The following is a 41404-nucleotide window of genomic DNA, read 5'->3' on the forward strand; positions in this document are numbered from 1 at the left end:
GGGGGGCTCTCCGCGACCAAGGCAGGCGAATATCCGGCGCGCATCGTGTGGGACGTGACGGTGGCGGTGCGCGATCGCGCGGCGAGGCGGCGTCCCTCCGGCATGCCTGATCCTTTCATGGGAGGCTCCCTGCTCGACGACTTGTTCGCGCCGGTGGTGCAGAAGGATGTGGAGCTGAAAACGCCGGACCCGCCGACCCTCGAGGTGAAGGAGCTGCCGGTGGACGGGCGGCCCGACGACTTCACCGGAGCGATCGGCAGCTTCGAGTTCAAGGACGTGTCGATTCCGAAGGCGATGCGCACCGGCGAGCCGGTCCGGATCGAGGCCAGCATCGCCGGCAAGGGCAACTTCGCGCTGCTCGAAAAACCGGAACCGCTGCCGGCGGACGACTGGAAAACCTATGCCGGCCACGACGAGTTCGTGCCCGGCGATGCGGCGTCGTTCGGGGGCACCAAGCAGTTCGACTTCAATGCCGTGCCGAAGGTTCCGGGGAAGCGCGACTTGAAGCTCGGCTTCAGTTATTTCGATCCCGACCAGGGCGAATACCGGCGGGTGGAGTCGGAGCCGGAGCCGGTGGAAATCACCGGCCCGCCGATGGTGGACGAGCAGCCGGAGGAAGCGCCCGAGATCGCCGAAGCGCCGAAGACCGAGGAACCGAAACTGGCACCGATCCGGACCGATCCGGGAAAAGTGAAGCCGTTCGAGCCGCTCACGGAAGCCGCTTGGTTCGTGCCGACCGCGGCCGGCTGCGGAGCGCTCTCGCTGGCGATCCTGATCTGGGGCGGCTGGCGGCAGCGGCGCGATGACCCATCGGTCCAGGCCCGTCGCGAGGCCCGCCTGGCTGAGGCGCGGGCTCTGGCCCGGGCCGATGAGGCGGCGAAGGCCGGGGATGCCGCCGCTTTTTTCGAGGCGGCACGCGAAGCGCTGGCGCGGCGGGTCGGCGAGGTGGCGGGGATCCGTCCCGAAGCGGTGACGCTGGCGGATCTCGAAGGCCGGGTGGATCGCGAGGTGACCGAGCTTTGGCGCCTCGCGGACCGGATCGACTACTCGGGCGAGGCGGCCGGTAGGGACGACCTGCCGTCGTGGCTGTCGATGCTGGAGCGCGGGATGAAATCGCTTACCGGGGAGGTGCAAGCGGCATGAAGTGGATCTGGATGCTCCTGTTGATGGTCGCCACCACCAAGGCGGACGAGGTTTTCGACCGGGCCAATGCCGACTACCGGGCCGGCCGTTTCCGCGAAGCGGCGGCAGCCTACGAGTCGCTGCTCGATCGCGATGGGCCGAGCGTGGGCGTGCTGCAGAACCTCGGCAGCGCGTATCATCAGCTCGGCGATGACGGCCGGGCGATCCTCGCCTTCGAGCGGGCCTTGCTGCTCGCCCCGCGAAATCCGGATCTGAAGGCGAACGTGAAGCGGGTGAGGGATCGCGCGGCGGTGTTCCCGATGGCACCTGAGAGCCGGGCGGAGAAGTGGGGCGGCTGGATGGCGGCGCGGACCGGGTCGTGGCTGGCCCTGCTGGGCATGATCGCGCTGCCGGCGGCGGCGCTCGGCTGGGTGCTGCTGCGTGGGAAGCCCGGTCGCTGGACGATGATTCCGGTCGGCGTGGGCGGGGCCGTCCTCGCCGCCGGATCGTGGCTGATGCTGCAAGCGTGGCAGCGGACGAAAACCGAGGGCATCGTGGTGGCCCGGCCGGCCACGGTGCGGATTTCGCCTTTCGAGACTGCCGAGGAAAAAGCCAGCCTGCCGGCCGGCCGCGAAGTGATCCTCGGCGCGGAGAAGGACGGCTGGTTCTGGGTCCGCGTGGAAGGTGCCGACACCCGCGGCTGGGTCGCCGCCTCGGAGGTCGAGCCGCTGGTGCCGCGCTGACTATTTGCGGCGCAGCAAGGCGGCGAAGGCACCGTCGGTGCCATCGCGGTGCGGCAGGGCTTGCCGGGTCCCGACGAGTTCGAACTCGGGATGCCGGACAAGGAAGCCAGCGATGAGGTCCTCGTTTTCCTCCGGCTCGATCGAGCAGGTGGAATAGACGATCCGTCCGCCGGGCTTGAGGCAGGGCAGGGCGGTTTCGAGGATCGCGGTCTGGATCTTCGTCAGCTCGGTGATGTCCTGCGGCTGGAGACGCCAGCGGACATCAACGCGGCGACGGAGCACTCCGGTGTTCGAGCAAGGAACATCGAGCAGGATGGCATCGAAGGCGCCGTGCCACTTCTCCGGTGCGGGCCGGGTCCAGTCGTGGCAGTCGATGCTTTCCGGCACGATGTGCAGCCGCTCGAGGTTCTGCCGCAGGCGGGGAAGGCGCTTGTCGTTGGAGTCGGTGCAGGTCAGCCCGCTGCCGGAGCCTTGGGCGGCGGCGATGAGAAAGGCTTTCCCGCCCGGTGCCGCACAGGCGTCGAGGATGCGCTCGCCCGGCTGCGGAGCCATCAGCTCGACGCAGTGACGGGTGGCGGGATCGGTGATGTAGATCGCGCCGCTGGCGAGCAGGTCGGTGGGGATGGGGCCGTTGATTTCTTCGAAATCGGCGATGCTGGACGGTGGAGGGGCGATGGTGGATGGGAGAAGGGGATTGACCCGGGCGACGGTCGGGGCGGGCTGGTTGTTGAAAAGCATCAGGTCGAGGGTGGCCTCGGGACCGAACTGTTTTTTCCAGCGGTTGTAGAGCCAGTCGGGATGCGAGCAGGCGATGGTGGGGGGCAACTCCGAGAGGTCTAGTAGTTGTTTTTTCGAGGCGGTCGCCTTGCGCATCACGGCGTTGATCAGGCCGCGGACGGGCGACTTGCCGAGGTTCACCGTTTCGAAAACGGCGGCATGGTCGGGGAGCTGGAGGATCAGCAGCTGGCACAGCCCGACCCGCAGGATGTCGCGCGTTTCGTGGTCGAGCTTCCCTTTCCGCAGATGGCCGATCCATTCGTCGAGCAGCCGGCGGTGGCGCAGCACGCCGAGGACGATGGCGTTGAGCAGCGCGCGATCGGGCGCGGACAGTTCGTTGCGCGAGGCGTGGCGTTCGATGAGGCTTTCCGCATAGGCGTGGCCCTTGGCCCAGGCACGGAGGATCGAGACGGCGGCGCGGCGCGGAGACTTCATGAACCGGAGACAAGCCGGAACCCGCGCCGAAGCAAGCGCGGATCAGTGCCCGATCCAGTGGGTGCCGAAGAACATCAGTGCGGCCAGCGCGAGGAAGAGCAGCGCCAGGAGGACCTTGACGGTGGCGGTGAAGCGCGTCTGGACGCGGATCAGGGCCTCGCTCTTCAGCCCCGCCCAGACGGCGAGGAAGATGACGACCAGCGGCAGGATAAAGGCGAGGTTGTAGAGGATCAGCAAGCCGAAGGCGTTGGCGCTGCCCTGCTGGATCTGATAGATGATGGGGGCGTAAACCTGGCCGGTGCAGGCGAGTTCGAGGAGGGAAATGACGATGCCGGCGACAAAGGCGGCGATCACGAAGCGGCGGGCCTTGGCACCGGTGCGGATGACGCTCCGAATGCGGGTTTTGAGAAACGCGGGCAACTGCAGGGTCATGTCGGCCGCCCGGCCGCGCCGGGCCAGCCAGGCATCGCGCAGCGACAGCACGGCGGCCAGCAGTGCCAAGCCACCAAAGACGGCGTTGAGCCAGGTCTGGATGCCGGAAACGTGCTCCGTGATCAGGGCGAGGAAACGGTGGAGCGCGAGGCCGGCCGCGAGATAAGCGAGAAAAACCGCCACGATGAACGAGGCCCCCACGATCAGCATTTCCCGCGGGGTGCGGCGTGCGACCTGGAGATAGGAGAGAAAGAAGATGATGGTGGCGAAGGCGCACGGGTTGATGCCGTCGAGCAGTCCTGCGGCGAGGACGATGGGGAGCGTGAGGGATTCGAAGCGCTCCCGGATGCGGGTGTCGGCCAGGTCCATTTCCGTCTCGCCGACTTCCGCCCAGTCATCATCCTGCGGTGCGTCCATGGTGGCGGAGAGCAGCGGGCCGAGCGTTCGCGGCAGGATGTCCGCCCCGACCAGGAAGCCGGTCTGAACGAAGACGGATGGAGCGATGTTTTGGCGGTCTGAAGGGACCCCGAAGCGGTCCCCCAAGGCTTGGTTGAGCAAAGTGCCCCGGGCTTCGAGGATGTTGTGTTCGTCGATTTGGAGCAGGGGAAACTCCTTGCGCAGGTCGTCGAGATAATCGTGAACCTGGGCGCATTCCTTGCAGCCGGGCTTGAAGAAGTAAACGAGTCGCAGCGAGGTCCGCTCGGGTGCGAGGTCCTGCTCCTCGCCGGCTCGAGTTTGCTGGCTGGCGGTGCGGGCGTTTTCCTCGCGGGAAACGAGGCCTGAGAAGCTGGCGAAGTCTCCCTCATCATCTCCGGCATCGGCGTTGACCGCGGCGCTGATTTTCTGGATCCACTCGGGGCTCAGGTCGGTGGTGTCGAGCGACGAGACCACGGGGGCGAGGCCGGCCCCAAGGCTTGAGTCATGATCGGACATCCACCTGGCGAGCCGGTAGGAGGCACGCGCATCCGCGGGCTGGCGGGCGATAAGGGAGGCGAAGCCGTCGGCGTCGATGGCTTTGCCGTGGGACAGCAACGCGAAGGCTGCCTCGAAGCGGTTTTCGGGAGAAGGGTCGCTCTTCGCCATCCGGACCAGCGCCGCCTCGGCCTCGACATGGAGACGGCGGCGACTGCGGACGGAATCATACGAATTGTCCGGCAGGGCGTGGGTGTCGTCGAAACGATGCTGCCACCGGGTGGGCATCGTGCCGGTGGCCTCCGGCAGGGCAGCCCGGACCCAGGGCGAGGGGTCGTCGAGCAGCACTGGCAGGGCCGAAGTGAAGGAATGGGGAGAGATCTCCGCCAGCCGTCGAAAGGCGGCGCGGCGGATCCATGGATCGGAGGATCCGACGGCGAGTTTCTGGACGAGTTCCGATGACCCGCGCTGCGCGGCGATCAGCGCGAGCACGGCCGGACCAGTCGGCGGGTGGTCGGAGCGGAGAACGCGTTCGGCCCAGGCACCGACCACCCGCGAGGTGCCTGAGTTCCGGGCGACCCGCTCGAAGCTGTAGGAATACACTTCGCCGGGCTGCAGCGACGACCCCTCCCGTTCCAGTTCCTCCAGAACCATGGCGGTGAAAGGAGTCAGGGTGCTGTTGGATAGGGCGGAGCGGGCGGCCGCCGTGCGGATTTCGGAAACCGGCTCCCTCAGCAGTTGCCGCAGCAGGGAGAGGGCGTCGCGGCTGCGGGGGTTGTAAAGGTCTTCGGCGATTGCCGACTTCTGGGCGGTGGACAGTCCGGGCAATTGACTCAGGAGCGCCTGGAGACCGCCTGCGTGACCGGCTTCTCCCAGGGCGAGGGCGGCTCGAAAGGCCAGCGGTGAGTCGTGATCGATCTCCTTCTGGAGTTCCCCGGCGATTTCTCCCAAGGCACCGGGGATGACCGGTGCGTCCGCCGGTTCTCCGCCGTCCAGCGCGGATCGGAATGCCTCGTAGAGCGGGTCGAGCGGCGTCGGTCCCTCGGGCCGGGAGTATTCCTCGAGAAGGTCGGAGAGGGCGGGGTCGTTGACCTCGATGGCGGGCAGGTCGATGCGTTCGATCACCGCGCTCTTTTTCTCCGGCGAGCCGTCCTGCAGGGCGGTCAGCAATGCCGTGGCGACGCGGGGTTTTCCTACCAGGTCTTCGTCATTGGAGAGGAAACGGAGGGCCGCGCAGGCGACGTCGAGGTCGGGGTCGGAGGCGAGCAGGACAACATTGTCAACCAGCTTGGCATTCGATTCCGCGGCGCGGACGACCGCCAGGCGGGCCTCGGCGGGATAGTCCGCCAGCGCGGCCAGCATGTCGCTGTCCGGCGAGCGGCCGAAGGCGGCATAACCTTCGAGCACCGGGCCCACCATTTCCGGCCCTGCCAGAAACATTCCCTTCAGCTTCGGCAGGGCCTCGGTGGCCGATAGGGCCCCGGCGGCCTTGATGGCCTGGTAGCGGACGAATTCATCCGGATCATCGAGCAGGGAGACCACCTTTTCCCGGGCATCCATGAGCCGCCGGGCGGAGATGAATTCCACGGCGGCCGTGCGGACGCGCCAGGCCGGGTGGTCGAGCAGCCGGATGATGCCTTCGTTGACCTTCTTGTTGCCTTCGGTCTTGTTCGCGACCGAGGAGCCTCCGAAGGACTGGTTCCTTTCCCCCGAAAGCGCGAGGCAGGTCTGGATGGCGGAAACGAGAAGGTCCTCGTCGTCGCGATCCAGAAACGACGCCGCGAGGGAAAGCGATTCGGTGCCCGCCACGTCCTTGAGCTGACGGAGCGCCCCGTGGATGACGTTGGAATCCGGCTCCTTCGTCAACACGGAGGCGACCAGCGGCACCGCGTGGGAGCCACCCGAGGCGAGCATGGCATCGATCGCCGATTCACGGACCAGCGAGTCGGGGTGCTGGAGGTAATCGCGCAGGATGGGCAGCGCGGCGAGGCCCGCGGAACGCAGCGAGCCCAGCGCGGACAGGATCTGGTCGCGGTTTCCGAAGGTCAGATTGCGGGCGAGGTTCGGGGCCTGCCCGCCGAAGGCACGGGCGAGAACGATCTGGTACTGGGCCTGCCGTACTTTGGCCCGGCTGCCCTCCGGCAGGGCGGGGGACGATTGCAGGAATTCCTCGAGGAATCCCACCGACCCGAGGCCGTCCGTCTCGAGCATCTGGCGCGCGCGGGCGGCCTTGTCGCGGTCGTCCGAGAGCAGATCGCGCAGGTAGCCGCGGCGCTGGTCGTCACCGAGCAGCGGGCCGGCCGCCTCCGCCTCGTGGTCGGATGCCGCCCACTGCTGCCACCGGGCCAGAGCGCCGGCATTGCGGGGATCACCCGGCGGCAGCCAGGGATTGAACGAAAAATCCCCTCCCGCCTGCTCCTCGAGGATTTCGAGCGCGCCGAGGCGCACGGCCAGCTCGCGGTCTCCGAGCGTCTGGATGAGGGCCGCCGCGGGAAACGGATCGAGCGCGCGGAGCCGCGACCGCAGCACGTTCTTCGCGGTAGGGTCGGCGGTCAAGGGCAGCACTTCCGCCAGCACCCCGGCGTCCGGCATTTCCGCGGAGCGGAGTAGGCGGGCCACCTCGGCGGAGGGCTCGGGGCGCAGGGCGTCCTGCGCGGTCGCGGGAAGCAGCGCGAGCAGGCAGGCCAGGAAATGGAGCGGCGTTTTGATCGTGAAAAAGGGGCCGGGAATCAGTGCAGCAGGGCGTAGGCGAGAATGTTGGCGTTCATTTCCATCGCGTTTCCGATCTCGTTGCCACCGCAGCAGCAGCAGCCTTCGGCATTGGAGCTGTCGTTGAGGCCGTCGGTGGAAAAGACCACGACGATCTTGTCATCGTGGGTGATCCCACGAAGCCGCGCGTCCTGGCCGCCGTGGGTGAGCTTGAGGTCCTTGACCGGGAAGACGGTGCGGAAGATCTCATGGTCCATGGGGATGTCCTTGAGTGAGTCGGCACCCATCAGGCGGCGGATCTCCCGCTCGAAGGCGGCGGACCAGTCGGCATTGGAGCACGAAGGCGAGGCGACGAGGAAGCCGCCGCTTTCGAGATACTTCTTGAGGTGCTCACGCTCGCTGGAGGAGAGGGTGAAGTCGCCCTCGCCGGTCATGATCACGAAGGGGATGCGATAGAGTTCGTCGGAATCGAGCTTCACCGGCTTGAACCGGCGCTCGGTGGCGATCGAGGTCTTCTGCTGGACGACGGTGAGGAATTCGTCGCTGAAGCACTTCGAGGTCTTGGTGCCGGCGTAGATCAGGTTGCCGCATTCGACCGCGCCTTCCTTGGCAAGGGCGGGCAGCATGCCGGCGATGAGCAGGAGCAGCGTCTTCATGGTGAAATGAGGGGTCAGTTCTCGGGGGTGAAGTAGGTTTTCACGGCCTCGCGGTAAGCCTCGGGGACGGCGTCGAAATCCGGCCTGGCCTCGCTCGCGCGGGGCGTTTCGGTCGGCGCGAGCGATTCGGTTTCGGCGCTCAATTCCAGCGGGCGGCTGGGGGCGCCTTCGCCCGTGCCGCGGCTTTCCGCGGCCATGGAGGCGGGCTGGAAAAACATCCGCTCCGGTCCGACGACCGGAATGTCGAGCATGCCGAAGCCCGGCTGCGCGTGCCCGGTGGGACCGGTGCCCCCCATGCCGAATCCACCGCCTCCGGTGCCTTGGTTCGGCGACATGCCGGGGTTCTGGCACATCAGCCCCGCGAGGAGCTGGCGCATGGTCGAATGGACGTCCATCGGAACCGGGAAGTTCTCCGGAATCGAGCCGCGACACGCCTGGCAGAAAGCGTTCTCGGGCGACATCAGGCTCTCCAGCATGCCGCGGGCGAGCTCGGCACTGACGAAGGCGTCGTTGGCCTGGCCATCCCGCGCGGACTCGGAGGCGAGGTCCATCACCGAGGCCGGATCGGCGAGCTTCAGGCGTTGGATGAAGTCGAGCGCCGACTCGCGAAGCGGGGCCAGCTCGGGGCGCTCCATCGCCCCGGCCCGGCGGGAGAGTTCCTCGGCGAATCGGCCGAGCGCCTCGCGGTTCTTGCGCTGGGTTTCGCCGAGCGAAGGGAGCTGACGGCGGTTGGTGTCGTTGCCGCGGGCGATTTCCTTGGCGAGCGTGTGGATGCGTTCTGCCACGGAAACCTGATTTGCGTGGATCTGGCGGAACTTGGCCGCCATTTCGAGAACTCCTCCGGCTTCGGCGAGCAGTTCGGCATCGCGCTTGAGGGGCGCGATCGCCTCCCTGCCGGCCCCGAGACGTTCGAGCATCTCGTCGATTTGGCGCGCCCTCTCGCCGGCCGCCATGCCCGGCTTGAAGGCCTCCAAGGCTGAGAGGTTCTCACGCAGCCGGGCGGCGTTGCCGGCGGCGGCTTGCTTGAGTCGTTCGTCGGTGGCGAAGGCGGGGAAATCCTGCGCCAGCTGGTCCATCAGCCCGGTCGCGCGGCGGTGCTGATCGATCGCCTTTTTCAAGGCTTCCGGATCTCCCTTTTGCTTCAGCTCCTCCAAGGTTCTCCGGGCCTCGCGAAGCGCCTCGGAAATCGCGCGGAAGCGGGCGTTGAACTCTCCCAGCGTGGTCTTCGCGCGGATGCGCTCGGCATAATCGGACTCGGAAATGATCCGGATGCGGGAGATTTCCGATGCTCCCTGGCCGAGCATCGACGGATTGTGGTCGGAGGCCTCGAGAAACAGCTCGATGGTCTGTCCGGGCTCGACCCCGACCTGGCCGAGGTCGAGGGCCTCATCGAATTGGTACTGCGTTTCCCGTAGCGAGGGTGCGACCACCCGGGCGCGGTCGCGGAAACCCTGGAGCGTGCGCACGAACTGGACGCGGGAGAGCCCGAAGTCATCCTCGGCGCGGCCGGTGAGCGGGATGCGGGTTCGCGGCGTGGCGAGGAGGAGGCGTGGCGGGGAGGAAAGATCGACCGCCGGCGGCTGGTCGGGCACCGCGCGCAGGGCGAGCTGGAGCGGGGCCTCGGCCGGCGTGCCACGCACATCGCGCAGGGCGGCCGAGAGGGTGCCCGAGCTGGCGACGGTCCAGCGGAAGGCGATGGTCTCCGTGCCGATGACCTCGCCGCGGATCATTTCGGCGCGCGGTGGGCTGCCGGGAGTGGCGGCGGAGGTGAAAACGAGATCGCTCGCCGCAAGGGGGCGGTTGCTGGTGAGTTCGAGCGTCAGGGTGGACCCTTCGAGGGCCGAGATCTGGTTCGAATCGAGCGGGGTGGTGACCGCCTCGTTGCCGATGTAGGACGGTGGCGCGATCGTGACCCGGCCAGCCAGGACTTTCGGTTGGAGCAGGCGCTCGACCGGCAGCCAGCCGGAGCGGGCACGGCCGCAGGCGAAGGCGATCGAGATCGGCTCGGTGACCCCCTCCAGCGTGCGGGTGAAACGGGTGGCCGATTCACGGAAGGCGGGCAAGCGCTGGACTCCCGACGAGCCCTCGACGCGGACGAGGCACTCGACGGGGAACTCCAGCTCGCCGCCGGTAATCTCGGCCGTCAGGGCGAGGTCGCCGCCGTACAGGCACTGGGGCTGGGCGGGATCGATGACGAAATCGAGCGGGCTCCAGGGCGGAAGGTCCTGCGAGGGATGAGTGAGCCGGTGCGCCACGACGGCAAACGCGACCGGGCGGGTCATGGCGAGAAGACCGATCGGCAGCAGGCAGGCCGCCAGCAGCATGGCGGCCCGGCCGATCATCTGCCAAGGGACGAGGGACTTGCCCGGCAGGGTGCGCAAGCTGGCTCCGGTTTCCTCGAGACTGCGGGCCGTGAGATAGCCCTCCAACGGCGACTCGGTCTTGCGGCGGGAGAGGGAGAGGGCGGCGGATGCCCGCCCTCGAGGATCCGCGGCCCGCCGGTCGGCCAGCGCAGCGGCTCTTTCCCGCGACAGACGCAGGGCCACGACCGCCGCGACCGCCGTGAATCCGGCTGCAATCGTCAATCCGAGCCCGACGAGCGCCTGCCGCGGGCCCGGCTCAAATCCGCTCCAAGTATCGGCCAAGCCCAGCAGCAGGGCGAGCGTGCCGGCGACAGCCAGGCCCGCCAACACGGCCGCGGCGAGCCGGCCGAGGCGATGCCAGCGGCGGATTCGATCGAGGGCGGAGAGAAAGGACATGGGAAAAATCGGTTAGGCAAGGCCTTGGCGGCGGCGAAGATACCATTCAGCGGCGAGCAGAAGCGCCAGCAGCAGGGCCACGGGCCAGGCGGCCCACGAGGACTCCCAGACCGCCCCCTGACTCCGGCTCGTGGGGGGAGTCGGCTTGAGGAAATCATCCAGGAAACCCGCCACCTGGCCGGCTTCGAGCAATCGCCCGCCTGTCCCGTCCGCGAGGCGGCCGAGGAAGGCGGGATCGGGGCTGAGATCGTCGTTTTCCTCCCGGGGTGAAGGGACGCGGAAGGTCAGCTCGGGCGTGGGGGGCGCGTCTTCCCGGGAGTCCTCGACCCGCAGGTTCCAGGCGCCGGGAGCATCGGGGGTGAAGCTTGCCCGCCAGGTGGGGTGGCCGCCGGGATCGGGCACGGCACCGGGCTGCAGCCGCCGCGTCCTGCCGTCGGGCGCGGTGATCGTCACCCCAGGCGGCGGCGGGGTTCCGCCACCTCGATAGGAAAGCGTGGCGGTGACCGGCTGGTCGATGGCACCGGCCGATGCCGGCAGCCGCAGCGAGAAATCCTGGCCTGGCAGGAACTCGGAATAGGAGGCCATCCATTGAATCAGCTGGGTCCAGAAATCCTCGTACATGTTTCCCAGCTCGCGTGCCTCGGGGTAGAAGTCCCACTTCCACAGCCCGTCCCCATTCACCAGCCCGCATACGCCTTGGCCGTAGCGACGGACCAGCAGGGCCGGCGTTTTCCCCGAAAAGGCGGCTCCCTCGGCTCCCTCGGCGAGAATCCGCGTAAAAGGCTTCACAAAGGAGACCGTGCGCGCGTCCTTGAGCGGGGGAAGCTGGCTCCAAACCGAGGCCTCGGGCGGCGGCAGCACCTCGCCGAACAGTCCGGACGCCCGACCGTCTTCGGAGGGATGGAAATGGAATTCATCGATGCTGCCGGCGGCCCAGGTGACCGGTTCGAGCGCCTCCAGCACCGGCATGGCGGAGGTGGTCGGCTTGCCGCGGGCGAAAAGAACCGCGCCCCCCCGGTCGCGGACATAGGCTCGGAGGGCATCGAGCCGGGTCGGCGTGAGGAAGGCGTCGACGTTCTTGCCGAAGATCACGAGGTCGTAGGCGGAGAGCTCGTCGAGAGTGTCGGGGAAAATGGCGGTGTCGGTCTCGGCGGCGTCATTCTCTCCGGAATCGATGCGGAAGTAGCGGTTCTCGGACAGTCGGTGGACCGAGTGGACTTCCATGTGCGACTGCTGGCGCAGAAGTTGGGCGAGGAACTTCGAGTCCCAGTAGGGCGCTCCCTCGGCCAGGAACACGCGGGTCCGGGAGTGGAGCAGGCGGATGTTCACCGCGGCGCGGTTGTTGCCATGGCGGACCTCGCCGGGCATGACCTCGGTCCGGAGCGACCAGCGAGCACCGGCCTCCGGGGCGGCCACCTCGAAATGGCCGAAGACCGGCTCGCCGGCGGTGAGGTCGATGGCGGTCTGCGCCAGTTCGTTGCCTTGCTCGTCGGCGAGCACCACCGTGGCCCGCCGCGGCTCCAGGCCGGAGAGTTCGAGCTCGAAGGGAATCTTCACCGTCTGTCCGGTGAAGACGGTGATCGTGGGGCGGGGCGCGCGCAGCACCAGGTCGCGCAGGGTATCCCCGGCACCTACGGCCACGGCGAACAGCGGGGTGGCGCGCGAGCGGAGGCGGAGGGAGAGCGCTTCGAGGGCCGAATCACGGACTTCGGCGGTCTGGCGGCCGTCGGAAAGCACGATCACGCCGGCATGACGGATCCCACCGGCCGCAGCCTCGCTCGTGAGCCGCTCCAGCGAGCCGATCAGGTCGCTGCCCTGGCCATCGGCCGGTGGCAGATCGGCCGGAGAGTCGAGCGGCTCGCCAGGTGCGGAGTCGAATCCCACATAGCGGACCGGAGTGCCATCCGGCAGGCTCTCCGCGATGGCGCCCGCGATTTCCACGGCGGAGTCGCGGCGGGTGGCACTGCCCAGCGGCTGGGCCATCGAGGCGGAACGGTCGAGCATGACCAGCCAGGGCGATTCCTGGGAGCTTTTCGGCCGTACCCACTCACCGGGATTCAGGAGCAGTAGGGAAACCCCGAGGGCGGCGGTGGTGCGGAGCCCGGTGAGCAGCCCGCGCAGGGATCCGCGGAGCGAGGCCGAGCCACGCCACGAAAGCCATGCCACCGCCGCCACCACGAGGGTGAGCAGCGGCACCAGCACGGGCCATGGGAGGGGCGGATTCACGATCGGGCGGGGCGGAGCGAGGGCTGGGCGATGAGCGATTCGGCAAGCAGGAACAGCAAAGCGAGGGCGATCAGCCACGGCCACAAAGGCAGGCCAGCATCGAGGGCGGCGGTTGGGTTGCGGGCTTCAAGGCGGCGGCCATCGCTGAGCGCGGGGGGCTCGGCCATGGAAGTCAGGGCAGATTCGGATTCGGGGAAATTGACGGCAGTGTAGTGGACGGTCTGGCCGGAGAGGGACCACGGGTGCAGTCCCAGCTCCACGGGCGTCGCGGACTGCCATTGGGTGGACTCGCCGGAGGGGGCGGAGACCAGAGGCAGCGGTTCGCCGTCGCCGCCATGAAACACGGGATCGCCCGCGGCGAGGGGGTCGATCCAGATGGCCGGCTCGCCGGGTGGCGCCTCGAAGTTCTCCGTGGCGTGGTCCGGCAGCAGGTCGAGCAGGATTTCCGCCATCGCCGGGACGAAGATCGACTGGGTGGGCCAGGTCGACTTGGCAGGATCGAGCGAGAGATTGGCGACGAGCAGGGGCAACTCGCGGTCGCGCAGGATCGCCGGGGCCCCATCGCTGAAGCGGGCGAGGACCGGTGCGGCTGCGGAAAGCCGCGCCCGTTCGCGGAAACGTCCGCCGAGAGGGTTGCCGAACTCGCCGCTGTCGAAGAGGCGGAAGGCGGGGACGTCCGAATCAGGCGAGGCTTCCCAACCGTCGTCGTTCGTTTCCAGGCCGGCGGAGGTCGGAGAACCTCCGTCGATCCCGAACAACTGGTTCAGGCTTTGCTCCGACATGGAGCGGGGAAATACGATGACTGCCGTACTGCCGGACGCCGCCTCGCGGAGGGCGTGGGCGGCGGTGCCATCCCAATCGACGACCGCAAGCAAGTCGCAAGCCGGCGGCGGGTTGAGGCCGCCGGCGGGCACGGTATCGAGCCAGGGCAGCGAGGCGGCGACCCGTTGGAGGGTCGAAGCGGCGGGCGATTCCTGCTTGCCGGCAATCGCCATCTTCAGGGACTCGCGCACGCGGACCACCGCATGGCGCTGGTCATCGGCGGTGAAGGCGTCGCCATCAACGCCGGCTGTCAGCGGAAGCAGCCCGGCCGCCCCGCAACGGACGCGGAAGCTGGCCTCGGCGGATCCGTTGGCGGGCAGGTCGAGGGGCTGGGATTGGCGGGAGCCGCCGGCATCAAGCGTGAGGTCGAGGTGCCGCGGCTCGGGCGAATGGTTGTCCAGTCGGCACTGCACCACCAGATCGCGCCCGGCCACGGGGGCAGCGGGCAGGGGTACCAGCGAGGCCACGCAGACGTTCGGCACCGCACCGGCCCCGACGGGCACGAAGCGGACCTGGACGCTGTCCGGCACGGCCGGAGCGGCCTTTTCCCAGGCACTCGCCTGGAAATCGGAAAAGACGTGCAGCTCCCGCCGGCCCTCGCTGTGGGCGAACTGGCGCAGGGCCAGCTCGAAGGCGGCGTCGATGGCGTTGGCCTCGGAGCTGACGCGGACGCGGCCGAGTTCGCTGACGAGGAAGTCGAGGTTCGGTCCGGGCTCGGGAAACACCGCGTCGGGTCGCGAGTCGATCCACACGACGTTCGCCCGCTCAGGATCGGCGGATTCCAGAAGCTCGGCCGCCATCGCGGTGGCGGCATCGAAGCGCGACGTGCCACCGGCGCTGGCAGCCATCGATCCGGAGCGGTCGATCAGGCAGACGATGGTGCGCTTCTCGCCCGGCAAGGGGGCATTTTCCGAAAGCAGAAGCGGGCCCAGAAAAGCGCTGGCGAGGGCGAGCAGGGCGAGGGTGCGCAGCGCGAGCAGCAGCCAGTCCTTGGGCCTTTTGAAGCGGCTGGTGAGGCGCACGACCTTGCGCAGGAACTCGACGTTGGAGAAACGATAGACCGGCGGCTTCGCGCGGGCGAGCAGGTGGGCCAGCAGCGGCAGCCCGGCGAGCGCGAGCAGGCCGAGAAGAGCGGGGTGCTGGAGGAAAACGGACATGGAAGAAAAGGCTGGGACGCTGAAATGGGGAAAATCTGAAAGTGAAGATGATGGGGTGGAGAGGGGTCGGTGAGAACGTCAGCGTTTCAGCATCTCGGTTTTTCAGAGTTTATTTCAAACGATCGAAGAGGGTGAAATAGCTCTGGTCGGTGGGCACCAGCGCGTAGTCGGCCCCGCGTGAGGCGGCGAGTTCCCGAAGGGCGCGGGAGTGCTCGAGAAGCTGGTCTTTCCACGCTTGGCGGATGGTCTGGGGATGGACAGTGAGGCGCTGGCCGTTTTCCATGTCGGTGAAGCGGGCCAGGCCGCGGTTTCCGAGATCCATCTCGGCCGGATCGAGCAGGTGGAAGAGGTGGATCCGGAAGCCGCGGTGGAAATAAGGATTGAGCGCGCGGAACAGCTCGGCGGGCTCGCAGAAAAAGTCGGAAAGCAGCACCAGCGTGCCCTTGCGGCGGAGCAGGGGGTGGGCGCGCCGCAGGGTCTCATGGATCGAGGTGCCGGAGCCGGCGCGATTGTGCTCGAGGGCGCTGAGGAGGTCGTTGAGGTGGCGCTTGGTCGAGCCGGGCGGAAGGTGGTCGCGGATGCCTTCATCGAAGAGCGTGAGCGACACGCGGTCGGTCTTCGAGATGACCAGCCAGGCCAGGCAGGCGGCGAAAAAGGAGGCGTATTCGAGTTTGCCCAGCTCGCTGCCTTGGCCGCGGAAATCCATGGACGCCGAGCAATCGAGCAGGATGTGGCACTCGAGGTTGGTCTCCTGCTCGAAGGTGCGGAGGAAAAGGCGGTCGTTGCGGGCGAAGACCCGCCAGTCGATCCGGGCGAGGTCGTCGCCCTGCGTGTACTGACGGAATTCGTGGAACTCGATGGACGAGCCGCGCTGCTTCGAGCGGTGTCGGCCGGACAGGTAGCCCTCGACCATTGCCTTGGCTCCGAACTCGTAGTTGCGGAGCCGGCGGATGTCTTCCGGCTTGAGATAGCGGGACGCGGGCATCGCGGATCAGAGGGCGGCGGCGAGTTTGGCGACAATGTCGTCGGAGGTGATGCCCTCGCCGGTCGCATTGTAATTCGGGATCACGCGGTGACGCAGCACCGGCAGGGCGAGGTCGCGCACCTCCTGGATCGAGGCCGCCGGTTGCCCGCGCAGCAGGGCCAGCGCCCGTGCGGCGCGGGCCAGACATTGGGAGGCACGGGGGCCGGCCCCGAAGGCGACGTAGTGGTTCACCTCCTTGTCGGCCAGCTCGGAGCCTGGACGGGTCGAGTGGACGAGCTGGAGGATGGACTGCACGACCGAGTCCGGCAGCGGGACCTCGGTGGTGGCATCCTGAAGCGCGAGCACGCCGGCGGCATCGAGGAGCGTCGAGGCCTGGGGAGTGCCGCGGCCGGTGGTGCGAGCGACGATTTCCTGCTCCTCGGCGAGGCTCGGGTAATCGATCCGCAGCTCGAAGAAAAAGCGGTCGAGCTGGGCCTCGGGCAGCGGATAAGTGCCTTCGTGCTCGATCGGGTTCTGCGTCGCGAACACGGTGAAGGGCTCCTCCAGTGGACGGGTCTCGCCGCCGACGGTGACCTGCTTTTCCTGCATCGCCTCCAGCAGGGCGGCCTGGGTTTTCGGCGGCGTGCGGTTGATCTCGTCGGCGAGGATGAGGTTGGCAAAGATCGGCCCGGCGGCGAAGCGGAACTGGCGCGAGCCGTCCTCGCCCTGGTGGAGGATTTCCGAGCCCACGATGTCGGTCGGCATCAGGTCCGGGGTGAACTGGATGCGGCGGAACTTCAGTCCCAGGATGCGGCCGAGGGTGGAAATGAGGAGTGTCTTGGCCAGGCCGGGGACACCGACCAGCAGGCAGTGGCCCTTGCAAAGCAGGGCGGTCAGGAGGTGCTCGACGATAACGTCTTGGCCGACGATGACGCGCGCGGTTTCCTGGCGGATGGCGGCGACACGGTCCTGGACGTCCTGCCACTGGGCAGCGGGGTTTTCAGTGCTCATGGGGTCATTCGGTGAAGGGGGTGGAATCGGCGGCGAGCTCCGCCACGTCCTGGCGGGTCAAGACCGTGAAAAGGATGTGGGGGAGGTAGAGTTGGTCGGATTCGAGGAACTTGGCGAATTCGCGGAAGGCGGGGAATTCGCCATCCTCCTTGTCGCTCAAAGGTGTCGATTTGCCGTTCTTGAGGCTCCAGGCGATGAAATTGTTGGAGTTGCCGATCGTGACCGCCACGAAGGCCTCGGCGTCCGACTCCGTGACCTCGGGACGGTTGGCCATGAAGTGGAGCCATTGCTTGTCTTCGGGGCGCATGGCCTCGGCCTGCAGGCCGAGGGGGGATTTGTCGGGTCCGGCGACGAGCTGGAGGCCGGACCACTCGGTGGCGTGGCCGAGCAGATCGATGGCGATTTTTTCGATCGATCCGGCATCCAGGACCAGGCCGGGTTCGATGCCGAGCGCTTCGATCACCCCATCGGCAACGTCCGGATGATCCTCGCTTTTTTCCGCGACGACGGTGGTGACGGTGTGGCGGGAGTCGAGCAGCGAACGGGGCGGTGTGTCATCGCCTTCGAACCCCCCCACCCATTCGAGCCAGGCCACCCTCTCGTCTTCGGACAAGGCGTAGACCCTTTGCCGCAGGTCGAGGGGGGATCGGGCCTCATCGGCGATTCCGGCGATCTCCTTTTTCCGCTCGTCGGAAACATGGGCCGCCGAGGCGAAATCCGGCAGTTCCCCGCCGGCGAAGCGTGCCTTGGCGCGGGTGAGGACGATCCCGCTGACGGACCGGTCCCCCAAGGAAGCCTGCGCGTTGACCTGCTTCGACGTGTCCGGGTTGTGGACGAATTCGAGGACGAGCGCGGCCGCCGTGGAGGTGCGACGGCATCCGTAGTAATTCAGCCATGACGTCTTGACGTCCGGGGGCAGCTCGGAATCGTCGGCAAGCAAGGGCTTCCATGAGGCGGCCAGCGTGTCGGGAAGGAGCGGTGGATCGACCGCGCCATGGCGGGAAAGGTGATACATCAGTGCCTGCAGCAGCCTGGCCCGCGGCTTGGGTTCCACTTCGGACGCCGCCTCGGCGAAGGGCGCGAGGAGATCCTGGCTGGGAATGGAATCGATGGCGGCGGAAAGTTCGGACCAGGCCTTGTCCTCATCGGGATTCTTGATCACGCCGGTGAGCAGGTCGGAGACGGAGGCGGCGCCCACCAGCACGCCCAGCTTCTTGATCGCCCCGTCCGCGCCGCCCATCCGGCGGATTTGCCATGAGCTTGGATGGTCGCTCAGTTCCTCCTCGGACAGCCCGCCCAGCTCCGCCTCCAGCTTGGCCGCAAAGCGGTCGAAGAACTTCCGCCCCTCGGCCTTGCGGCGGGTCAGGTAGGTGGTCGCGGCTTCAAGCACCTCCAGCGGATCGCCCTCCAGAGCGAGCGATTCGAAACGCGCCGCCGCTTCGGACGTGTCTGTGGAGGCCAGGAAACCCAAGGCCTGAAGACGTTGCGAGTCACTGCCTTCCGCCACATAGGTGGAGCATAGTTCGACGAGGGAGTCATTCCGGTGCGACGTCCAGAAATCGACCGCTGCTTTTCTCAGGGTCTGCCGCGGCAAATCGTTGGAAGCGAAGTCTTCGTTGGGATCCGGGATCACCGGCGCCAGAAGAAGCCGGGCGACCTCGCCGCGTGACATCGGCCTCGTCATTTCCGCGTAAGCGCGCTGGACCCGCTCGGCGAGGCTGTCCGAGGAGCTGTAATAGGTCGAACGCGAACCCGGATTCCGGAGGCAGGTCAGGGTCTCGTCGTCCGAGACCGCGGCGAGCAGGATCACCGCATCCATCTTGAAAGCAGTCACTTTTCCGATCGGGTCGGTCGCCTTCGATGGATCATCGCCGGGCGAGGCCAGGAGCCAGTTGCCTTCGGGATTCCGCAACGACCCACCTTCCCGCATCGAACGGAGAATCCGACTCCGGAGCTGCGGGGGATAGCCGCTGAGGTCCACGCCCTCCGGAAGAGTCATGGGTTCCGCCGGTGGGCTCATCCAGACGTCGATCGCCTGCCGCGCGGCGGAGGAAAGTTCCAGGTCCGGCAGCTCCGGCGCGGGGATGGGCTTCTCCGCGGCCCGATCACCGGTCGGGCCGGCCAGCCTCGCCACCGCGAGGCGGTTTTCCCAGCCCCGGGGAAAGGTGGCGAGCAGGTTTTCAAGGCCTTGGTGGTAGGCCTGCCAATCGTAGTCATCGAAAAAAGCTTCGGCCAACGCCTCGTAGCGGGAGTCGGCGATGTGGGATACGGCGGCGTCGATCAGCGGCGTGGGCTCCGGAGCACAGGAAAAAAGCAGCCGTGCGAGCTTGGCGGCATCGTCCGGCCGACCCGCGGCGTGAACCTGCGCGGCGAAAACCAGCAGGCGCCCCGGCAGCTCGGGCCGGCCATATTCCAAGCAATCCCGCAGGTCTTCCAAGGCACCCTCGTCCCCGAGGCTCTTGAGCAGAGCGGTCATGTCGGACTCCAGCAAGGACTCCCGTTTCCTGGGGGGCACGGCGGCGGTCCTGTCGTGCGGATGCTGTTGGCGGTAGCGATCCAGCATGGTGCCCAGCGCGGAGGCGAGCTTGCCGGGTTTTTCGGGCGAATCGTCCTCCTTTTCGTCCGGCTGCGGATGGCTGGTGATCCCGCCGAGGTCCAGCAAACGGCCGTCGGCAGTTTTCCAGAGCTCGCCGCGGAGATGAGCACCGAGTTCGCTGAAAGGGTAGTCCTTGGTATAACTTTCCTCCTGCCAATCCTTGGGAGCCTTGATCCATTCCGCCCCGGAAGTGTCCGGAACGCCCAACTCGAACAAGCGGCGGAAGGCGGGAGAGAAGTCACCGTTCTCGGCGCCCGTCGCGCCGGCTACCGTGGCCCAAAGGACCAGCGGGAGCACCCTTGCTGACTTCACCATGCCTCGTTACCTATCCGGCCGAGAGCGAGGGGCAAAGATTGTTCTGATGAAAAAACCTCGTCGGCATGCACGTCGGCTGGGTGGTGCCCCGCCGGGCGCTGAGCTTCGGCTGCATCCGCGTCCCGAAGGACGTCCAACCGTTGATCTTCGAAAAATGCCGCCTCGGCACCAAGGTCGAGGTGGTTTCGCCTCCGATGAACGAGGCGTCGACGCCCGACCTTGCTGAAAAGGGTGGGGACGCCCGCCCTCCGGCGTCCGCCGCCTGTTGGAGGGGCCGGCGCCGCGGGACCACTCGCGGTCGAGCGGGGGCGCTCGACCCTACCCCTTTAGCGGGTTCGCATCGGGATCTCAGCGTCGCGACCGCAAAGGAGGCCAGTCGAATCGGACGGCCCGAAGTCAGATCATCCCGAGCTTCATTTTCCCTTCCTCGGAAATCATGTCCTGATTCCAGGCGGGGTCCCAGACGAGTTCGACCTTGGCGTCATCGACGCCTTCGATGGTCATGATTTTCGACTGGGCGTCGGCGGCGATCACGGGGCCCATGCCGCAGCCGGGGGCGGTGAGGGTCATCTTGATGCCGACCACGGTCTTGCCTTCCTCGTCCGCCACCGTGCAGTCGTAGACGAGGCCGAGGTTGACGATGTCGACCGGGATTTCCGGGTCGTAGACGCTCTTGAGCTGGGCCCAGACCTGGTCCTCGACCGGAGCGTCCTTGAGGTGCTCGGCTTCCTCCCGCTTGTGCTTTTCGGCCTCGAGATCGATGCCCATGGCATCGGCATCGGTCGAGGAAATGCGGGCCAGGCCGGCGGAGGTGGCGACGGTGAAGGTGCCGCCGAGCCGCTGGGTGATGTAGACGGGCGTGCCGGCCGGGAGCGTGATGGTATCGCCGCTGGGGATCTGGATGGCATCGACCTCGCGCTGGAGCGTGATTTCCTCTTGCATGGGGCGACTCTAGGCATCGACGGGCCGGGTGCAAGCGGCTTGCGGTGGAGGGGAAAGGGTCCATGCTGCGGAAGATGAGTCGAAGGGCGAGACGACGGGCGGGCAAGGCCGCGGGCAATCCCTCGTGGCTGCGGGTGATCCTGACCCTCGGGGCGGTGGCGCTGGTGGGCATGCTCGGCGCGTGGGTGGGGCTCCGCCAATGGCTGCACAGCGATGATTTCCGCCACATGCTGGAGGCGGAGACGGGCAAGGGCATGAAGGCGGAGGCGACCTTCGGGGCCTTTCAGTGGGACGGCACGCTGGTGCGCACGCCCTCGTTCACCGCCGAGGGGAAAGAGACGCTGCGCCGGGTGGAGGCGGACAACCTGTCGCTCGACATCGGACTGGGAAAAGTCCGCGAGGGCGTCGTGCAGCTGCGCGATGGCCGGATCGGACGGCTGCTGGTGGAGGTGGATCCGGGTGCCGGGGAGCCGGCGCCCGCGCAGCCGCCGGAGGGCGGGGTGCCGAGGGAAAAGCCGGCCAAGTGGTATGACGCCTTCACCCCGGACGAGGTGGAGCTGACGGGGCTCGAGATCGGCGAATCGGCGCTGACGGTGGATCTGAAGGAAGGGCCGTTTTCGGTCGCGGGAGCCCGCTGGTCGATCCGGCCGGGTCAGGCGAAGGGAGCCTACGAGGCGATCGGGACCGGCGGGGTCGTCCGTTTCCCATGGGACAAGCTGCCGCCGCTGCGGATGGAGCAGACCCGCCTGCGGTATCAACAGGATCGGGTGTATCTGAGCGAGGCGTTGTTCCGGCTCTACGACCGGGCACAGCTGCGGCTCACCGGCGAGGCGGCGCTGGACGGGGGCGGCTATGCCTTCGATGGCATCCTTCAGGACGTGGACCTGGCGCAGGTGCTGCCGGAGGACTGGAAACGGAAGCTCGAGGGCGAGCTCGATGCCACCTTCAGCGTGCGCACGGAGGGCGAAGATCCGGTAGTGAAGGGGCACGTGGATGTGCAACGGGGCGTGCTGACGGGACTGCCGGTGCTCGATGCCCTGGGCGCCTACGGCGGAAATCCGCGCTTCCGGCGCCTGGCGCTGTCCGAGGCCTCGGCGGATTTTCTGCGCAAGGATGGCAGCCTGTGGCTCAGCAACCTGGTGCTGGCCAGCGAGGGGCTGATGCGGGTCGAGGGCGAGGTGGGGATCGGTCCAAGCAAGGAGCTGGACGGCCGGATCCGGCTGGGGCTCACGCCGGGCACGCTGGCCATGATCCCGGGTGCGGAAACAAAGGTATTTCTCCCGGGCGAGCGGGGCCTGCTGTGGACGACCGTGCGCTTGTCGGGCACCACGGAGGATCCCGATGAGGACCTGACCGCGCGCCTCATCGCGGCGGCGGGGCTGCGGATGTTCGAGGTCCTGCCGGAGACCGGTGAGCAGGTGTTGAAGTTCACGCGGCGCGCCGTTTCGCCGGAAACGTTGCGGGAGCTGGCCGAGCATCCGGAGATGATCCGGCAGGGCAGCGATCTCATCGAGCAGACCCGGAAGGCTCTCGATGGCGACGGTGACCCGATCGAGGAAGCGACCAAGATCCTGCGGGATGGAAAAGACCTGTTGGATGTCGGGAAGTCGCTCTTCGAGAGCATCCACGGCGGCGGTCAGTAAAGGCGCGGGAACGGGGCGGCGGGCATCGACCGCCGGGCAGGAGGGGTGAAGCGGTGTTTCGACTGGAGAACCGCTGAGTTCCCGGCAGCGCGACTCCGCAGGGGGCCCTACTTTGCGAGCTCTCAAAAACCCCACGAAATAAAGGGTGCGAAAAGGGGCGGCGGGCATCGACCGCCGGGCAGGGGGGTGAAGCGGTGTTTCGATTTAAGAACCGCTGAGTTCCCGGCAGCGCGATTTCGCAGGGGGCTCAACCTTCAGAGCACTCCAATCGCCCGCGAGAACTGCGATCGGTCGCCACCCAGCCCGGCGGTCGATGCCCGCCGCCCCTGCGGCTTGCCGCGGTCTTTCGACTGGGGAACCGCTGAGTTCCCGGCAGCGCAATTTCGCAGGGGGCCCTACTTTGCGAGCTCTCAAAACCCCACGAAATAAAGGGTGCGAAAAGGGGCGGCGGGCATCGACCGCCGGGCAGGGGGGTGAAGCGGTGTTTCGACTGGAGAACCGCGGAGTTCCCGGCAGCGCGCCTCCGCAGGGTGCTCAACCTCCAGAGCACTCCAATCGACCGCGAGAACTGCAATGGAACGCCACCCAGCCCGGCGGTCGATGCCCGCCGCCCCTGTGGCTTGCAGCGGTCTTCCGACGGGGGAGCCGCTGAGTTCCCGGCAGCGCGACTCCGCAGGGTGCTCAACCTCCAGAGCACTCCAATCGACCGCGAGAACTGCGATGGAACGCCATCCAGCCCGGCGGTCGATGCCCGCCGCCCCTGTGGCTTGCAGCGGTCTTCCGACGGGGGAGCCGCTGAGTTCCCGGCAGCGCGACTCCGCAGGGTGCTCAACCTCCAGAGCACTCCAATCGCCCGCGAGAACTGCGATCGGTCGCCACCCAGCCCGGCGGTCGATGCCCGCTGCCCCTGCGGCTTGCCGCGGTCTTTCGACGGGAGAACCGCGGAGTTCCCGGCAGTCCGACTCCGTAGGGTGCTCAACCTCCAGAGCACTCCAATCGACCGCGAGAACTGCGATGGGCCGCCACCCAGCCCGGCGGTCGATGCCCGCCGCCCCATCACCGATGACCGCCGTCTCCTTTTCGACTCATTGAATGGTGAGCTTGCGGCCCTTGCCGGATTTCCAGGCGCGGACGGCGCTCTTGAACAGCGCATCAAGGTCGGCACGGTCGAGGATGCGGTACTCGATCATGCCCGCATGGGTGGTGGTCGGATAGGTCTTCTGCGCCATGTTGTGGGCGTCGATGCCGACCTTTCCCGCGGCACGATCGATCAACTCGCGCCCCCGCTGGGCGGCCCGCGTGACCCCGCCGCTGGAGGTCGCCTCGGCCAAGGGCTGAATGAAATAGAACCGCGCGATGGCCCGGCCGTTGGTGTCGATGTTCACCTCGTTGACGATCAGGTTTCCATCGAGCAAATACTCCTGCATGCTGATCGAGGAAATCCGGTCGAGTGCCACCAGGTAGGTTCCGCCGGGGAGGGAGGCCTCCCAAAAACCCCGGTCGTTGAGGTCGTCGGTGACGTTCTCGTTTTCCGGGGCCTGGTCCTCTTCTCCCTGGTTTTGGCCGTTCGGTTGCTGGGCGAGGACGGGTAGCGCGAGGAAGGCCAGAAGCAGCAGAAAAGGCAGGCGTTTCATCCGGGCAATCAACAACACCCCCGGGAAAAACACCAGAGTGGGGACAGGCATTTCGGAAAACTTAAATATTGAAGCAGGCCTTTTGTGACGTATTCGTAAGACATGGTTCGATTCCGCCCCAATGTCGCCGGTCTGATGGTTCGTCCGCAGGGCGATCTGTTGATCTGCGAACGCTGGCAGATTCCGGGCGCATGGCAGTTTCCGCAGGGGGGCGTGGATGCCGGTGAAGGTCTGGAGGAGGCGTTGAAGCGGGAGATCCGCGAGGAAATCGGGCTGCGGCCGCGGGATTACCAGATCCTCAACTCGTCGGGGGGCTACTGCTATCTTTACCCCGAGGAAGTCCGGGGGAAAAAGGTCAAGAAGCACGGCTGCCAAGGACAGGAGCAGACTTATTTCCTCTGCGAGCTCGTCCCCGGCGCGCCGGAGATCGATACCAACCAGAAGCCGCGCGAGTTCGGCCGCCACCGGTGGATCTGGCCCGATGAGTTCGACCTGGACTGGCTGCCTGAGTTCAAACGCGAGGTCTACCGAAAGGTGATGCAGGATTTCTTCGCGGTGAAGCTGTAAGAGGTCCGCCGGGTCTCCGCCACCGCCTGCGGCAGCAATTCTAGAACGAGAGGGGAAACCAGGGCATACCCCGAATCCACGGGAGAAATGAGGGAACTCTGCGACGGAGGCTGGGCGCTCTCGATACCGATCTGCTGAACTTCCGTGTTTTCCGGGGCTCGACCTGGTCCATGCCGGTTGTCCCTGGCGTGGAGTCTTTGGTTCGCGGCCGCATGACGACAAGGGCTCCCGTTCCCACGATCAGCACTGCGGCCACCAACACGGGCGTCCATGATTTCATGGTGATGGATGGTTCGAATAGGGCATCGAGAGTCAATGCCGAAGCTTATTGCCACCTGCCTCGGTTCATGCTGCTCCGACATGTCGCCGGTCCGTGGGTGTTAATTCTCTCCATGATCCAGCGGCAAGGTCGCCGAGTTCGAGCTGGCCGATGGCCACGCGGACGAGGCGCAGGGTCGGGTGGCCGGCGGCGGCGGTCATGCGTCGGACCTGGCGATTTTTTCCCTCGGTGAGGGTGAGGGAAATCCAGCGATCCGGGATTTCCCGGCGGACCCGGATCGGGGGATCACGCGGGGGGACGTCGGGCTGGGGATCGAGCAACTCGGCGCGGGCCGGGGCGCAGCGATGGCCTTGGACGACGATCGAACCGTTGGAGAGCTTTTCCAAGGCGGCAGGGGAAGGAAGGCCTTCAACTTGGGCGAGGTAGGTCTTCGGCTGCTTCGAGCGCGGGTTGAGGAGGCGGTCGACCAGCGGCTTTTCGTCGCTGAGCAGGAGCAGCCCTTCGGAGTCGCGGTCGAGGCGGCCGATGGGCCAGACGTTTTCCGGGAAACCGAACTCGGCGAGCGTCCGCTGGCCGGGATGGTCGGGCGTGAACTGGCTGAGGACGTCGTGGGGCTTGTGGAAGGCGAGGAGCATCGGCCGGGACGGAGCGTGAAGCGATGAGGGGGCCGGGGCAATGAGGATTGGGTTCGTGTCGAGGGCGGCGACGATGCTAGCGTCTGCTCATGCCGCGCCCGATCTGCCCGCGGGTGGTTTCCGGATCGCCGGCCGCCACCTATTTCAAACCCGCCGGTATCCCGCTCCGTGAACTGCGGGAAAACCAACTGACCCTCGACCAGTTCGAGGCGCTGCGGCTGGCAGATCTTGAAGGGCTGGGCCAGGAAGAAGCGGCAGGGCGGATGGGGATTTCCCGCCAAACTTTCGGCCGCATCATCAAGCAGGCAAGGGTGGCGGTCGCCCGCAGCGTGGTGCGGGGCGAGGCCCTGCGCATCGACCGCGGCGCCTGAACGGGCGCGCTGACACAGTTGCCCTCATGGCGGGATTGCCAGCCGCCGTAATGAGCATATGCTCAAAACATGGAAGCGGAGCGCAACCGGAGGAGGAAGTCTTCGATTCATGAATCTTGTTTCGCCTGTGGCCCTCTTTCCACGATCGGACTGCAGGCAAGCTTCCGCGCGCATGGGCCCGGCCGGGTAATGGGCCGCTGGCACCCCGAGGCGAAGTGGGCGGGCTATGCCGGGATCCTGCATGGAGGCCTGGTGGCGACCCTGCTGGACGCCGCCATGGTACACGCCCTGTTTTCATTGGGGTGCCACGGCCTCACGGCTGACATGAAAATCCGCTTTCTACGGCAAGTCCGCATTGATGCGCCGGTGGAGGTGGAAGGGTGGCAGGAGCGGGCGAAGGCAGGGCTGCACCGGATGGAGTCGAGCCTCCGCCAAGATGGCTACCTGTGTGCCCAAGGGTCGGCGAGTTTCATGGAATACGACGCCACCCATTTCGACCCGCGAAACTGAATCTCCATCATGAATCCAACCCCTCCAACCCTGAAAAAAACCGCCGTGGCCACCGAACTCGGTCGGCTTTCCGCCCACTTCGGCCGCACCGACGTGTTTGCCGTTTTCACGGAAACCTCGCTGCCCTTCGATCATCCGGTTTACCGCGTGAACACCCGCCCGGAAGATCCGGAAGGGTCTCATCATGAGGACCATCACCGTGCCGTGGCCGAGCTGCTGGGCGATTGCTCGATCGTGATCTGCGGCGGCATCGGCGACCGTGCGGCCAACATGTTGAAGGCGGCCGGCATCCGGGTGCTGGTCTCCACCCGTGAGGGCTCGGCCGAGGAAATCTACCGGGACTTCCGTGAGGGGAAGCTGCCGGTAGGGAAGGTCCACCGCTGCTGCTGTTCGGGGCACTGATGCACGCCTCCAAGGCGCGGGACTAGCGCCGCTTCTTGCCGCCCATGCCCTTGAGCAGGCTGTCGATGTCGCCCAGGTCTCCGAGGTCGCCGAGCTGGCTCATGTCGGGCATGCCGCCGCCCTTGCCGAGCCCGGGAAATCCTCCCATGCCGGGGAAACCGCCCTTGCCGGGCTTTCCGCCGCCCATGCCGGGCATGCCGCCCATCATTTTCTTCATCTTGTTCGGCGAGCGCATCATCTTGCGCATTTCGCCGAACTGCTTGAGCAGGCGGTTGACCTCGATGACGTCCACGCCCGAGCCGGCGGCGATGCGGCGGCGGCGGGAGGCCTTGATGATTTCCGGACGGCGACGCTCGTCGGGCGTCATGGAAAGTACGATGGCTTCCGTACGTTTCATGCGCTTCGGATCGAAGGCGGCGTCGGGCAGCTGCTTCTTGATCTTGTTGAAGCCGGGCATCAGCGCCATCAGGCCCTTCATGTCGCCCAGCTTGCCGATCATCTTCATCTGGTCGAGGAAGTCGTAAAAGTCGAACTGGCCCGTGGACAGGCGCTCGATCGACTTCATGGCGTCCTTCTCGTCGATGCGGGCGGCGACCTGCTCGACCATGCCGACCACGTCGCCCATGCCGAGAATGCGGTCGGCCATGCGGTCGGGGTGGAACTCGAACAGCTGGTCGAGCTTCTCGCCTTCGCCGACGTACTTGATCGGCTTGCCGGTGACGGCGCGCATCGACAGCGCGGCACCGCCGCGGGCATCGGAGTCGAGCTTGGTGAGGATGATGCCGGTGATGGAGACGGCTTCGTCGAAATGCCGGGCGACCGAGACCGCGCCCTGGCCGGTGGCGGCATCGGCGACGAGCAGGGTTTCCCCGGGGGATAGGAAGGCGTGGAGCCGCTTGAGTTCCTCGACCAGGCGCTCGTCGATCTCCTGGCGGCCGGCGGTGTCGAAAATGACGACATCGTGCGGCTGGGTCGCGGCCCATGCGAGGGCGTCGGTGGCGACCTTGACGACGTCCGTTTCCGAGGCATCGGGCGTGTAAACGGGCACCTCGACCTGGCTGGCGACGGTGGCCAGCTGGTCGATGGCGGCCGGGCGGTAGAGGTCGCAGGCGACGAGTAACGGCCGGCGGCCCTCGCGCTTGAGGCGGCCGGCGAGCTTGCCGGCGGTGGTGGTCTTGCCCGCGCCGTTCAGGCCGCAGAGGAGGATGCGGGCCTCGCCTTCGAGTTCGAGCGGGACCTGGTCGCCGCCGAGCAGCTCGGCCAGCTCGTCGTGGAAGATCTTGACGATCTGCTCGCCGGGTTTGACCGACTTGAGCACCTCGGCGCCCATGGCCTGCTCCTTGACGTGCTCGATGAAGGTCTTGGCGACGGTGAACTCGACGTCGGCCTCAAGCAGCGCGAGGCGGATTTCGCGGAGCGCGTCGGCGATGTTTTTTTCGGAGATTTTCCCGACCCCGCGGAGGTTGCGGAAGGTCTTGTCGAGCGAATCGGAAAGCGCGGAAAACATGAAGGCGGAATGGAATGAAGGGTTGAAGGAGGGCGGCTCAGTTCAGCGGCATGTAGGAGCCTTCGGGATCGAGGCGGAAGGTCCAGCGCAGCGGTTCCTCGACCGCCTTGCCCGCCTTGTTCTTCCAGGAAACCAGCACCTGGCAGGTCTCCGCGCGCAGGGGACGGTTGATCTTCCACTGCAGCTTGCCGGCCTCCGCATCGAAGGTGGCGGGAACCTGGCCGAAGCCGGCGACCTTCATGGTCAGGGATTTCGGGTCGAGGTCCTGGACCCCGGCGAGGTTGGCGGAAAGCACGGGCGTGCGGTTTTCGATCATCGCCCCCGGCTCCGGAGTCACCGGATAGGGCAGCGGCTGGGACGAGAGCAGCGGCGAGGAAGCCCCCGCGCCAAAGCGCACGGCGAGGTCGAAGATGTGATCGTGGGTGCCGAGCACGACGTAGCGGGGGAGCTGGAGGTCGTCGCTGTCGCGCGTGACCTTGTCGGGGATCACGGTGAAGAGGTGCCGGTAGCCGAGCTCGTGGGCGATCGGATACATCTCCTGGGTGTGATAGCCGCCGGGATAGGCGAAGGTGGTCACCGGCTGGTGGAACTTCGATTCGAGGTATTCCTTCGACTCGCCGAACTCGGTACGAAGGAATTTCTCGTAGGCCGCCGGACCCTCGCGGAAGTGCTTTTTCACAGTGGCCGGGTAGGGGTGGGAAACGGAGTGCGATCCGATGGAGGCGCCGTGCTGCTGCATCTCCTCGATCATCGCCGAGGTTAGTGCCTTGCCGCCGCCATCGATGTAGTTCTTGTAAAGGAACAGGGTGAACGGGTAGCCGAACTCCTTCAGGATCGGGTAGGCATCGGTGTAAACAGCCTTCCAGCCGTCATCGATGGTGATCACCGCGCACTGCTTCGGGATTTTCTTTTCGCCGCGGCGCCAGGCCTCGAAATCCTGCATGGCGATGACCGGGATGCCCAGGTCCTGAAGGGCCTGCATCTGCTCGCGGAACTTCGAGGTGCGGATGAGCATCTCGGTCTGAGGCTCCGTTTCCGAGAAATCGTGATAGCCGAGAACCGCCACGCGCACGCCGTCATCGCCGGCCGGCAGCGGCACGGCGACGAGCATCCGGGTGGCAAGGAGCAGGAAAAGGGCGACGCGGAACATGGCGCGGATAGGATGCGCGACGCCGGGCATTTCCGAAAGCGGGAATTTCAGGGCCGTGGAGAAGGTTTTCCCGGTCCGCGGCGCGAAAATCGATCCCTTCATTTGACCGGGCGTTAGAGCGGGGGATAGCTTCAGGGGCGAAGATTTCATGAAGTGTCCACGCTGCGTCCAGGTCATCCATCGGGGGGCGGAGGTCTGTCCTCACTGCGCCTTCTCCTTGTCGGCGGCCGATGAGCTTTACGGGACCGAGGGGCCGGAAATCGAGCGCCTCGACGACAAGGCAGGCCTGATGACGAGGCATGCGCACGATCACGTGCAGCGGGCGATCGATCACTTCGAGCGGAAGTTCCCGCAGCTCTGGTTCGCTGTGCACACCGGCCGCCCGCCGCGGGGGGGCGATCTGCGGCAGCACGGCTTCTGGCTGCTCAACCGGGCCAACTTCACGGATTTGCAAACCGGACGATCCCGCGAGGGCGGCGTCCTGTTGGTGATCGATCCCGATGCCCGGCAGGCCGGCATGACCTGGGGCTACCGGCTGGACGGCCATCTCGGCGAGGACGATACCTTCCTGGCGCTGAGCCGCGCGCACGCCTACTGGGTGGAGGAGCACTACGCGGACGGCATCGTGAGGGTGATCCAGGAACTCACCCGCGTGCTGATCAAGCGGGCCCGGCGGGCCAAGCGCCTCGGGCGCCGGCGGAAAGGAGGTGCGGCATGAAATGGCTTTGGCTTTGCGGGTTGTTGGCGGCGTTGCCGGTCTCCGGACAGGAGCAGATCGAGTCGGCCGAGGGCGGCAGCAAGCCGGTTCCCGGCGGAGTGCTGGAGCAGTATTTCGCCGATCCGCCCAGCGGGTTCCTGATGGACCCGCAGAATCTCCTGCCCGCCGATGAACGGAAGGAACGGGAGAAATTCCTGCGCTACCACTCGGAGGACTCGCAGATCGATTTCTATCTCCTGCTTTTTGAGGGCGACCAGCAGCTGCCGGAAGGCGTGCGCATCGAGGAACTGGGCGAGCGGTTCTCATCGGCGGAAAAACCGGCGCTCATCGCGTTGTATTTCCTCGGCGAGCCAAAGCGGGCGCTGGTCGAGTTCAGCCCCGACCTGAAGGGAAAAGTCAGCCCGGCCGATGCCAATCGGATCCTGGTCCAATCCGTCCGGGCGGCGGAGGAGAAAGGCAATTCCTACGACCAGCTGGAGGCTTTCTGCGTCCAGATGGCGATCCGCATTTACTGGGTGGAGCAATCGGTGGGGCTTGCCGCCGCTCCTCCGTCCGAGCAGCCGCCGCCCGCGAAACCCAAGGATGTTCCGCCTCCCGAGCAGGTGCCCGATTGGCGATCGGCTCTGCAGAAAATGTCCGGCGAGGTGGGGGTGCCGGCGGTGGTGCTGGTGCTGGCCGTGTTCGCCGGGCTGATCGCGCGCTGGCTGATCCGGCGGCGGGAAGTGCATACCTTCCCCGTGATCCCCTGTGAAAGCCGCCTCGGAGGCGGGCACGGAGCCGGGATTGGCTCGGTGGTCACCTTCGGCAGCGCCTCGGTTTCCCCGACCACCCAGCGAGAGCAGACGCGCGATCCGCTGGGCGGCATCTGAGGTGGGGCGCAAGCCTCCGGCTTGCGAGGAGAGTTCGCCGCCTCCGGCTGGCGGCTCAGGAAGACCCCGGCTCGCTGCGCCAGCGACGCGCTCCGAGTTCCTGAAATTCCGCGTTCTCAGGGAACCTCCGGTCCGATCCTATTTCCCGCCCGCCCCGGCATTTAGTCATTGTCCAAAACCAACTGCGGCGTGTGGGATGCCGCGTCCCCGCATGAAGATCGGTATCGCCCAAATCAACGCCATCGTCGGCGACTTTCCCGGCAACGCCAAGCGGCTCCTCGCGGCCTACCGCGCCTGTCTCGACCAAGGCGCCGAGCTGGTGGTCAGCCCGGAGATGAGCCTCGTCGGCTATCCGCCGCGCGACCTGGTGCTGAAGAGCGCCTTCGTGCCGAAATGCCTGCAGGCCCTCGATTACCTGGCAGGGGAGATCGGCGAAGTGCCGCTGCTGGTCGGCTACATCGATTTCAACGACCCCGAGGACCGCGGCCAGGACCTGCGCAATTCCGCCGCCTTCCTTCACGAAGGCGCGGTGCGGGAAAAGCGCTGGAAGACGCTCCTGCCGACCTACGATGTGTTCGACGAGTGGCGCTATTTCGAGCCCTCGGAAAACAGCGAGCCGATCGAGTGGAACGGCCTGCGCCTCGGCGTGACGATCTGCGAGGACATCTGGACCGATGCCTACCTGCTGCGCCCGCTCTACGACCGGGAGCCGGTCGATGAGCTGGTGGAGAAGGGCATCGACCTGCTGCTCAACCTCTCCGCCTCGCCCTACCACTGCGGCAAGCCGGCGGTGCGGCGGAAGATGATCGCCGAGGTCTGCGACGGTGCGAAGGTGCCGCTGGTTTACTGCAACAGCATCGGCGCGAACGACCAGCTCGTCTTCGATGGCAACTCGCTGGTCGCGATGCCCGGCAAGGGGATCGTGTTCGAGGGGCCGGCCTTCGAGGAGGCGACCGTTGTGGTGGATCTCGAAAATACGGCATCCACCGTAGATCCGCCCGCCTGTGATGCGGAGGACCTGTGGAAGGCGCTCGTGCTCGGCTTGCGCGACTACGCGGGAAAGACCGGGTTTTCCTCGGTCTGCCTCGGCCTGAGCGGCGGGATCGACTCCGCCCTGACCGCCGCGGTGGCGGCCGAGGCGCTGGGCTCGGAAAACGTCCACGGCCTGACCATGCCGAGCCCGTACTCCTCCGGTGGCAGCGTCGTCGACTCCTTCGCGCTCGCGGCCAACCTCGGGATCCGCTGCGACGAGATCGGGATCTCGGACATCTTCTGCGAGGTGAAATCGACGATGGCTCCCTTGTTCGAGGGCCAGGCCTCGGACGTGACCGAGGAGAACATGCAGGCGCGGATCCGCGGCGTGCTCCTGATGGCGCTCTCCAACAAGTTCGGGCACCTGCTGCTCACCACCGGCAACAAGAGCGAGCTGGCGGTTGGCTACTGCACGATCTACGGCGACATGTGCGGCGGCCTGGCGGTGATCTCCGACCTGCCGAAGACCAAGGTTTACGAAGTCTGCCGCTGGCTCAACCGCGAGCGCGAAGTGATCCCGTGGAACACCATCGACAAGCCGCCGAGCGCCGAGCTGCGGCCGGATCAGAAGGACCAGGACACGCTGCCGGAATACGAGGTCCTCGACGCCATCCTCGAGATGTATGTCGAGAAGCAGCTGTCGGTGGACGACATCGTCGCCGCCGGCCACGACGAGACGCTCGTCCGCTGGATCCAGCGCCGCGTGGACCTCAACGAGTGGAAACGCCAGCAAGCCGCCCCGGGTATCCGCGTGACCTCGAAGGCCTTCGGCATCGGCCGCCGGATGCCGATCGTGCAGAGGTTCGTGGGCTGATTGGAACGCGAGCTTCAGCTCGCATCTTCCGGCGGCGGGCTGAAGCTCGCGTTCCACACGCCGACCCGTTCGGAGTGGTGTTCCCTACAGCTCACGAGGTGGAGGTCACCGTGCTCGATCCACCAGATCGCGCGTTGCTTGTAGCGGCGGGCGATGGCGAGGGCGGTGTCGCGGTCGGAGCGGACGGCCCAGCCGGGTTCGGCGTGGGAGCCGTCGGGTGACGAGCAGGTGACCCGGACATGCGCCAGGAGCCTTCTTTCCAGCAAGCGGCGGAGGCGGTGGTCGGCGGCGCGGTTCATGCGCCCGCTCCAGCGCCGATCCATGGGGTTGTGGGCGGTGACGATGGCGAACGCCGGCCAGTCGGGTGCTCCGTTTTCCCAGGAAAAACGGCAGTCGTAGTAGCCGGCGGGGAAACGCCCGGTCATGCGGGGCTGATTTCGTCGATGCGGGCGAGGAGGGCCTTGTCGAGTTCGGGAGCCTGGAGGGCGGCGAGGGAGTCGTCGAGCTGGGCGACGGTGCGGGCTCCGATGAGGGCGGAGACGACCGGTCTTTTCGCGAGGACCCAGCGCAGGGCGAGGTGGTGGAGCGGCATGCCGGCTTCCTTGGCCAGGCCGTCGAGGGCGATGAGTTTCTGGTGTTGTTCCTCGACCTGGTTGGTTTGGAGAAACCCCTCGGCGCGGGCGGCGCGGGAGCCTTCCGGGATGCCGTCGGTGTACTTGCCGGTGAGCATGCCTTGGGCGAGCGGGCTGAAGACGATGGAGCCGATGCCCTTCTCGTCGAGCCAGTCGTGGATGCCTTTGCTTTCGGGCCAGCGGTTGAGGATGGAGTAGGGGGGCTGGTAGATCAGGCAGCGGACGCCCATGTCCTTGAGGAGGGCGACGGCGCGCTTGAGTTTCTTGGGCGGGTATTTCGAGAGGCCGGCGTAGAGCGCCTTGCCCTGTTGGACCGCGGTGGCGAGGGCACCCATGGTTTCCTCAAGGGGGGTGTCCGGATCCGGACGGTGGGAGTAAAAGATATCGACGTAGTCGAGGCGCAGGCGGCGAAGCGACTGGTCGAGGGAGGAGAAGAGGTGCTTGCGCGAGCCCCATTCGCCGTAGGGCCCCTGCCACATGTCGTGGCCGGCTTTGGAGGAAATCACCAGCTCGTCGCGATGGCAGGCGAAGTCCTCGGCAAGGTAGCGGCCGACGTTTTCCTCGGCGCTGCCGTAGGGCGGGCCGTAGTTGTTGGCGAGGTCGAAGTGGGTGATGCCGCGGTCGAAGGCTCGGCGCAGGATGGCGCGAGCTTCGTGCTGGTCGTCGGCGTGGCCGAAGTTGTGCCAGCAGCCGAGGGAAATCTCGGGAAGAAGCAGTCCGGACTTCCCGCAGCGGCGGTAGGGCATGCGGCCATCGTAGCGGTGGGGATCGGCGGTGAACATGGTGGTTGTCAGGAAAGAAGTTTGTCGTAGTCGGCGTGGCTGCCAATCCAGAACCAGACGATCGCGTCGTCCTCCTGGACGGCCAAGGCGCGATACTTGATGCCGGCGTGGACGGACCAGAAGCGGCCGACCTTTTTGAAATGAAGCGAAGGGTGGTAGGGATCGTTCTTGAGGAGTTCGAAATTGGCGTCGGCGATGGTCCGAACTTTCTCGGGCAGACGATCGTAGGCTTGCCAGAATCGGGGAGTCGTGAGGTGTTTCATCGCTCGCGGACGTTTCCGGAACGAAGGTCGGCAAGAGCTTCGGTGGCCAGGTCGTCGAGGCGCCCGGTGGCGGCATCCATCTCGATGGTAGCATCCCAGCGAGCGGCCTCGTAGTGCGTGAACCACTCGCGAAAGGCGGACAGCTCTTCCGGGTTGAGCCGCTCGATGGCGACCTCGATTTCTTTCACGCTCATGGTGCGAGGCTAGGGTTGGGAACGCGCAGGGTCAATTTCGCCGGTCACAGCGTCCTAAGCGCGGCGATGCGGACGAGGACCGGCGGGTGCGAGTGATCGAGGAAGACGCGGGCAGGGTGGGGGGTGAGATTGGAGAGGTTTTTGACGGAAAGCTTCTTCAGCGCGGAGATGAGCGACTCGGGCTTGCCGGTGACCTTGGCGGCATAGGCATCGGCCTCGAACTCGTGCTTGCGCGACCAGACATTGCCCAGGACGCCGAGGATGCGGCTGACGGGGGTGAAGAGGATGGCGAAAAGCACGAGGCCGACGTGCGGGGAGATCTCGGCGACGAAGAAGGCATCGAAGAGCCCGCGGGCGAAGGCGGAGCCGGGATCGATGACTTTTCCCAAAAGGAAGAACAGCACGGCGGTCTGGACGATGGCCATGCCGATGCGTTGGAGGATGTGGCGGCACTTGAAGTGGCCGATCTCGTGGGCGAGCACGCCGACGAGTTCGTCGGTGGTCTGCTCCTCGACGAGGGTGTCGTAGAGGGCGATCTTCTTCGTTTTCCCGAAGCCGGTGAAGTAGGCGTTGGCCTTGGTCGATCGCTTGGAGCCGTCCATGACCGAGATTTCACCGAGGGGGAAGCCGCACTGGTCGGCCATGGTCTCGATCTCGCGGCGGGTTTCGCCGTCTTCCATCGGCTCGAATTTGTTGAAGAGCGGCAGGATGAGCGAGGGTGCGAGCCAGGTGAGCAGCAGCTGGACGGTGGTGAAAAGAAGCCACGCCCACAGCCACGCATTCGGCACGCTGCGGAAAATCCACAGGACACCGGCCAGGAGCGGCAGGCCGAGGATGGTGGCGAGGAGGAGGCCCTTGATTTCATCGGCGATGAAGAGCTTCGGTGTCATTCGGTTGAAGCCGAAGCGTTCCTCGATGACGAAGGTCGAGTAGATGGAGAGCGGCAGGTGGATGAGGTGGTTGGCGAGGAAAAGGATGCCGAGGAAAGCGAGGCCGGCCGGGATGCCGTCGCCGAGCCAGCCGCGGCAGAACTGGTCGAGCCAGCCGAAGCCGCCCGCGAGCCAGAAGACGAGGAGGGCGAAGAGGGAGACGAGCGATTCGATGATCCCGAAGCGGGCGCTGGCGCGGGTGTAGTCGAGCGACTTGGCGTGCTCGGCGGGGTCGAGGATGCCCTCGAACTCGGCCGGCACCTCGGGCCTGAGGGCGCGGAGGTTGAGCAGGGTGACCACGAAATCGAGGTTCCAGAGCAGCAGCAGGATGATGAGGATGGCGAGGCCGAGCGGGTTCAATTCCATGTCGTGCCGCCAGCATGCACCGCCCGGCGTTCGCTGCAAGGGTGGGGAAGACCCGGCCGGGATTTGGGAGATTGGCGGGCGGAGGAAGAAGCCGGATCATGGGATCGCCGCGGGATCGCCGCGGATTTCGCAGAGGGACGCAGACAAGGGGTTCAGGACCACTTCAACTACGACAAGCGTTCTCGATGCGCTCGACTTCGGCTATAGCTTCACGGGTGAGCATATTTCTGAAGCGAATGTCATAGCACACCAACCGCCTGACGGCGGCCGCGCGTGGACTGGGGGTTGAGAGTTGTAATCACGGGAAAAATTCGACTCGGAGCGGGTCAGGCGGTTGGGTGCTGCGACTGTAGCCTTCTTCATTCCTTGACGTATGGCTCAGGACTTCCGTCCGAGTTCTTCGGCGATCCCGATCAAAATGCCCTCTGGTCCACGAATGTAACAGAGCCGGTAAATGCCTTCGTAGTCGACGACTTCATCGACCACCGTCGCACCAAGCTTGCTTAGTCGCGCGAGAGTGTCGTCGATGTCTCCGACGGTGAACATGACGCGCAGGTATCCCAATGAGTTCACAGGTGCGGTGCGGTGATCGGACGCGATAGCTGGAGCTTCAAAGCGCGAAAGTTCGAGGCGGCTGTGGCCGTCGGGAGTGCGCATCATCGCGGCCTCAACGCGCTGATCACGCACTCCGGTGACGCGACCAGACCATTCTCCTTCGATGCGCATTCGACCTTCAAGAGCCAGACCGAGTTCAGTGAAGAACGAAATGGCAGCATCGAGGTCTTCGACTACGATGCCCACATTGTGCATTAGCGGCAGTGGAGAGATTGTCACAAGTCGTGGATTTGTTTCTAGGCAACGTCCGAGGCCTGGCACCCGCTACCGGGAGCCCCCCTCCGATTTTGGTTGAGGTTTGTCGCCACCCTCCGAATCCGAACGGGTAGCGGATTGTGGTGAGCCTTGTTCGCCTTTTTGGATTATGGAGTATACCCGCGTATTGCGGAGATTACCATGCAAGTTCCGACGGTCGTTCCGGATGGTGCCTTCAAGCTCGAAACCGGCTCGTTCGGCCAAACGCCAACTTGCTGTGTTGAGGTCGTCTGTCGTCAGGAAAACGCGGGAGGCCCCCAGATAGTCGAGCGCATGGCGACTCAGCGACCTTACGCCCTCGGTGATCAATCCTCTCCCGCAAAAGGAGGTCCTCCCCCAGTAACCAACTTCGAATCGGCCGAGTTCCCAATCCACATCGTGAAGCCCGCTTCCTCCGATCAGGGAACCGCAATCCTTGGTGAAGAAGAAGACCATCAAATCTTCATTAAGATGGAATCGCCCGTAGGCTCTCCTGCACGACTCCTCGGATTCCTCGATGGTGGGCGGAGGTGTCACCCACGCCAACCAAGGAGACAGATGATCTAGAGACTCGGTAATTGCCTGATTGAAGAGCTTCCCATCTCCCGGACGTGCAACTCGAATAATGAGCCGCTCGCTTTCGATCTGTTCAGGGAGATGCATTGGGAATCTATGGTGAACGTCAGAGGACACCCAGCCCCGCTGCTGGAGCCGATGCCCGATTCAGGGTGGCAGATCCGAACCCACCCTCAAGCTCCAACTCGAAGCGGGCAGGGGGGGGTGCTCGCGAGCGTCACGCGGTGGATCTCGCGGCGACTGAGGCTGACGGTCAACGAAGCCAAGAGCAAAGTGGTTCCGCTCGCTGAAGCGTCGTTCCTTGGGTTTCGCATCCTGGGCGAGAAGGTCCGCTGGACGGATCGGAGCCGGGAGAAGCTCAAGGAGCGGGTCCGGGTCATCACCAAGCGCACGCGGGGCGTCGCCCCGCAGCGGGTGATGGAGGACCTGCAACGCTACCTGCGCGGGGCGGTCAACTACTACGCCCTTGGTATTCCTTATCATGAAATCGTCGAACTGGATTGATGGCTGCGGAGGCGGGTGAGGCTCTACCACTGGAAACAGTGGGGCAGGCCGCGCACGCGCCGGCGGAAGCTTCTCGCGCTCGGCATCGGCCGGGACGAGGTGCATATGGCCAGCCGCAGCCGGAAAGGCCATTGGAGGGTGAGCCGCAACAGCATCGTGCATCGGGCGATGACCGACGTGTGGTTGCACGACCAAGAGGTTCCCGACCTCGTGAAGCAATGGGAAAGCATTCGCTATCCTGACGGTCCGAAAGACACCGTCGGGACGGCATGACGCATTGGAACCGCCGTGCTACGGATCCGTATGGCCGGTGGTGTGGGGGGCGGGGGTTAGAATCCCCCGCCTACCCGATTCGGCTTGCTTGTTTGCGCCTAACCGTCGTGGCTGCGACTCTTGAAGCTCGGATGACAAGAAGTTCCTTGGTGCGGTAAATGGGACCAGCTCAGGCCGACCAATCGTGCGATTGATAATCAAAAGGGTCAGCATGTAGGCCAAAACACCAAATATCGCGCCGCCTGGCGTGGGATCGATCAACTGAAAGAGGGCGTAAGCAACCAGGAATGAGCCTATTCGGGCTAGCACTGTGGATCGAGGCCGAATGGGCTGGACCTGCAAGACGGCACCGCATCGGTGGCACCCTTCAGGCCGGGCTGCTGGCTCCTCTGCCCAGCGAGACAATCGAATCTCCAATCTCGCCTCACATGACGGGCACTCACCGATGAGGACTTTCTTCATTTTCTGCCGAACGTTAGAGCGGTGGCGCGGTGGCGCGGCGGTGTCGAGGATCCAGAGCGAAGCGAACTAGCAACGTCATGGGCCACCCAGCCCCGCTACCGGAGCGCCATCCCGATTCAGGATACAAGCCACTCACCCATCCTCAAGCTCCGACTCGCGGCGGGTAGCGGGGTTGGGCGACGCCTTGTTCGCCGTCTTTATTCTATCCCGCCCGCCAAGCCATCAAGAATACGATCGAGGGGGCAAGTAGCAGCAGAAACCATCCAGCCCACCGCAAAAACACAGGATGGGATCTCTCATCAATCAATCTACCCCTGCCCCAAAGAACACCTGTATAGGAGGCCATCGAATCCGGACACCAAATGCAGGCGAGCGGAAGCAAGAAATACGCAGCAGTTTTGAATGCCTGGCCCAATCCCTGGTTGTGCAGTGCGAGTGTGACCCAGAGCCCGTAGACTACTCCAGAAGCGATCCGATGGCCCCGCTGACTTGGATCGACTGCGTAGTCTCCTTCAAGTTTCATTTCGGAATTGTTTTTGGCATTGAGGTAGGGACGCCGGTCATCCGGCGCCCCTCGCAGATCCCGGCGTGCGGAGTTACCGCACCGGGCTCCTCGGATGGACGCGCTTCGATTCCGCGACGCCGTTGGTTGCTGTTTCTGACTTCATCGTTTACTCATGCTCTCCCGGCTTGTCGAGCCTCCCGCCAGCTTCAGGGCCATGGGGTTTCCAAGATCTTCGGCCGCGGCATCTTCCACCGCTCCCACGCTTCGGCAAACTCCGCCCAGGTGAAACTGCGTCGCTGGCTGCGGCGGTTCCACCATTTGAAGGCCAAGCGCCGGACGTGATGCAGCAGTTGCCACAAACGCACCGAATTCCCGATCACTCCGAAGTCGTTCCAGTGCCCTTGCAGCTTGCGGGACAGCGTGACGACCTGGTCGCGCAGCGGCACGCTGCGCGAGGCCTTCAGCCCCATCCATGGGACGTGACGGGCACGTCCTCCGGGATTTTGTTGTTCACGCGGTTTCTGCCGCGACATTTCCATGAGTTAGCTGACTTCATCGCAACACTCGGTAATGACTACCGGCTAGGTTTTGTCATATCTGGACTCTCACCAGATCAGAAGCGCCTCGCTTCGCTCGGCGCACAACGTCGAAGTGGCGGCACCCGCTACCGGGAGCGCCAGTTTGACTCAGGGTAAAGGGTTCTAATCACGATTCAATCTCCGAATCGCGGCGGGGTAGCGGGTTGTCCACCCACGCCTGTTCGCCTTGTTTGATCTTCGAACGGACTTCAGAGCGCGCCTCTCGTGCGACTTTCGCGTCGATGTAGTCGCCATCGGTATCCTCGCTCAAAAGATAGTCCAAGAATGCCTCACAGGCTCGCCACTGTGGCATCGTAAACCGCGCAAATCGACGATCGTAGCGTTCAGAGAGATTCTTGTCTTCTCGGTTGGGAGCGAGCTGGTAAATCGTCCAATCAACCAGACGAGAATCTGTGTCGCGAAAGTTCCGAATAACCCATCGCATTGCCGCGGGGAGGTAGTAGGGCACGCCATCGGCCGCTAAATGACTAAGTCCATCGACACACCGCAAGAGATGCTCTTCGGGGACATCCTGCCAGCGCCCAACATGATCTCGCTGCCTATGCATGCCGTCATTGTCGTAGTCGTAATTGTCGTGTTCCTCCGCCACATGCAACGTCAGCTTTTCGGGGCGCTCGACCCCGTCGAAAGCCAGTTCAATTGTGCTGAGCGGAGTCTCCATTTCTGGCGAGACCCTATGGCTGCGACTTGAAGCAATCGGGCGCCTCCGGGGTGGGTTGAAGGTTGGAAAGGAGGTGTCGTGGCTGGTTCAATCCGTGGGCTATCGCCCCGACACGAGGTCGCGGCGACCTATCCAACATCAATCGATCGCTACGAATGAAAACGAACTCAGACACGACCCGCACACTCTACCTCGGACGCGACGTCCATAAAGAACAAACGGTCATCGCGATCCTGGAGGCCTCCCGCGAGGCGGGACCCCGTCTCTATGGATCGGTCACCACCTCCCCGCACGCGCTGGAGCGCGCCCTGCGCCGCATCGCCAAACAGCAAGGCCGCAAGCTCTCCGACCTCCACGTCTGTTACGAGGCCAGCGGCTGCGGCTTCTGGATTGCCCGCAGGCTCCGGCAGATGGGCGTGCGTTGCGAGGTCATCGCCCCCTCGCTCATCCCCACGCGCTCCGGCGATCGCGTGAAAACCGACAAGCGGGATGCACAGACGCGGATTGAAACCGCAAGAGCGATAGCCACACCGCCCGCCCAACCCGCCTGGGCCCGTTCAACAACCGATAACTTCGGGGCTACCGCCCGAAGCTATCTTCGGGGTTCGCCTTGTCTTATTCGTAGCCATGGGGAGGCACTTCCTGCTCTGGAAACTTGCGTGCATATTCATCGCTCGACTCCCACCGCGGCCACCGTCGATCCGATGCAATCAAACGATCGACGCGGAAGAGCGAAATTCGCCGAGCATTCGGTTCCTCGAGAGTGAATGACCCATTCTGGGGTCGGTAGTCGAGTCCGTCGGCGAATGGGCTTCCGAGGGCAGAATCTGAGCCACCCCATGGAGCCAAGAGTGAACCGTAATCACGCGGGCCATCTGGATCACTCTCATGGTTTGCCTCTGCTGCGAGGAAGTGGATCGCCACAAAGTGTGCTTCGCGCTCACGCCGATCTGCCCGCAACCGCTGCTCCCACTGAGCTGGCCCCCAAAGTCCGGCCACTGAGTGGCTAAACTAAGCTATGGTGGAGCGGGTCGGCAGAGAGGTAGGATTGGATTGGATTCTCAAGCAAGGGTGGAGTGGCGAGGGCCCCGAAATGGGG

At 65.6% G+C, this 41404-nt stretch carries 36 protein-coding genes (1 of these 36 cut by a window edge); 13 read left to right on the forward strand and 23 right to left on the reverse strand.

Annotated elements, in window-relative coordinates; translation table 11 throughout:
• On the forward strand, positions 1 to 1143 hold the 3' portion of the coding sequence (locus ABXH26_RS01415) for a BatD family protein (RefSeq protein ID WP_353565237.1). 657 nt of this gene lie to the left of the window's left edge; the window shows 1143 of its 1800 coding nt (coding positions 658–1800); the start codon falls outside the window, past its left edge; its stop codon occupies positions 1141 to 1143.
• Positions 1140 to 1865, forward strand: a complete 726-nt coding sequence (locus ABXH26_RS01420; protein WP_353565238.1) for a tetratricopeptide repeat protein — start codon at positions 1140 to 1142, stop codon at positions 1863 to 1865. The genes ABXH26_RS01415 and ABXH26_RS01420 overlap by 4 nt, the downstream gene beginning before the upstream one ends.
• On the opposite strand, the gene ABXH26_RS01425 is transcribed toward ABXH26_RS01420, so the two are convergent.
• The 10 genes from ABXH26_RS01425 to sufT form a co-directional block, all read right to left on the reverse strand.
• Positions 1866 to 3077 (reverse strand): transcription antitermination factor NusB, encoded by a 1212-nt coding sequence (locus ABXH26_RS01425; RefSeq protein ID WP_353565239.1) that lies wholly within the window; start codon positions 3075 to 3077, stop codon positions 1866 to 1868.
• Positions 3078 to 3119: 42 nt separating this feature from the next.
• Positions 3120 to 7040, reverse strand: coding sequence for a HEAT repeat domain-containing protein (locus tag ABXH26_RS01430; protein WP_353565240.1), 3921 nt, complete (start codon positions 7038 to 7040; stop codon positions 3120 to 3122).
• A 110-nt stretch (positions 7041 to 7150) separates the two neighbouring features.
• Positions 7151 to 7786 (reverse strand): DUF4159 domain-containing protein, encoded by a 636-nt coding sequence (locus ABXH26_RS01435; RefSeq protein WP_353565241.1) that lies wholly within the window; start codon positions 7784 to 7786, stop codon positions 7151 to 7153.
• A gap of 14 nt (positions 7787 to 7800) precedes the next feature.
• Positions 7801 to 10545 (reverse strand): hypothetical protein, encoded by a 2745-nt coding sequence (locus ABXH26_RS01440; protein WP_353565242.1) that lies wholly within the window; start codon positions 10543 to 10545, stop codon positions 7801 to 7803.
• Positions 10546 to 10557: 12 nt separating this feature from the next.
• On the reverse strand, positions 10558 to 12771 hold the full coding sequence (locus ABXH26_RS01445; protein WP_353565243.1) for a vWA domain-containing protein: 2214 nt from the start codon (positions 12769 to 12771) through the stop codon (positions 10558 to 10560).
• The gene (locus ABXH26_RS01450) at positions 12768 to 14750 is read right to left on the reverse strand and encodes a BatA domain-containing protein (RefSeq protein ID WP_353565244.1); all 1983 of its coding nucleotides are present in this window, start codon (positions 14748 to 14750) and stop codon (positions 12768 to 12770) included. The genes ABXH26_RS01445 and ABXH26_RS01450 overlap by 4 nt, the downstream gene beginning before the upstream one ends.
• Before the next feature lie 109 nt (positions 14751 to 14859).
• Positions 14860 to 15735 (reverse strand): DUF58 domain-containing protein, encoded by an 876-nt coding sequence (locus ABXH26_RS01455; RefSeq protein WP_353565245.1) that lies wholly within the window; start codon positions 15733 to 15735, stop codon positions 14860 to 14862.
• Positions 15736 to 15741: 6 nt separating this feature from the next.
• Entirely contained in the window at positions 15742 to 16725 is a 984-nt protein-coding gene (locus ABXH26_RS01460; protein WP_353565246.1) for an AAA family ATPase, read from the reverse strand.
• A gap of 4 nt (positions 16726 to 16729) precedes the next feature.
• Positions 16730 to 19636 carry a hypothetical protein gene (locus ABXH26_RS01465; RefSeq protein ID WP_353565247.1) on the reverse strand — a complete coding sequence of 969 codons (2907 nt, stop codon included), beginning with the start codon at positions 19634 to 19636 and terminating at the stop codon, positions 16730 to 16732.
• A gap of 396 nt (positions 19637 to 20032) precedes the next feature.
• Positions 20033 to 20578, reverse strand: a complete 546-nt coding sequence (sufT, locus tag ABXH26_RS01470; RefSeq protein WP_353565248.1) for a putative Fe-S cluster assembly protein SufT — start codon at positions 20576 to 20578, stop codon at positions 20033 to 20035.
• A gap of 74 nt (positions 20579 to 20652) precedes the next feature.
• Here sufT and ABXH26_RS01475 point away from each other — a divergent pair, with 74 nt between their 5' ends.
• Positions 20653 to 22221: a translocation/assembly module TamB domain-containing protein gene (locus tag ABXH26_RS01475; protein ID WP_353565249.1), complete on the forward strand. Its 1569-nt coding sequence runs from the start codon at positions 20653 to 20655 to the stop codon at positions 22219 to 22221.
• Positions 22222 to 23306: 1085 nt separating this feature from the next.
• Here the strand turns inward: ABXH26_RS01475 and ABXH26_RS01480 are convergent.
• On the reverse strand, positions 23307 to 23906 hold the full coding sequence (locus ABXH26_RS01480) for a hypothetical protein (protein WP_353565250.1): 600 nt from the start codon (positions 23904 to 23906) through the stop codon (positions 23307 to 23309).
• Between the two features lie 51 nt (positions 23907 to 23957).
• Between ABXH26_RS01480 and ABXH26_RS01485 the strand changes: the two genes are divergently transcribed.
• Positions 23958 to 24422 (forward strand): NUDIX domain-containing protein, encoded by a 465-nt coding sequence (locus tag ABXH26_RS01485; protein WP_353565251.1) that lies wholly within the window; start codon positions 23958 to 23960, stop codon positions 24420 to 24422.
• A gap of 345 nt (positions 24423 to 24767) precedes the next feature.
• Here the strand turns inward: ABXH26_RS01485 and ABXH26_RS01490 are convergent, their stop codons facing one another.
• Entirely contained in the window at positions 24768 to 25337 is a 570-nt protein-coding gene (locus ABXH26_RS01490) for a pseudouridine synthase (protein ID WP_353565252.1), read from the reverse strand.
• Between the two features lie 89 nt (positions 25338 to 25426).
• Between ABXH26_RS01490 and ABXH26_RS01495 the strand changes: the two genes are divergently transcribed.
• The 3 genes from ABXH26_RS01495 (at position 25427) to ABXH26_RS01505 (ending at position 26620) form a co-directional block, all read left to right on the forward strand.
• Positions 25427 to 25708 carry a DUF134 domain-containing protein gene (locus ABXH26_RS01495; protein ID WP_353565253.1) on the forward strand — a complete coding sequence of 94 codons (282 nt, stop codon included), beginning with the start codon at positions 25427 to 25429 and terminating at the stop codon, positions 25706 to 25708.
• A gap of 69 nt (positions 25709 to 25777) precedes the next feature.
• Positions 25778 to 26218 carry a PaaI family thioesterase gene (locus ABXH26_RS01500; protein ID WP_353565254.1) on the forward strand — a complete coding sequence of 147 codons (441 nt, stop codon included), beginning with the start codon at positions 25778 to 25780 and terminating at the stop codon, positions 26216 to 26218.
• A gap of 9 nt (positions 26219 to 26227) precedes the next feature.
• Complete coding sequence (locus ABXH26_RS01505; protein ID WP_353565255.1) at positions 26228 to 26620, forward strand: NifB/NifX family molybdenum-iron cluster-binding protein; 393 nt, start codon at positions 26228 to 26230, stop codon at positions 26618 to 26620.
• A 22-nt stretch (positions 26621 to 26642) separates the two neighbouring features.
• Here the strand turns inward: ABXH26_RS01505 and ffh are convergent, their stop codons facing one another.
• Positions 26643 to 28127, reverse strand: a complete 1485-nt coding sequence (gene ffh, locus ABXH26_RS01510) for a signal recognition particle protein (protein WP_353565256.1) — start codon at positions 28125 to 28127, stop codon at positions 26643 to 26645.
• 37 nt (positions 28128 to 28164) lie between these two features.
• The gene (locus ABXH26_RS01515; RefSeq protein WP_353565257.1) at positions 28165 to 29379 is read right to left on the reverse strand and encodes a polysaccharide deacetylase family protein; all 1215 of its coding nucleotides are present in this window, start codon (positions 29377 to 29379) and stop codon (positions 28165 to 28167) included.
• Positions 29380 to 29425: 46 nt separating this feature from the next.
• On the opposite strand from ABXH26_RS01515, the gene ABXH26_RS01520 reads away from it, so the two are divergent.
• From ABXH26_RS01520 to ABXH26_RS01530, 3 genes are all read left to right on the forward strand, one after another.
• Positions 29426 to 29995: a TPM domain-containing protein gene (locus ABXH26_RS01520; protein ID WP_353565258.1), complete on the forward strand. Its 570-nt coding sequence runs from the start codon at positions 29426 to 29428 to the stop codon at positions 29993 to 29995.
• On the forward strand, positions 29992 to 30864 hold the full coding sequence (locus ABXH26_RS01525; RefSeq protein WP_353565259.1) for a hypothetical protein: 873 nt from the start codon (positions 29992 to 29994) through the stop codon (positions 30862 to 30864). Before ABXH26_RS01520 ends, ABXH26_RS01525 begins: the two co-directional genes overlap by 4 nt.
• Before the next feature lie 211 nt (positions 30865 to 31075).
• A complete protein-coding gene (locus ABXH26_RS01530) occupies positions 31076 to 32710 on the forward strand; it encodes an NAD+ synthase (protein WP_353565260.1) in 1635 nt (544 codons plus the stop codon).
• 14 nt (positions 32711 to 32724) lie between these two features.
• Here ABXH26_RS01530 and ABXH26_RS01535 read toward each other — a convergent pair whose 3' ends face one another.
• The 7 genes from ABXH26_RS01535 to ABXH26_RS01565 form a co-directional block, all read right to left on the reverse strand.
• Complete coding sequence (locus ABXH26_RS01535) at positions 32725 to 33135, reverse strand: DUF3293 domain-containing protein (protein WP_353565261.1); 411 nt, start codon at positions 33133 to 33135, stop codon at positions 32725 to 32727.
• Positions 33132 to 34124 (reverse strand): aldo/keto reductase, encoded by a 993-nt coding sequence (locus tag ABXH26_RS01540; RefSeq protein ID WP_353565262.1) that lies wholly within the window; start codon positions 34122 to 34124, stop codon positions 33132 to 33134. Before ABXH26_RS01540 ends, ABXH26_RS01535 begins: the two co-directional genes overlap by 4 nt.
• Before the next feature lie 8 nt (positions 34125 to 34132).
• A complete protein-coding gene (locus ABXH26_RS01545; protein ID WP_353565263.1) occupies positions 34133 to 34387 on the reverse strand; it encodes a type II toxin-antitoxin system RelE family toxin in 255 nt (84 codons plus the stop codon).
• Entirely contained in the window at positions 34384 to 34581 is a 198-nt protein-coding gene (locus tag ABXH26_RS01550) for a hypothetical protein (protein WP_353565264.1), read from the reverse strand. Before ABXH26_RS01550 ends, ABXH26_RS01545 begins: the two co-directional genes overlap by 4 nt.
• Positions 34582 to 34625: 44 nt before the next feature.
• Positions 34626 to 35876, reverse strand: coding sequence for a M48 family metallopeptidase (locus ABXH26_RS01555; RefSeq protein WP_353565265.1), 1251 nt, complete (start codon positions 35874 to 35876; stop codon positions 34626 to 34628).
• Positions 35877 to 36254: 378 nt separating this feature from the next.
• Positions 36255 to 36686 (reverse strand): VOC family protein, encoded by a 432-nt coding sequence (locus ABXH26_RS01560; protein WP_353565266.1) that lies wholly within the window; start codon positions 36684 to 36686, stop codon positions 36255 to 36257.
• 69 nt (positions 36687 to 36755) lie between these two features.
• The gene (locus tag ABXH26_RS01565) at positions 36756 to 37388 is read right to left on the reverse strand and encodes a GNAT family N-acetyltransferase (RefSeq protein ID WP_353565267.1); all 633 of its coding nucleotides are present in this window, start codon (positions 37386 to 37388) and stop codon (positions 36756 to 36758) included.
• Between the two features lie 117 nt (positions 37389 to 37505).
• On the opposite strand from ABXH26_RS01565, the gene ABXH26_RS01570 reads away from it, so the two are divergent.
• Positions 37506 to 37805 (forward strand): group II intron maturase-specific domain-containing protein, encoded by a 300-nt coding sequence (locus tag ABXH26_RS01570; protein ID WP_353565268.1) that lies wholly within the window; start codon positions 37506 to 37508, stop codon positions 37803 to 37805.
• 15 nt (positions 37806 to 37820) lie between these two features.
• Positions 37821 to 38078 carry a hypothetical protein gene (locus ABXH26_RS01575; protein WP_353565269.1) on the forward strand — a complete coding sequence of 86 codons (258 nt, stop codon included), beginning with the start codon at positions 37821 to 37823 and terminating at the stop codon, positions 38076 to 38078.
• Positions 38079 to 39251: 1173 nt separating this feature from the next.
• Here the strand turns inward: ABXH26_RS01575 and ABXH26_RS01580 are convergent.
• Both ABXH26_RS01580 and ABXH26_RS01585 read right to left on the reverse strand, forming a co-directional pair.
• The gene (locus ABXH26_RS01580; protein WP_353565270.1) at positions 39252 to 39515 is read right to left on the reverse strand and encodes a hypothetical protein; all 264 of its coding nucleotides are present in this window, start codon (positions 39513 to 39515) and stop codon (positions 39252 to 39254) included.
• Between the two features lie 235 nt (positions 39516 to 39750).
• On the reverse strand, positions 39751 to 40305 hold the full coding sequence (locus tag ABXH26_RS01585; protein ID WP_353565271.1) for a DUF6714 family protein: 555 nt from the start codon (positions 40303 to 40305) through the stop codon (positions 39751 to 39753).
• A gap of 155 nt (positions 40306 to 40460) precedes the next feature.
• Here ABXH26_RS01585 and ABXH26_RS01590 point away from each other — a divergent pair, with 155 nt between their 5' ends.
• Positions 40461 to 41072 carry a hypothetical protein gene (locus ABXH26_RS01590; RefSeq protein WP_353565272.1) on the forward strand — a complete coding sequence of 204 codons (612 nt, stop codon included), beginning with the start codon at positions 40461 to 40463 and terminating at the stop codon, positions 41070 to 41072.
• The last annotated feature ends 332 nt before the right edge of the window (positions 41073 to 41404 follow it).

Origin of the sequence: Haloferula sargassicola, from assembly GCF_040362925.1 — a bacterium.
In the GTDB taxonomy this organism is placed as follows: Bacteria; Verrucomicrobiota; Verrucomicrobiia; order Verrucomicrobiales; family Akkermansiaceae; genus Haloferula; species Haloferula sargassicola.

Coding starts and splice junctions, on each gene's coding strand:
- ABXH26_RS01420 (WP_353565238.1), top strand. CDS start 1,140: ATGAAGTGGATCTGGATGCTCCTGTTGATGGTCGCCACCACCAAGGCG.
- ABXH26_RS01425 (WP_353565239.1), bottom strand. CDS start 3,077: ATGAAGTCTCCGCGCCGCGCCGCCGTCTCGATCCTCCGTGCCTGGGCC.
- ABXH26_RS01435 (WP_353565241.1), bottom strand. CDS start 7,786: ATGAAGACGCTGCTCCTGCTCATCGCCGGCATGCTGCCCGCCCTTGCC.
- ABXH26_RS01440 (WP_353565242.1), bottom strand. CDS start 10,545: ATGTCCTTTCTCTCCGCCCTCGATCGAATCCGCCGCTGGCATCGCCTC.
- ABXH26_RS01450 (WP_353565244.1), bottom strand. CDS start 14,750: ATGTCCGTTTTCCTCCAGCACCCCGCTCTTCTCGGCCTGCTCGCGCTC.
- ABXH26_RS01455 (WP_353565245.1), bottom strand. CDS start 15,735: ATGCCCGCGTCCCGCTATCTCAAGCCGGAAGACATCCGCCGGCTCCGC.
- ABXH26_RS01460 (WP_353565246.1), bottom strand. CDS start 16,725: ATGAGCACTGAAAACCCCGCTGCCCAGTGGCAGGACGTCCAGGACCGT.
- ABXH26_RS01465 (WP_353565247.1), bottom strand. CDS start 19,636: ATGGTGAAGTCAGCAAGGGTGCTCCCGCTGGTCCTTTGGGCCACGGTA.
- sufT (WP_353565248.1), bottom strand. CDS start 20,578: ATGCAAGAGGAAATCACGCTCCAGCGCGAGGTCGATGCCATCCAGATC.
- ABXH26_RS01475 (WP_353565249.1), top strand. CDS start 20,653: ATGAGTCGAAGGGCGAGACGACGGGCGGGCAAGGCCGCGGGCAATCCC.
- ABXH26_RS01480 (WP_353565250.1), bottom strand. CDS start 23,906: ATGCCTGTCCCCACTCTGGTGTTTTTCCCGGGGGTGTTGTTGATTGCC.
- ABXH26_RS01485 (WP_353565251.1), top strand. CDS start 23,958: ATGGTTCGATTCCGCCCCAATGTCGCCGGTCTGATGGTTCGTCCGCAG.
- ABXH26_RS01490 (WP_353565252.1), bottom strand. CDS start 25,337: ATGCTCCTCGCCTTCCACAAGCCCCACGACGTCCTCAGCCAGTTCACG.
- ABXH26_RS01495 (WP_353565253.1), top strand. CDS start 25,427: ATGCCGCGCCCGATCTGCCCGCGGGTGGTTTCCGGATCGCCGGCCGCC.
- ABXH26_RS01500 (WP_353565254.1), top strand. CDS start 25,778: ATGGAAGCGGAGCGCAACCGGAGGAGGAAGTCTTCGATTCATGAATCT.
- ABXH26_RS01505 (WP_353565255.1), top strand. CDS start 26,228: ATGAATCCAACCCCTCCAACCCTGAAAAAAACCGCCGTGGCCACCGAA.
- ffh (WP_353565256.1), bottom strand. CDS start 28,127: ATGTTTTCCGCGCTTTCCGATTCGCTCGACAAGACCTTCCGCAACCTC.
- ABXH26_RS01515 (WP_353565257.1), bottom strand. CDS start 29,379: ATGAAGGGATCGATTTTCGCGCCGCGGACCGGGAAAACCTTCTCCACG.
- ABXH26_RS01520 (WP_353565258.1), top strand. CDS start 29,426: ATGAAGTGTCCACGCTGCGTCCAGGTCATCCATCGGGGGGCGGAGGTC.
- ABXH26_RS01525 (WP_353565259.1), top strand. CDS start 29,992: ATGAAATGGCTTTGGCTTTGCGGGTTGTTGGCGGCGTTGCCGGTCTCC.
- ABXH26_RS01530 (WP_353565260.1), top strand. CDS start 31,076: ATGAAGATCGGTATCGCCCAAATCAACGCCATCGTCGGCGACTTTCCC.
- ABXH26_RS01535 (WP_353565261.1), bottom strand. CDS start 33,135: ATGACCGGGCGTTTCCCCGCCGGCTACTACGACTGCCGTTTTTCCTGG.
- ABXH26_RS01540 (WP_353565262.1), bottom strand. CDS start 34,124: ATGTTCACCGCCGATCCCCACCGCTACGATGGCCGCATGCCCTACCGC.
- ABXH26_RS01545 (WP_353565263.1), bottom strand. CDS start 34,387: ATGAAACACCTCACGACTCCCCGATTCTGGCAAGCCTACGATCGTCTG.
- ABXH26_RS01550 (WP_353565264.1), bottom strand. CDS start 34,581: ATGAGCGTGAAAGAAATCGAGGTCGCCATCGAGCGGCTCAACCCGGAA.
- ABXH26_RS01555 (WP_353565265.1), bottom strand. CDS start 35,876: ATGGAATTGAACCCGCTCGGCCTCGCCATCCTCATCATCCTGCTGCTG.
- ABXH26_RS01560 (WP_353565266.1), bottom strand. CDS start 36,686: ATGCACAATGTGGGCATCGTAGTCGAAGACCTCGATGCTGCCATTTCG.
- ABXH26_RS01565 (WP_353565267.1), bottom strand. CDS start 37,388: ATGCATCTCCCTGAACAGATCGAAAGCGAGCGGCTCATTATTCGAGTT.
- ABXH26_RS01580 (WP_353565270.1), bottom strand. CDS start 39,515: ATGGGGCTGAAGGCCTCGCGCAGCGTGCCGCTGCGCGACCAGGTCGTC.
- ABXH26_RS01585 (WP_353565271.1), bottom strand. CDS start 40,305: ATGGAGACTCCGCTCAGCACAATTGAACTGGCTTTCGACGGGGTCGAG.
- ABXH26_RS01590 (WP_353565272.1), top strand. CDS start 40,461: ATGAAAACGAACTCAGACACGACCCGCACACTCTACCTCGGACGCGAC.